The organism is Acidovorax sp. 62, assembly GCF_002754495.1.
Classification (GTDB): Bacteria; Pseudomonadota; Gammaproteobacteria; order Burkholderiales; family Burkholderiaceae_C; genus Acidovorax.
Window position 1 is genome coordinate 511,696 of record NZ_PEFJ01000001.1, and the last position, 57,069, is coordinate 568,764.

51 protein-coding genes (2 of these 51 cut by a window edge) are annotated in these 57,069 nt (G+C 62.7%); 32 read left to right on the forward strand and 19 right to left on the reverse strand.

From position 1 onward, the window contains the following. Window positions 1-567: the 3' portion of a bile acid:sodium symporter family protein gene (locus tag CLU86_RS02325; protein ID WP_099740460.1), read on the forward strand. The gene continues 432 nt to the left of window position 1, outside the view; the window shows 567 of its 999 coding nt (coding positions 433-999); its start codon lies off the left edge, out of view; its stop codon occupies window positions 565-567. Between the two features lie 104 nt (window positions 568-671). Further along, window positions 672-1,601, forward strand: coding sequence for a shikimate dehydrogenase (locus CLU86_RS02330; protein WP_099740461.1), 930 nt, complete (start codon window positions 672-674; stop codon window positions 1,599-1,601). 48 nt (window positions 1,602-1,649) lie between these two features. Here the strand turns inward: CLU86_RS02330 and CLU86_RS02335 are convergent, their stop codons facing one another. From CLU86_RS02335 to CLU86_RS02350, 5 genes are all read right to left on the reverse strand, one after another. Next, a complete protein-coding gene (locus CLU86_RS02335) occupies window positions 1,650-3,308 on the reverse strand; it encodes a Na/Pi cotransporter family protein (protein ID WP_099740462.1) in 1,659 nt (552 codons plus the stop codon). Beyond that, complete coding sequence (locus CLU86_RS22760) at window positions 3,305-3,442, reverse strand: hypothetical protein (RefSeq protein ID WP_158236290.1); 138 nt, start codon at window positions 3,440-3,442, stop codon at window positions 3,305-3,307. The genes CLU86_RS02335 and CLU86_RS22760 overlap by 4 nt, the downstream gene beginning before the upstream one ends. A gap of 205 nt (window positions 3,443-3,647) precedes the next feature. After that, entirely contained in the window at window positions 3,648-4,157 is a 510-nt protein-coding gene (gene lspA / locus CLU86_RS02340; protein WP_099740463.1) for a signal peptidase II, read from the reverse strand. Continuing rightward, on the reverse strand, window positions 4,158-7,025 hold the full coding sequence (ileS, locus tag CLU86_RS02345) for an isoleucine--tRNA ligase (RefSeq protein ID WP_099740464.1): 2,868 nt from the start codon (window positions 7,023-7,025) through the stop codon (window positions 4,158-4,160). A gap of 108 nt (window positions 7,026-7,133) precedes the next feature. Then, a complete protein-coding gene (locus CLU86_RS02350) occupies window positions 7,134-8,264 on the reverse strand; it encodes a bifunctional riboflavin kinase/FMN adenylyltransferase (RefSeq protein WP_099740465.1) in 1,131 nt (376 codons plus the stop codon). A gap of 236 nt (window positions 8,265-8,500) precedes the next feature. Here CLU86_RS02350 and CLU86_RS02355 point away from each other — a divergent pair, with 236 nt between their 5' ends. Together CLU86_RS02355 and CLU86_RS02360 are read left to right on the forward strand one after the other, a co-directional pair. Continuing rightward, entirely contained in the window at window positions 8,501-9,058 is a 558-nt protein-coding gene (locus CLU86_RS02355; RefSeq protein WP_099740466.1) for an HNH endonuclease, read from the forward strand. A gap of 88 nt (window positions 9,059-9,146) precedes the next feature. Beyond that, window positions 9,147-10,088 (forward strand): bestrophin family protein, encoded by a 942-nt coding sequence (locus tag CLU86_RS02360; RefSeq protein WP_099740467.1) that lies wholly within the window; start codon window positions 9,147-9,149, stop codon window positions 10,086-10,088. 116 nt (window positions 10,089-10,204) lie between these two features. Here the strand turns inward: CLU86_RS02360 and CLU86_RS02365 are convergent, their stop codons facing one another. Beyond that, complete coding sequence (locus CLU86_RS02365) at window positions 10,205-11,524, reverse strand: tetratricopeptide repeat protein (RefSeq protein WP_099740468.1); 1,320 nt, start codon at window positions 11,522-11,524, stop codon at window positions 10,205-10,207. Between the two features lie 102 nt (window positions 11,525-11,626). Beyond that, window positions 11,627-13,516 (reverse strand): ATP-binding protein, encoded by a 1,890-nt coding sequence (locus tag CLU86_RS02370; RefSeq protein WP_158236291.1) that lies wholly within the window; start codon window positions 13,514-13,516, stop codon window positions 11,627-11,629. A 223-nt stretch (window positions 13,517-13,739) separates the two neighbouring features. Between CLU86_RS02370 and CLU86_RS02375 the strand changes: the two genes are divergently transcribed. The 4 genes from CLU86_RS02375 (at window position 13,740) to CLU86_RS02390 (ending at window position 22,342) form a co-directional block, all read left to right on the forward strand. Further along, entirely contained in the window at window positions 13,740-14,432 is a 693-nt protein-coding gene (locus CLU86_RS02375) for a response regulator transcription factor (protein ID WP_233194739.1), read from the forward strand. 151 nt (window positions 14,433-14,583) lie between these two features. Further along, on the forward strand, window positions 14,584-16,911 hold the full coding sequence (locus CLU86_RS02380; RefSeq protein WP_143226641.1) for an IPTL-CTERM sorting domain-containing protein: 2,328 nt from the start codon (window positions 14,584-14,586) through the stop codon (window positions 16,909-16,911). Between the two features lie 224 nt (window positions 16,912-17,135). Further along, window positions 17,136-17,639, forward strand: coding sequence for a DUF3617 family protein (locus CLU86_RS02385; protein WP_158236293.1), 504 nt, complete (start codon window positions 17,136-17,138; stop codon window positions 17,637-17,639). 311 nt (window positions 17,640-17,950) lie between these two features. Continuing rightward, window positions 17,951-22,342 (forward strand): IPTL-CTERM sorting domain-containing protein, encoded by a 4,392-nt coding sequence (locus CLU86_RS02390; RefSeq protein ID WP_099740473.1) that lies wholly within the window; start codon window positions 17,951-17,953, stop codon window positions 22,340-22,342. A 156-nt stretch (window positions 22,343-22,498) separates the two neighbouring features. On the opposite strand, the gene CLU86_RS02395 is transcribed toward CLU86_RS02390, so the two are convergent. The 3 genes from CLU86_RS02395 to CLU86_RS02405 all read right to left on the reverse strand — a co-directional run bounded on the left by CLU86_RS02395 (window position 22,499) and on the right by CLU86_RS02405 (window position 25,582). Next, complete coding sequence (locus CLU86_RS02395) at window positions 22,499-23,614, reverse strand: acyl-CoA dehydrogenase family protein (protein WP_099740474.1); 1,116 nt, start codon at window positions 23,612-23,614, stop codon at window positions 22,499-22,501. 12 nt (window positions 23,615-23,626) lie between these two features. Then, complete coding sequence (locus tag CLU86_RS02400; RefSeq protein WP_099740475.1) at window positions 23,627-24,808, reverse strand: acyl-CoA dehydrogenase family protein; 1,182 nt, start codon at window positions 24,806-24,808, stop codon at window positions 23,627-23,629. Window positions 24,809-24,886: 78 nt separating this feature from the next. Further along, a complete protein-coding gene (locus CLU86_RS02405) occupies window positions 24,887-25,582 on the reverse strand; it encodes a YceH family protein (protein ID WP_099740476.1) in 696 nt (231 codons plus the stop codon). Between the two features lie 21 nt (window positions 25,583-25,603). Between CLU86_RS02405 and purN the strand changes: the two genes are divergently transcribed. Then, entirely contained in the window at window positions 25,604-26,194 is a 591-nt protein-coding gene (gene purN / locus CLU86_RS02410) for a phosphoribosylglycinamide formyltransferase (RefSeq protein ID WP_099740477.1), read from the forward strand. A gap of 197 nt (window positions 26,195-26,391) precedes the next feature. Here the strand turns inward: purN and xopAW are convergent, their stop codons facing one another. Further along, on the reverse strand, window positions 26,392-27,474 hold the full coding sequence (xopAW, locus tag CLU86_RS02415; RefSeq protein WP_099740478.1) for a XopAW family type III secretion system calcium-binding effector: 1,083 nt from the start codon (window positions 27,472-27,474) through the stop codon (window positions 26,392-26,394). A gap of 366 nt (window positions 27,475-27,840) precedes the next feature. Here xopAW and CLU86_RS02420 point away from each other — a divergent pair, with 366 nt between their 5' ends. After that, the gene (locus tag CLU86_RS02420; RefSeq protein WP_099740479.1) at window positions 27,841-28,569 is read left to right on the forward strand and encodes a response regulator; all 729 of its coding nucleotides are present in this window, start codon (window positions 27,841-27,843) and stop codon (window positions 28,567-28,569) included. Next, complete coding sequence (locus CLU86_RS02425) at window positions 28,557-29,783, forward strand: ATP-binding protein (RefSeq protein WP_099740480.1); 1,227 nt, start codon at window positions 28,557-28,559, stop codon at window positions 29,781-29,783. Before CLU86_RS02420 ends, CLU86_RS02425 begins: the two co-directional genes overlap by 13 nt. Window positions 29,784-29,886: 103 nt before the next feature. On the opposite strand, the gene CLU86_RS02430 is transcribed toward CLU86_RS02425, so the two are convergent. Beyond that, entirely contained in the window at window positions 29,887-30,150 is a 264-nt protein-coding gene (locus tag CLU86_RS02430; protein ID WP_099740481.1) for a DUF1653 domain-containing protein, read from the reverse strand. Between the two features lie 89 nt (window positions 30,151-30,239). On the opposite strand from CLU86_RS02430, the gene CLU86_RS02435 reads away from it, so the two are divergent. The 3 genes from CLU86_RS02435 to CLU86_RS02445 all read left to right on the forward strand — a co-directional run bounded on the left by CLU86_RS02435 (window position 30,240) and on the right by CLU86_RS02445 (window position 34,922). After that, window positions 30,240-32,096, forward strand: coding sequence for a M48 family metallopeptidase (locus CLU86_RS02435; RefSeq protein ID WP_099740482.1), 1,857 nt, complete (start codon window positions 30,240-30,242; stop codon window positions 32,094-32,096). A 184-nt stretch (window positions 32,097-32,280) separates the two neighbouring features. Beyond that, window positions 32,281-33,555 (forward strand): RsmB/NOP family class I SAM-dependent RNA methyltransferase, encoded by a 1,275-nt coding sequence (locus tag CLU86_RS02440; protein ID WP_099740483.1) that lies wholly within the window; start codon window positions 32,281-32,283, stop codon window positions 33,553-33,555. 152 nt (window positions 33,556-33,707) lie between these two features. After that, window positions 33,708-34,922, forward strand: coding sequence for a fatty acid desaturase (locus CLU86_RS02445; RefSeq protein ID WP_099740484.1), 1,215 nt, complete (start codon window positions 33,708-33,710; stop codon window positions 34,920-34,922). Here CLU86_RS02445 and CLU86_RS02450 read toward each other — a convergent pair. Next, on the reverse strand, window positions 34,896-35,306 hold the full coding sequence (locus tag CLU86_RS02450) for a hypothetical protein (protein WP_099740485.1): 411 nt from the start codon (window positions 35,304-35,306) through the stop codon (window positions 34,896-34,898). The genes CLU86_RS02445 and CLU86_RS02450 overlap by 27 nt on opposite strands. A gap of 406 nt (window positions 35,307-35,712) precedes the next feature. Here CLU86_RS02450 and CLU86_RS02455 point away from each other — a divergent pair, with 406 nt between their 5' ends. After that, on the forward strand, window positions 35,713-37,233 hold the full coding sequence (locus CLU86_RS02455; protein ID WP_099743229.1) for a PLP-dependent aminotransferase family protein: 1,521 nt from the start codon (window positions 35,713-35,715) through the stop codon (window positions 37,231-37,233). Between the two features lie 117 nt (window positions 37,234-37,350). Here CLU86_RS02455 and rpmG read toward each other — a convergent pair whose 3' ends face one another. The 3 genes from rpmG to trxB form a co-directional block, all read right to left on the reverse strand. Beyond that, entirely contained in the window at window positions 37,351-37,521 is a 171-nt protein-coding gene (gene rpmG / locus CLU86_RS02460) for a 50S ribosomal protein L33 (protein WP_008904999.1), read from the reverse strand. An 11-nt stretch (window positions 37,522-37,532) separates the two neighbouring features. Further along, window positions 37,533-37,766, reverse strand: a complete 234-nt coding sequence (gene rpmB / locus CLU86_RS02465) for a 50S ribosomal protein L28 (RefSeq protein ID WP_005797187.1) — start codon at window positions 37,764-37,766, stop codon at window positions 37,533-37,535. A gap of 185 nt (window positions 37,767-37,951) precedes the next feature. Then, window positions 37,952-38,905 (reverse strand): thioredoxin-disulfide reductase, encoded by a 954-nt coding sequence (gene trxB / locus CLU86_RS02470; RefSeq protein ID WP_099740486.1) that lies wholly within the window; start codon window positions 38,903-38,905, stop codon window positions 37,952-37,954. 268 nt (window positions 38,906-39,173) lie between these two features. On the opposite strand from trxB, the gene CLU86_RS02475 reads away from it, so the two are divergent. The 11 genes from CLU86_RS02475 to CLU86_RS02525 all read left to right on the forward strand — a co-directional run bounded on the left by CLU86_RS02475 (window position 39,174) and on the right by CLU86_RS02525 (window position 51,066). Next, window positions 39,174-39,851 carry a Crp/Fnr family transcriptional regulator gene (locus CLU86_RS02475; RefSeq protein WP_099740487.1) on the forward strand — a complete coding sequence of 226 codons (678 nt, stop codon included), beginning with the start codon at window positions 39,174-39,176 and terminating at the stop codon, window positions 39,849-39,851. Window positions 39,852-39,918: 67 nt separating this feature from the next. Beyond that, the gene (locus tag CLU86_RS02480; protein ID WP_099658452.1) at window positions 39,919-42,255 is read left to right on the forward strand and encodes a DNA translocase FtsK; all 2,337 of its coding nucleotides are present in this window, start codon (window positions 39,919-39,921) and stop codon (window positions 42,253-42,255) included. Window positions 42,256-42,360: 105 nt separating this feature from the next. Further along, on the forward strand, window positions 42,361-42,993 hold the full coding sequence (lolA, locus tag CLU86_RS02485) for an outer membrane lipoprotein chaperone LolA (protein WP_099743230.1): 633 nt from the start codon (window positions 42,361-42,363) through the stop codon (window positions 42,991-42,993). 337 nt (window positions 42,994-43,330) lie between these two features. Continuing rightward, window positions 43,331-44,689, forward strand: a complete 1,359-nt coding sequence (locus CLU86_RS02490; RefSeq protein WP_099740488.1) for a replication-associated recombination protein A — start codon at window positions 43,331-43,333, stop codon at window positions 44,687-44,689. Window positions 44,690-45,004: 315 nt separating this feature from the next. Continuing rightward, entirely contained in the window at window positions 45,005-45,934 is a 930-nt protein-coding gene (locus CLU86_RS02495) for a branched-chain amino acid ABC transporter permease (RefSeq protein ID WP_099658455.1), read from the forward strand. Window positions 45,935-45,947: 13 nt separating this feature from the next. Next, on the forward strand, window positions 45,948-47,024 hold the full coding sequence (locus CLU86_RS02500) for an ABC transporter ATP-binding protein (protein ID WP_099658456.1): 1,077 nt from the start codon (window positions 45,948-45,950) through the stop codon (window positions 47,022-47,024). Between the two features lie 22 nt (window positions 47,025-47,046). Then, window positions 47,047-47,829 carry an ABC transporter ATP-binding protein gene (locus CLU86_RS02505; RefSeq protein ID WP_099658457.1) on the forward strand — a complete coding sequence of 261 codons (783 nt, stop codon included), beginning with the start codon at window positions 47,047-47,049 and terminating at the stop codon, window positions 47,827-47,829. Between the two features lie 2 nt (window positions 47,830-47,831). After that, a complete protein-coding gene (locus CLU86_RS02510; RefSeq protein ID WP_099658458.1) occupies window positions 47,832-48,560 on the forward strand; it encodes an ABC transporter ATP-binding protein in 729 nt (242 codons plus the stop codon). A 225-nt stretch (window positions 48,561-48,785) separates the two neighbouring features. Beyond that, the gene (locus CLU86_RS02515; RefSeq protein ID WP_099658459.1) at window positions 48,786-49,148 is read left to right on the forward strand and encodes a DMT family protein; all 363 of its coding nucleotides are present in this window, start codon (window positions 48,786-48,788) and stop codon (window positions 49,146-49,148) included. A 238-nt stretch (window positions 49,149-49,386) separates the two neighbouring features. Continuing rightward, on the forward strand, window positions 49,387-50,034 hold the full coding sequence (locus CLU86_RS02520) for a DUF47 domain-containing protein (RefSeq protein WP_099658460.1): 648 nt from the start codon (window positions 49,387-49,389) through the stop codon (window positions 50,032-50,034). A gap of 18 nt (window positions 50,035-50,052) precedes the next feature. Beyond that, on the forward strand, window positions 50,053-51,066 hold the full coding sequence (locus CLU86_RS02525) for an inorganic phosphate transporter (RefSeq protein WP_099658461.1): 1,014 nt from the start codon (window positions 50,053-50,055) through the stop codon (window positions 51,064-51,066). 115 nt (window positions 51,067-51,181) lie between these two features. Here CLU86_RS02525 and CLU86_RS02530 read toward each other — a convergent pair whose 3' ends face one another. Then, entirely contained in the window at window positions 51,182-51,628 is a 447-nt protein-coding gene (locus tag CLU86_RS02530; RefSeq protein ID WP_099740489.1) for a TM2 domain-containing protein, read from the reverse strand. Between the two features lie 7 nt (window positions 51,629-51,635). Further along, entirely contained in the window at window positions 51,636-52,157 is a 522-nt protein-coding gene (locus CLU86_RS02535; protein WP_099740490.1) for a GNAT family N-acetyltransferase, read from the reverse strand. 136 nt (window positions 52,158-52,293) lie between these two features. Between CLU86_RS02535 and rpsP the strand changes: the two genes are divergently transcribed. From rpsP to CLU86_RS02565, 6 genes are all read left to right on the forward strand, one after another. Next, entirely contained in the window at window positions 52,294-52,545 is a 252-nt protein-coding gene (rpsP, locus tag CLU86_RS02540; RefSeq protein ID WP_010463504.1) for a 30S ribosomal protein S16, read from the forward strand. Between the two features lie 73 nt (window positions 52,546-52,618). After that, on the forward strand, window positions 52,619-53,188 hold the full coding sequence (gene rimM / locus CLU86_RS02545; protein WP_099740491.1) for a ribosome maturation factor RimM: 570 nt from the start codon (window positions 52,619-52,621) through the stop codon (window positions 53,186-53,188). Window positions 53,189-53,226: 38 nt separating this feature from the next. Continuing rightward, window positions 53,227-53,985 (forward strand): tRNA (guanosine(37)-N1)-methyltransferase TrmD, encoded by a 759-nt coding sequence (gene trmD / locus CLU86_RS02550; RefSeq protein ID WP_099740492.1) that lies wholly within the window; start codon window positions 53,227-53,229, stop codon window positions 53,983-53,985. A 129-nt stretch (window positions 53,986-54,114) separates the two neighbouring features. Further along, the gene (rplS, locus tag CLU86_RS02555; protein ID WP_099659077.1) at window positions 54,115-54,495 is read left to right on the forward strand and encodes a 50S ribosomal protein L19; all 381 of its coding nucleotides are present in this window, start codon (window positions 54,115-54,117) and stop codon (window positions 54,493-54,495) included. Window positions 54,496-54,670: 175 nt separating this feature from the next. Continuing rightward, on the forward strand, window positions 54,671-55,387 hold the full coding sequence (locus tag CLU86_RS02560) for a CoA pyrophosphatase (RefSeq protein ID WP_233194740.1): 717 nt from the start codon (window positions 54,671-54,673) through the stop codon (window positions 55,385-55,387). A 43-nt stretch (window positions 55,388-55,430) separates the two neighbouring features. Further along, entirely contained in the window at window positions 55,431-56,420 is a 990-nt protein-coding gene (locus tag CLU86_RS02565) for a CobD/CbiB family protein (RefSeq protein ID WP_099658466.1), read from the forward strand. Between the two features lie 51 nt (window positions 56,421-56,471). Here CLU86_RS02565 and rsgA read toward each other — a convergent pair whose 3' ends face one another. Continuing rightward, window positions 56,472-57,069 carry the 3' portion of a ribosome small subunit-dependent GTPase A gene (gene rsgA, locus CLU86_RS02570; RefSeq protein WP_099740493.1) on the reverse strand. 350 nt of this gene lie beyond the right edge of the window, so the window shows 598 of its 948 coding nt (coding positions 351-948); its start codon lies beyond the right edge, outside the window — the gene reads right to left on this strand; it ends in the stop codon at window positions 56,472-56,474.

Below are 57,069 nucleotides of genomic sequence, written 5' to 3' on the forward strand. Positions count from 1 at the left end.
ACCCCGGTGCTGGTGGGCCTGCTGTTGCCTGAGGCGCAGCACACGGTAGGCTCTGCGCAGCCCGATGCATTGGCCAACATCGGCCGCATCATGCTGCAGCTGTTGGTGCCTTTTGTGGCGGGCCACTTGCTGCGCCCCTGGATCGGTGGTTTCGTCAAGCGCCGGGCTGCCGTGCTCAAGTTTGTGGACCAGGGTTCTATCTTGCTGGTGGTGTACACCGCTTTCAGCGCGGCGGTGGTGGAAGGGCTGTGGCAGCAGTTGCCGCTGCCAGCCCTGCTGGGCCTGTTGGTGGTGTGCGCCGTGCTGCTGGCCTTGGCCTTGGCCACCACCACCTGGGCCGCGCGGCGCATTGGCTTCTCCAAAGAGGACGAAATCACCATCGTGTTCTGCGGCTCCAAAAAGAGCCTGGCCAGCGGCGTGCCCATGGCCAAGGTGCTGTTTGCATCGCATGCGGTGGGCGCCATCGTGCTGCCGCTCATGGTGTTCCACCAGATGCAGCTGATGGTGTGCGCGGTGCTGGCGCAGCGCTATGCGCGGCGCGATGGGCAAGTGCCTGCAGGCGAATGAGGCACGGGGCGGGGCCGTGCCCATTTGGGATTAAAGTCGCAGGCTTGCGATGACACCCGCCCGGCCCGCAGCGCCCGGGCCCTGCTTTTTTCAGCGAGACCTCTATGGCAAAGATTTCTGGCGGCACCGACATCTATCTGATCCCGGGGGACCCCATCACCAACGTGCGGGCACCGCGCATGTTCAACAAGGTGTTTGAGCGCTGCGGCCTGGACGCGGTGATGTTGCCGGTGCAGGTGCGTGAACGGGACTTTGCCGTGTGGCTCAAGGCGACGTTTTTGGCGCGCAACGTGAAGGGCGTGATCATCGCGCCGCCCCACAAGCCGCAGGTGGTGCATTTGCTGGACAGCTGCGGGCTGGTGGCGCGGGTGGCGCGCTCGGTCAACATCGTGCGACGCACCAGCGAAGGCCAGCTCGAAGGTGATTTGTTTGACGGCGAAGGTATTTTGGGCGCCCTCGATTGGTTCAATATTCCTTACCGGGGCAAGCGTGTGTTGATTTTGGGCGCAGGGGTGAGTGCTGCGGCCATTGGGGTGTCTCTGGCGCAAGGCGGCACCACCCAGGGCGCCGAATTCATCGCCTTCTACGACCCTGTGCCCGGCAAGGCGATTGGGCTGGCCACGGAGCTGGATGGATTTTTTGACGCCAATGTGGTCGCGGTGGACAGCAGTGACCCCGCTGGCTACGACCTGGTGGTCAACGCATCGGCCGTGGGGCTGGGTAACGATGACCCGCTGCCCTGCGATGTGGATCGCATGGAGCCGCATGCCGCGCTGTTTGACATCTTGCTGCGCAACCAGCCCACCCCGCTGGTGCGCGCCGCCCGCTCGCGTGGGCTGCATGCGCAGCCTGGGTTTGAGATGCTTATCCAGCAGATGCCGTTTTACCTGGACTACTTTGGCCTGCCAGAGGCCGCGCAGATGGTGCGCGAGGACGCGAACTTTGTGCGTGAGCTGATTTACCCAACAGCGCTGGCGGCCGAGATCACCCAGCCCCTGCGTTACCCCTGCACCAGCGTGGCCAGTGTGGCCTGACCGAATGCCCGCTGACTGCTACCCGATGCAGTCGACGTTGTCGCAACGTCACACCTGATCGGGCGTGGGCTTGAGGCGGCTGGGGGCCAGCGCGCCAGCGGACTCCAGGATGGGGTAGGCAATGGAGCACAGCAGCGAGTTGATGCGCTTGAGTTCGCTGATCAGGTCAATGTGCAGGGAACTGGTCTCGATGCTCTGCACCGTGTTGTCCGACAGGCGCGCCAGGTGGGTGGCCGAGTAGGCACGCTCCAGGTCACGAAAGCGTGCTTTTTCTTCCAGCAGCTTTTGTGCATCGCGCACGTTGCCGTTGAGGAACACGCTCATGGCCAGGCGCAGGTTGGCCACCAGGCGGGTGTGCAGCTCGTTGATTTCTTCCATTCCAGCCTCGGAGAACTGGCGGCCCTTTTTGATCTTCTTGTCCTCGATGTCGATCAGCACGCGCTCAATGATGTCGCCAATCTGCTCCATGTTGATGGTGAAGCTGATGATGTCGGCCCAGCGCCGCCCCTCGCGCTCGTCCAGCGCCTCGCGAGAGATCTTGGTCATGTAGTACTTGATGGCCGAGTACAGGCCATCGACCTGGTCGTCGAGCTTGCGCAGGTCTTCTGCCAGCTTCTGGTCATCGGTGCGAATCACCTGGTGCAGGCCCAGCAGCATGGACTCGACCACGTCGGCCTGGTGCAGCGCCTCGCGGGCAGCACAAGAGATGGCCAGTGAGGGGGTGGCGAGTGCAGAAGGGTCCAGGTGCTGCGGGCGGCTGCCTGCGGACGGGGCTTGCGCATCGGCCGTGGGCAGAATGCGCTGAACCAGCCTGGACACGGGGCGGGTGAGCCCGATGCACACCAGGCCCACCACCAGGTTGAACGCGAGGTGGAACAGCACCACCAGGCTCGCGGTGTCGGGCACATAGGGCCGTGCGTGGCGCAGCCACAGGCCAATCAGCGGGGTCATGATGACCACGCCGATGACCTTGAACATGAGGTTGCCCATCGGAACCTGCCGGGTCTGCACATTGGCCTTGAGTGTGGTGAGCACGGCCAGCAGGCCACTGCCCAGGTTGGCCCCCACGACCAGGCCCAGGGCCACGTCCACCGGAATACCGCCAGAGCCCGCCAGCGTGGCCGTGAGCAGCACAGTGGCCAGGCTGGAGTAAGACAGCACGGCCAGCACCGAGCCCGTGAAAATCTCCAGCAGCAAATCGCTGGTGAGAGCGCCCAGCAAGGTGCGCACGGTGGGTGACTGGGTGAGGACGGTGGTGGATTCGGTGATCAGCCGCAGCGCCAGCAGCATCAGGCCCAGGCCAATGAGCACACGCCCCACGCGGCCCACGGCTGTGTCTTTGCGCGAGATGAACAGCACCACCCCCACAAAGATGAAGAGGGGCGACAGCCAGGACAGGTCCATGGCAAACACAACGGCCATCACGCTGGTGCCCACGTCGGCCCCCAGCATCACGGCCAGCGCCGCAGGCAGCCCCACCAGCCCCTGGCCTACGAACGATGACACGATGAGCGCCGTGGCTGTGCTGGACTGCACCAGCGCCGTGACCCCCATGCCGGACAGCACCGCCGTGAACCGCGTGCTGACGCTGCGGGCGATGAGCTGGCGCAGGTTGGCGCCAAACACACGCAGGATGCCGGTGCGCACCAGATGGGTGCCCCAGATGAGCAGGGCCACAGCGGCCAGTAGGTTCAACAGATGCTTCATGAAATACCGTCGTTGTTCTTGTTGTGGTGCTTGCGGCGGGCTTGTTCAGCACCCACCCGCAGCATGTCGCGTGGCTCTTGCCGACCTTTGGCCGAAACACTGCAGGTGCTGGCCGGGCCGTTGAGCGATCGCATAACGGGTTGTGCAAAAAACGCGCTCACCCTTGTTTTTCATCAAATTGACACACAAGCATACTCCTGAATCGATAGCGTCCGCGCAGAAGCCCATGAGGCTGGCGAGGCATCGTGCATGACGCATGTGGCACATGCCATAACGCCAACGGCCCGCACAAGGCGGGCCGTTGGGTGGGGACAGGCGCCACAGTGTGGCTGCACCGGTTCAGCGCTCGCGACGCGCTCTCAGCAGTTCATCCAGAATCAGGCAAACAGCCCCCACGGTGATGGCGGAGTCCGCCACATTGAACGCGGGGAAGTGCGTGCCCATGGCGTGGAAGTCCAGAAAATCCACTACGTAGCCGTGCATGAGGCGGTCCACCACATTGCCGATGGCGCCGCCCATGACGCTGGCCAGCGCAAAGCAAAACAGCTTTTGGGTGGGGTGTTTGTACAGCTGCCACACAATGAAAATGCTGGCCACCGCCCCAATGCCCGTGAACAGCCAGCGCTGCCATCCCCCCGCATTCGACAGGAAGGAGAACGCCGCACCGGTGTTGTGGGCGCGCACGATGTTGAAGAAGCCAGTGATGTGCGTGGCTTCACCCCATTGGTAGTTGCGCAGGATCAGGTCCTTGGTCCACTGGTCGGCCACCACAATGGCCACGGCCCACAGCAGCCACCAGCCCATGCTGCGGGCCACAGACTGCCCGCCGAAGGTTTGCGCGCCCGCCATTTAAGCGCACACCCGGTTTTCACCGGCGCCATGGAGGTTGCTGGTGCAGCGGCCGCAAATGGTGGGGTGGGCTGCGTCTTGGCCTACATCGTCGCGGTAGTGCCAGCAGCGTTCACACTTGGCGCTGGAACTGCTCGTAACGCTGATCTGTAAAGCGCTACCAGCTACCAATTCGATAGCGGAAATGATGAACACAAACTTCAGGTCGTCGCCCAAGCTGCTCAGCAAGGCGTAGTCCTCGGGGGCTGCCGTGAGCGTCACGTTGGCCTGCAGGGGCGAGCCCACCTGGCCTGCGGCGCGCAGCGTCTCGATCTCCTTGTTCACCACGTCGCGGATCTCGCGGATGCGCGTCCACTTGGCCAGCAGGCCTTCATCGGCGCTGGCGATGGAGCCATAGGTTTCCAGGAAGATGGAGTCGGAGCTGCCAAACACCTTCCATGCCTCTTCGGCCGTGAAGGAGAGGAACGGCGCCATCCAGCGCAGCATGGCGTGGGTGATCTGGTACAGCGCGGTCTGGGCGCTGCGGCGGGCCAGGCTCTTGGGTGCTGTGGTGTACAGGCGGTCCTTGAGCACGTCCAGGTAGAAGCCACCCAGGTCTTCCGAGCAGTACAGCTGCAGCTTGGCCACGACGGGGTGGAATTCATACACCTTGTAGTGGGCCAGCACGGTGGCCTGGAACTCGGCCGCGCGGGTGAGGGCGTAGCGGTCGATCTCCAGCATGTCGCCAAACGGCACGGCGTCCTTCGTGGGATCAAAGTCGCTCACATTGGCCAGCAAGAAGCGCAGGGTGTTGCGGATGCGGCGATACGCGTCCACCACCCGGGCGAGGATCTTCTCGTCGCCCGCGATGTCGCCGGAGTAGTCGCTGGCGGCCACCCACAGGCGGATAATTTCTGAGCCCAGCTTGTTGCTGATCTCCTGAGGATCGATGCCGTTCTTGAGTGATTTGCTCATCTTGATGCCCTTGGCATCCACGGTGAAGCCGTGCGTGAGCAGGCCACGGTAGGGCGCACGGCCTTCCAGCGCACTGGCCAGCAGCAGTGAGCTGTGGAACCAGCCCCGATGCTGGTCGTGGCCTTCCAGGTAAAGGTCGGCCTCGGGGCCGGTGTCGTGGTGCACGTTGGGGTGTGTGCCGCGCAGCACGTGGCTGAAGGTGGAGCCGGAGTCAAACCACACTTCCAGGATGTCGGTGCTCTTGGTGTAGTTGGGGGCGTCTTCAGCGCCCAGGATTTCTTCGGTCGTCACGCGGCTCCAGGCCTCGATGCCGCCCTTTTCAACGATGGCTGCCGCCTGGTCCATGATTTCCATGGTGCGCGGGTGCAGCTCGCCCGAATCCTTGTGCAGAAAGAACGGGATGGGCACGCCCCAGCTGCGCTGGCGCGAGATGCACCAGTCGGGCCGCCCGGCGATCATGTCGTGCAGGCGGGCCTTGCCGTTCTCGGGGTAGAAGCTGGTGTGCTCGATGGCGTCCAGGGCAATCTGGCGCAGCGTCTTGGCGGGCTTCTCGCCCGCTTTGGTGAACACGCCTTCGCCTTCGTCCATGCGGATGAACCACTGCGCGGCGGCGCGGTAGATCACCGGCGTCTTGTGGCGCCAGCAGTGCGGGTAGCTGTGGGTGATGTCCTTGGTGGTCATCAGGCGGCCCGCGTTGCGCAGCGCTTCGATGATGACGGGCACGGCCTTCCAGATGTGCAGGCCGCCGAACAGCGGGAAGTCGGCCGCGTAGGTGCCGTTGCCTTGCACGGGGTTCAGGATGTCGTCCAGCGCCATACCGTGCGCGCGGCAGGAGTTAAAGTCTTCCAGACCGTAGGCGGGCGACGAGTGCACGATACCCGTGCCGTCATCGGCCGTGGCGTAGTCGGCCAGGTACACCGGGGCGAGGCGGCGGTAGCCTGCATCGACGTCGTACAAGGGGTGTTCAAACTCCAGGCCGCCCAGGTTCTTGCCCAGGGTGGTGGCCAGCACGCTGCCCGTGAGGCCGTAGCGCTCCAGGCACGACGCCACCAGGGGCTCGGCCACCAGGAGCAGGCGTTCGCCCGCATCGACCAGCGCGTAGGTGATTTCGGGGTTCAGGTTCAGGGCCTGGTTGGCGGGGATGGTCCAGGCGGTGGTGGTCCAGATGACCACAAACGCGTCTTTGGTTAGCGAGGGCAGGCCAAAGGCGGCGGCCAGCTGGGCTGGGTCGTGTGACTTGAAGGCCACATCCAGCGTGGTGCTCTTCTTGTCTTGGTACTCGATCTCGAACTCGGCCAGCGACGAGCCGCAGTCAAAGCACCAGTACACGGGCTTGAGGCCACGGTACACAAAGCCACGCTCTATCACGCGTTTGAACGCACGGATTTCGCCCGCTTCGTTGGCGAAGTTCATGGTCTTGTAGGGGTTGTCCCATTCGCCCAAAACGCCCAGGCGCTTGAAGTCCGTCATTTGCTGCGCGATCTGCTCGGTGGCGAAGGCGCGGCTCTTGGCCTGCATTTCGTCACGCGGCAGGTTGCGGCCGTGCAGCTTTTCGATGGCGTTTTCGATGGGCAGACCGTGGCAATCCCAGCCTGGCACGTACAGCGCGTCAAAGCCCTCGAGTTGGCGCGCCTTGGTGATCATGTCCTTGAGGATCTTATTGACCGCATGGCCCATGTGGATCTGGCCATTGGCGTAGGGCGGGCCGTCGTGCAGGATGAACTTGGGCGCGCCATGGCGGGCATCGCGCAGGCGCTTGTACATGCCCTGGTCTTCCCACTCCTTGACCCAGCCTGGTTCGCGCTTGGGCAGGTCGCCGCGCATGGGGAAACTGGTGTCGGGCAGGTTCAGCGTGGCGCGGTAGTCCACTGCAGTAGTGCTGCTGGACGGGGTGGGGCTGGCGTTATCGGACATGAAGAAGCCTTAAAACGGTGCAATCCGGGGCAGACCCGGCGCGAAAAACGAGGGATGCAAAGACAGAGGTGGGCCTGCAATCCGCAGGCGCTGCGCGCAGGCAGCCCTCTAAATTCGGTCGCGCGTGGTCTGGCGACGGGTTTCGGTGTGCGAGGGGGCTTGGGCCGAGGCAAAGTACGCTCGCGCATCGGCGCAGTCTTTCGCAATGCCCTTCGTCAAGGCATCGAGACCGTCGTACTTGAGCTCGTCGTGCAGTTTGTGCAGAAGTTCCACCCGGATGATTTTACCGTACGCCCCCTCGGGCCCCAGGGTGGAGGGCCAGTCCAGGCAATGGGTTTCCAGCAGCACCCGGCCGCCGTTGACGTCGCTCGGGTCCAGTGAGGGGCGCACCCCCAGGTTGGCCACGCCGGGCAAGGGCGCTGCGCCCAGGCCGTGCACCAGCACGGCAAAGATGCCGCTGGCGGCAGGCTTCCAATGGGCAAAGCGCAGGTTCAGGGTGCGAAACCCGTCCTGTGCCCCCTGCACGCTGGCGCCCAGCTCACGGCCCAGCTTGCGGCCGTGCACCACATGGCCTGAGATGGTGTAGGGGCGCCCCAGCAGGGTGGCTGCGGCCTCCATGTCGCCCTGCGCCAGGGCATGGCGTACGGCAGAGCTGGAAACGCGAAGGCCGGGGCCGCCGCCGGGCCGCCCCAAGGCGGGCCCAGCCCCCTCGGGGGGCAACGACGACACGAAGTGCGGAGTGTGGGGGTAAGAAACCTCGTAGCTGTTCATGCGGGCCACGTCAAAGCCCTGGGCCTGGCCTGCCGCATCCAGCATGGCGTAGTCGCCCGCGCGCTGGGCGCCAAAGCGAAAATCGTCGCCCACCAGCACATAGCGCACCCCCAGGCCTTGCACCAGCACCTCGTCGATGAACGCCTGTGGAGTTTGCGCGGCCAGGCGTGCGCTGAATGGCAGCACCACCACCTGCTGCACGCCACAGCGCTCCAGCTCGGTCAACTTGTCGCGCAGAGTGCCGATGCGGGCCGGGGCCAGCTCGGGCTTGTGCAGCGCACCGGCAAAGTAGTCGCGGGGGTGCGGCTCAAAGGTCAGCACGCAACTCTCCACCCCTCGGTGGGCGGCTTCGTTGTTCAGCAGCGCCAGCATGGCCTGGTGGCCACGGTGCACGCCGTCGAAATTACCGATGGTCAACGCGCACGCGCGGGCGATGCCGGGGTGGTGAAATCCGCGAAAAATCTTCATCGGTTTGTTATCTTTTTGATAGCAGCTAGCGCTCACAGATCAAGCGCAAGACGCCAATTTGTCATGAAAACGGAGTATATTGTGACCGAGGCTTCTTCTTGTGACACTTTGCCCCACGCACGAGCGTAACTGGGCGGGGCTGGCGTGCAAGAGGGCCTGAATGGCGCCGACCCGGGGCCATCCCGAGACATCCGAGTTCCGAATCCTTGTGTACCCAGAGTTCCAGGAGGCGTGTTTTGAAGGTCTTGAAGCTGTCAGCCCAAGGGCTACCCCAATCGTGGATTACGCTGGAGCAAGCGGTCATTCATTACGCTGCGGGTGAAGTGCGCTGGGAGTCTGGTGCACAGATCGCGCGCTTTCGAGGCGGGTACAACGCCGTGACAGGCGAACAGTCGGTGATTGCCATCAACAGCATCATCGGCACCAAAGGCGTGCCACGCATCAACCCGTTTGACCTTAAACCAGGCCTGACCAACAGCAAGCTGTTTGCGCGCGACCGGAATGTCTGTGCCTACTGCGGCGGGCATTTTCATGAGGAAGAACTCACCCGCGAGCACATCGTGCCCTTTGCCCACCACGGGCAGGACCACTGGATGAATGTGGTCACGGCCTGCCGCGCCTGCAACCACCGCAAAGGCCCACGCACCCCCGAGCAGGCCCACATGCCTTTGCTTTACACCCCCTACGTGCCCAGCCTGTGGGAGGATTTCATCCTGCGTAACCGCCGTATCTTGGTGGACCAGATGGAGTTCTTGATGGCGCATGTGCCCAAGTCGTCGCGGTTGTCGGCTTAGCGCGTTCTGCACAGCGCCTGGGCAGTGTTGCAGTCTGGTCGGGTAATGGGTTTGTGAAAAAATAAGGGTTTCCCCTTGATTTGATCCCATGATTGTTCGCGATCGGCCTTCCGGGCTGCGGTTGTTTCTGCTGCTGCGGGGCTCGATCCTTCAGCGCATTCGCTGGACGCTGCTGTTCAACACCCTGTTGGCCACCGGGGTCACCTTGGCCCACGGCAGCCTGTTCACGTTCAAGATCACCCTGACGCCGATCCCCTTCACGCTGATGGGTTTGCCGCTGGCCATCTTTTTGGGCTTCAGAAACACCACGGCCTACGACCGCTACTGGGAAGGGCGCAAGCTGTGGGGGGACCTGGTGCTGCGCACGCGTAACCTGTCCCGGCAGTGCCTGAGCCTGATTGAGCTGGACCAGCCCGTGGACCCGTTGGACCGCGCAGGCGATGTGCGCGTACGCATGGTGCACCGCGCCATTGCCTTTGTGCATGCGTTGCGTCTGCATTTGCGTGCGCAAAGCGATGACGCGCTGCTGCAGCGCTGGTTGCCTGCCGAAGACTGGCCGCGTGTGGCGCAGTCGTCGCAGCGCCCTGATTCCATCATGCAGGGCATGGGGCAGGACTTGGCGCTGTGCCTGCGTGAGCGGCGCATCGACCCCTGCCTTGCCGCAGGCATTGACGCCACCCTGTCGGCCATGACGGCTTCGGCAGCCTCTTGCGAACGCATTCGCAATACCCCGGTCCCTTTCTCGTACACGTTGCTGCTGCACCGCACGGCTTACCTGTATTGCTTCTTGCTGCCCTTTGGCTTGGTGGACACCACAGGCTTCATGACGCCGTTTGTGGTGGCCATCGTGGCTTACACCTTCTTTGGGCTGGATGCACTGGGCGATGAGATCGAAGAGCCCTTTGGCCTGGAGAGCAACGACTTGCCTTTGGACACGCTGTGTCGGGCCATTGAAATCAACCTGCGCGAAGCGCTGGGCGAGCGCGACTTGCCTGCGCCTTTGCTGCCAGTGGATTACCTGCTGACTTGAGTGGGGCACGCACAGGCCTGTCTTTGCCCGTTGCTGCGTAAAAAGCAAAAAGGCCAACCGCATGCGGTTGGCCTTTTGTTTCGAGAAGATCCCTGCTGGAGCGCAGGGTCTGGGCATCAGGCTGCCGCGGGCTTGTGTGCCGTCACGACAAAACCTTGCACGGGCGTGCCTCCTTCGGTGCGCAGGGTGGTGTCTTCCACGCCCACCTCGTCAAAGCCCGCCGCACGGCACAGCGCCTCTACATGGCTGCGCTTGTGGGTGTAGCGGCCATTGGCCTGCAGCACCAGATCGGGGCCGTTTTCATCGGCGGCTTCGCACGAGAAGATCAGTTGGCCATCGGCGGCCAGCACCCGCAGCGCGTTCGGGATGGCCGTGGTCAGATCGCCCGCGTAGATGAAAACATCCAGCGCCGTGATGACTTGGTACAAACCATCGGGGGTATCGCGCAGTGCATCGTGCAGGTTCACGGTGTGGAAGCGGTCGTACACCTGATGGCGCGCCGCTTGTTCCACCATCTTGGTGGACAGGTCCACCCCGATCATGTAGCCGCCATTCAGTGGGCCCAGGCACACCCCCAGCAGCCCGGTGCCGCAGCCCAGGTCCAGCAAGTTCAGGTGCTTGTCTGGGTAGCGCGCCACGATCTTTTCTGCCACTTGCTTGGGCAGTTGGTACTTGAGGCCACGCACCATGTGCCCGTCGTACACGTCGGCCATGCCATCAAACAGGTGGCGCATCAGTGCAGGAGGTTGCTGGCTGGGCACCTGGCCCTGGGCCAGTTGGGCGTAATACTGGTACACCTCGTCTTGCGGCGCCAGCGCCAGCAGGGCTTGGGTATCTGGCAGAGCGTCTGCCGCCTTGCCGCAGGCCAGCAGCGTCTGCACGCGGCCCACCAGGGATTCATGGTCGCTGGGGTTTTCGGCAATCAGGCCCGCCCACAGGGCCAGCGCTTCTTCAAATTGGCTTTGCTCGGTCAAATCGCGTGCGAGCAGGCGGCGCAGCATCACATCGTTGGGCACCAACTCCAGACCACGGCGCAGGTGGCGAATGGCCATGTCGGTGTGGCCCGCACGATGGGCGATGTCCACCACACCGGCCAGTACTTGCAGGTTCTTGGGCTCCAGGGCCACCACTTTTTCCGCCGTTTCCACGGCATCCTTGAACTGGTTCTGGCGGGCATGCAGCAGTGCCAGTTCCAACAGGCCCGGCGCCCAGTCTGGCGAGAGCGAAACGGATTTGCGCAGGGCCTCAAACGCCCCCTTGATGTTGCCGGATTTCTCTGCCATCAGGCCGCCCAGCATGAAGACCCGAGGGTCTTGGGGCCATTGCTTGTTGGCCTTGTTCAGAGTCAGTGCCGCATTCTTGAGATCGCCCTTGGCGATTTGCTCGCGGGCTTTTTGCAGGTGCTTGAGATTGGGGTCGGTCGCGTTAACGCTCATGGGTGCATGGATCGCTGCAAACAGACCGATGGCGGCCTGCCAGGCTTTGCTGCGCCTGTGGATTGGCTGTGAAACCCTGATTATCCAGGATTCATCATGCCGTCACTTGGCAAGGCGCTGTGCGGCAATCGTCAGCCGAAAGCAGGTGCCGTGGCCCAGCCGCGATTCCACATCAATCTCTCCTCTGTGCAGCAGTGCCACGCGGCGTGCTACCCACAGCCCCAGGCCAAATCCACGGCTTTGGTCTGTGCGGTCTCCGCGCTCAAACTGGGCAAATATCTTGTTCATGACTTCCAGTGACATGCCCGAACCTTCGTCGGCCACGGAAAACTCCAACAGCCCCGCTTCGTTCTTCCTGGCTGCAATAAAGATTTCTCCAGCCTTGGCGAACTTGACAGCGTTGTCCACCAGATTGGACAGGGCGATGCGTACCAGTGTGCCGTCGCAAATCCACTCGTGGGGAGCTGCATGGGTGAACAGCCTCAGATGGTGTTTGGAAGACCAGCGCACCAGTTGGGCCGCGTGCTCCATGAGGTCTGTGATGTGTACGGGGGAGGGGTGCAGCGTGAAACCTGCCGTGTCCATGCGTTCATTGATCAGGCAGCTGTCGACCAATGAAGTCAGCCGCCTGCAGGCCCGCCGGATCTGCGCTGCTCGCTCGGTTTGGTCTTCTATCGCCGTTGAGGGAAATGCCTGTTGCTCTGCCGCCGCGCTGTCGATGACCGCCAACGGGGTGCGGAACTCATGACTGATCATGTGGAAAAACTGGCGCTGCTCATGGCGCAAGGTGCGCTCGCTTTGCAGCGCTTCGCTCAGTGCACTCTGCGCGATGGAGAGTTCAGCGGTTCTCACCGCCACCTTGTCCTCCAGCCGGTGCTCAGATTCCGCCAAGCGATCAATCGCGTGGTCTTTGGCTTGGATGGCTTTGCGATAGCGAACCACCATGCCGGTAAAAATGGCCATGGCCAGAAGCACCATGAACGCCAGGGATTCCAGCTGCCACAGGCTGGTGATATCCATGTCCCATCGGGATTGCCCCACCATGATGAGCGTGAGGGGGGCTCCGCTGAGGGCGTGTAAGCCGTAGGCCGAAAGCAATACGGCGTGCTGGACTGTTCGCCTGCCTTGGCGCAGTGCTACCAAGCACAGTGCGACGGCAATCACGTCGCAAACCAGCAGCGAGACCAAGTTGATCCAGGCAACAGATCCATAGAAATGCAGCGGGACGCTGAACGTGCACAGCAAATTGAGGATGCTGAGTGCGGTCAGAAAGCGGTCCGTTTTTCGGTAGCGCGTGTGTGCAGTGAGCTGCACCTTGATCTGCCAGGCCACCGCAGCGGCGATGACGAAGGCACCTATCCCAACCGCGTGACTGGCCCACTCCGTCCAAGCCGTGGGGGCCCATAGGCTGGTGTACCCGCGGACATTGACGAGGTGCAGTGCACTGATGAGCCCCAGGCTGAGCAAGGCACGCAGGGCGGGCGTTTTGAATATCAATGCCGCTGCAGCCATGCCCAGCAGCAACGCGCAGGCTGCGCCGAAATACAGGCCTTGATAGCGCTCTATCGCTGTGAGCTCACTCCCCAATGCCTGGCTGGAAAGCACTTGGCCTTGGAATTGCATGGCGCTGGTGGTCTCGATCCGTATCAGTGTGAGCTGGCCCGGCGACAGGCGAAACAGGTGTTGTCGGACAGGAGGCTTTTGCTCGGCAGGAACCAAGTCTCCGCTGTGCTGAGGTGTCCACGCTCCAGTGTCTGCACTCCGCTGGTACAGCGTGACGTGGTCGAGATAGGTGGGTTGCGCCAACAGCCATAGGGCGCGATCGTTTGTTTGCCCCATCAGCTCTGGCGCATGCAGCCTGAGCCATACCGCATGCCTCAAGTACCCGGCGTTCAGTGATTGATGCAGTGTGGTGGTCACGCGCTGTAGGCGTTGTGGGTTGCCAACATCCTCAGGGGTCAGTAGGCCCTCGACATCGTCAATGCGCTCCATGGGAATATCCCAGCCCAACCGCAATTGCGTCTCCGTCGCTGGATCCATCGCCGCAGCGTGGGTGAATGACAGGGCCAACACCAGGCAGATCCATAAACCGGACATGAGACGTCTGCATGTGATAGGCGCTGGTGTGCTTGTGAGTTCTCGTGAGTTCTTGTGCATGGCAGGGCTGGTACGTCGCTGAGACAATGGTACGTATCAAACTGTTTCCATTTTCAAAGTGTTCTCTGCCCTGGATTTCAAAGCCACCATTGCCGTCGTTGAGGACGATGAAGACATTCGGGGCAATGTCTGTCGGTACCTCGCGCGCGTGGGTTTTGACGCGTGGGGTGCGGAGTCCGCTGAAGACTTTTACGTCAGGCTGTTGCGTGATCGCGTGGACCTCGCGGTCATCGACATTGGATTGCCTGGCGAGGATGGACTCAGCCTGGTGCGCCGCCTGGCCGCGCAAGGCGTCCCCACTGTGCTCATGACTGCGCGGGCTGATCTGGACAGCCGAATTGAAGGGTTGGATGCCGGAGCGCTTCAGTACTTTGTCAAACCCGTGGACATGCAGGAGCTGGTGGCGGGCATCCGGTCACAGCTTCGCAGCAAGCGTTTGCAAATAGGCGGTACCCCTGTGTCGCCCGCTTGGCGCCTGGACAAACTGGGAGCCAAGCTGGAGGCCCCGAATCACAAGAACGTGTCGTTGACCACCCGTGAGCTGGAGATTCTCTCGTGCCTCATGCAAACCCCCGGTGCAGTCATCAGCAAGCAGGTTTTGTCGGAGTCGGTTGGTGCCCGCGACTTGGAAGATGACTTCCATCGCATCGAGTCCGCCCTGACGCGCTTGCGGCGCAAAACGCTAGGTGACACCGGCATGGCGCTACCGGTGCGTGCTGTGTTTGGCAAAGGCTTGGTGTTCGCCATGTGAGCCTGTTTTTTCTTTGAGTTGGGTGGTCCTCCGCTAGCGGGCTGACACCTTCTCTCCCCTCATTCCCTTTGCTTTTTTTGGCGGCTTGGCCGTCGGGGGATGGCTTTGCCCTTTTTTTGTGCGGTGCATTATTTTTGAAGGAAAACTCAGCGTGAAAAAGACAATCTGGAGGGCCCTTGCCGAGCGCAGTCGTCATTGGCTGGGCGCTGGTCTGATGACCTTGGCAGCCACTTTGACGGCCATGCCAGCGCAAGCGGGCGTGACCAACGGCAATTTCGAGACCGGTGATTTCACCGGCTGGAATGTGGAGTATCTGCGCAATAACGGGATTACCACCTTTCCGCCAGTGACGAGAGCAGACTTGGGTTTGGTCGCTGGCGCCGCTGACACCAACACCACGGTGCGTGGTACACCTGCCTTTAACGACGGACCCTTGGCCATTCCGCTGCAAGGCAGCTGGAGCGCCAACGTGAACAATCGTGGTAACAACCGACGTGCCAGTGCCATCACGCAAACGGCGACCATGACGTTGGCCGATGTGGACCCCACCGACAACAAGATCCATTTGCGCATGGCCGTGGCCCCTGTGATTCAGGATGGCGGTCACGCCCCTAGCGCTCAGGCTTACTTCTTTGTGGCGATCACCAATGTCACCAAGAATCGCCAGATGTTCAGCACCTTCAACTTTGCCAACCAGCCTGGCGTGCCTTGGAACACGGTGGGGGGCTACCAATACACAGGCTGGCAGGCGATTGACGTGGCGCCGGGCAATGGCTTCCTGGATGTGGGAGATCAGGTGCTCATCGAGGTGATTGCTGCAGGCTGCAACGCGGGCGGGCATTCAGGTGAGTTGTATGTGGATTCAGTGGGCCCTTTCTTTGCGGGCCTTTTGGTCAGCGCTAAGACGGTGGATACGGCGTTGCCTGGCACCGACGTGACCTACACCTACACCTACAGCAACAACAGCGGCCTGACCGTCACCGACACCAAGGTCGATGTCGTGGCCCCAGCGACGCTCAACGCATTCAATGCGGTGGTCAACGCCACATTCAAATCGCTCTCAGCCCCAGGCGGAACTTGCACGGCGCCAGCCGTGGGTTCCTCCGATCCTGTGAGTTGCAACTTCGGTACCTTGAACGACCACACCAGTGGCACATTCCAGATTACCTACACCGTGCCAGCCACGGCGACGACCACTTCGCCCAACAACAAGCTCAACCACGGCAACTACAACATCAGCGGCACGGGTGCCAGCACATTCCTGGGGCCTTTGGTGCAGACCAATGTGATTGCTAGCGGTTCTTTGACAGACCTAGCTATCAGCGTGAATGACGGTGTTTCTTCTGTGGCACCCAATGGCGCACTGACCTACGTGGTGACCGTGACCAACCTCGGCCCTACCGCTGTTACCGGTGCTCCCGTGTCGCAAACGGCGTCGTCTTTGACGGTGGGGTCGTGGACCTGCTCTGGCAGCAATGGCGGCGTATGCGGTAACGCCACGGGCAGCGGTGCACTCAGTGGTGAATTGGTCAACTTGCCTGTGGGCGCCAGTGTGACTTACACCGTCAACGCGACAGCCGCTGCATCAGGCACAACGTCCACGGTGTTTTCAGTAGCCGCCCCTGCGGGCGTGACGGAGAGTTCGTCGGCCAACAATGCGGCAGGCGACACCAACTCCATCGGGGTTTTGCGCCAGTTGACTGTGACCAAAGCGGGCACGGGCACCGGCACGGTTTCCAGCGTTCCTGCGGGCCTGAATTGTGGCGCTTCTTGCGGCATGTCGGTGGCCAACGGTGGGCAGGTGATCCTGACGGCCTCGGCCCCCGCTGGCAGCATATTCACGGGCTGGACGGGCGCGTGCACTGGCACCGGCAATCCTTGCACGATCAGCAACATGACCAGCGACCAGTCTGTCGTGGCAACCTTTGCCCTCACTGCCACTGTGACATCGTCTGTTGGCGCCAATGGCACGGCTACGCCGACTGCCCCCCAAGTGGTAGGCCAGGGCGGTACCGTGGTTTACAGCCTGACCCCTTCCGCGGGCTACTACCCAGCCGTGTCGGGCACCTGTCCTGGCAATCTGGTGGGCAATATCTACACAGTGGGCCCCGTGACAGGTGATTGCACAGTGCGGTTTGACTTTTCTGATATCACCGTGACGGCGACATCGGGTGCCAATGGCTCCATGTCCCCCACTGGCGTGACGGGCGTGGTTGCGGGCAATCGCGCGGTGTACACGCTGGCTCCTGCTGCTGGTTTCATTGCCAGGATTGCCACGGGTGGTACCGCTTGCGGCGGCACGTTGTCGGGCAACACCTTCACGACCAACACCGTCAACGCCAATTGCACGGTGGACGTGACCTTTGTGGCCGCCACGGCCAACAGCATTCCGACCCTGTCCGAGTGGGGGCTCATTCTCATGTCGGCATTGCTGGGCCTGATGGCCTTCATGCACCGCCGTCAACTGGGCGTGCGCTGAACCGTGTGAGCGCTTGCGGCCCTGAGATTGGGTCTGTGCTGTGGCACAGCCCAGCGCCAAGGCCGTGACAAGGCGCTGACAACGGTTTTGTTCGGAACGAACCTTGCAACCCAGGCTTTGCTTGTGCAGAGCATGGGTTTGTCTATTTATGGAGTTGCTCAATGGGTGTGCGATTTTTACGGCCTGACGAGAGCACGAATCCGTCTGGTCATCGGGCTTTGGGGGTGGCACTGGTATTGCTGATGGGCGCAGCCGGGGCCTATGCCGATGCGTTGCCAGTGCGAAAGCCCGGGCTTTGGGAGGTGACCTTGCGCTCAGGTACCCAGTCGGTCATGCGCCAGCAGCAGGTGCAGCAATGTACCGATCGGGCGACCGACCAGGTGAGTTTGATGTCTATCGTTCCGGGGCAAGAGCATTGCCACCAGATACGAGTGAAGAAAACGCGCAATGGCCTGGAAGTCAACACCACCTGCTGGGTGCACGACAACAGGGTAGAGGCCCAAATACGCCTTCTGGGAGATTTCCAAAAGGCTTACGAGGGGCAGTTTGAAGTGAAGTACTCCAAACCAGTGCGCTTCAACCCGGGGCTGACGCACTTCACTGCGCGTTGGCTGGGTGAGTGCAAGCCTGGACAACGTCCTGCCGACATGGTGCTGCCCAATGGCGTTACGGTGAACGTGGTCGATGACCTGAAAGCCCACCAAGTGCACGATGGCCACGCTCATTGACGCTTGTGCTGAGCGCCGAGCGAATTTTTCTTACCGCTGTTGAACGCAATTTTGAATGGGCCAGGAAGGATTCTTGTGTTGTGGATATGCGACTGATGGAGGCTCTGGGCGCTCGGTGGAGTGGCTTTAAATAACTTGAAAATGTGAACAATTGCCAATTTTTGAATTGGGTGTCTAGCCGTTGATACCCTCGCTTGCGTCCTCTCCACCGCTGGCGTTCTTAGCGCGCGCTCAGCACTTCTGCTGATGTCTCCAGCCTTGCTTAAGCAGGTGCCTGTCGGACTTCTTCGGATCTTAGAAGTTCACCATTCATGAAATTGATAAAGCAACTGAGCAGTTTGTTGCTCATAGGGGCGGGTGCGTTCTGTTCACTGTCAGCGCACGCTGAAGGCAGTCGCTCCTTGTATCCAGCCTCTTACGAGGCCAATTACGTTACGGGCGGCAACGCAGACGGCGGGCGCGCCAATCTCACGGTCAGCGGAACCTCTGTCTGGATGAATGTCGTGCCCGCGCGTTCACTGATCTATGTGTATGCACAGGCCGGCGAAGTCATTTTGCTGGGTTCCCGAAACCGTGACTCTGCTGGAACGGGTGTCGTATCCGTATATTCCATGCCGCCTGGCGGATTCGCGGGCGTGAAAGGCAACGAAGACCTGAGCGGCTTGACTGCGGGGTTTGATTGCTCTGCAGGTACGGACGGTCTGATCGCCAACCGGGCAGAGGAAACCTATGGCCCTAAGCAAAACGCTGCAGATCCGAATGGCTTCGTCCCATGTGTATGGAGCGTGCCTGCCACAGGAATTTATGGCGTGCGTTTCTCCGGGACTGGGGGCAATGGTGCCAATGCCTCGGTCGCTACGCCTGCCTTGGCTCAAACGGGTGTCTCGGCTTGGGATGTCGCGGTGCGTGATTTCAGCGTCACTAATCCTTATGGCGTGAGCGAAAAAACAGGTCGCGTGTTTACCTATGCCTGGGCTGCGGACACGGGTGGTAACGGCTCGGGGAAGCGTATTTATTCCAGCCTTTACTACGTCACTGACGATGGCTATCGCTATCGCCAGCAGCTGGTGGGGATTGATCCCAATGCGGGCGTTTTCTATGCCAACGCTTTTGGCTTTCGGGATCAATCTGAGCCGCTGTACAAAGACATTCGGGGTCAGAACCAAACGGTCAGCCAGTTCCGCCCCGTGGGCATATCGGGCGTGACGGCAGACGGTGCTCAATACCCGCTGTTTTTTAGCGACATCACCGCAGGTGGAAGCAGTGTTGAATCTACGCTGACGGCTTTGGGCATCCCCTTGGCTCCTAAGCCTCCGCAAGTCAACTCATTCAAGTTCTCCTATCCCCCTGCCAACACATCGACCAGCTATGTGGGGCAAGGTGGGGTGTTCGAGTTCTATGTGACTGACACCATGTCGTTTCAGATCATCATCAGTCACGATGGTGTGGATTGGAACCCAGCGAGCGGTTTGAATCGTGTCCTGACGGGTACGTCGGGTACGGGGTCTTACTCCGTGACTTGGGATGGGAAGAACAACAACGGCGCCAACATGGGCGTCGGCAACTACCAATTCCGCATTTCGGGTCGCAATGGTGAGGTGCATTTTCCTTTTGCCGACGTGGAAGGAAACCGATACGGTGGTCCAGTTATCACCAAGCTCAACGGAAGTTCCCCTGGCGACCCAACCGTTTATTACGACGATCGCGGATATGTGACCAAGAATGGCACTGCCGTTGGCACGTTGAATGGCCATATTTGTGGTTCTGCGTATGCTCAGCCTACGCCCAATGAAGCCTTGCTTGGCGTGGACTCTTCGTTGCGCAATCAAGACAACGGCAGTGGTCCGAATACGGCCTATGCGCGTTGGTGGCCAGAGGGTAGCAACAACAACTCAGATTGCGCGGGGGCCGGACAGTATTTTGGTGATTCAAAGGCGCTCAATCTTTGGACCTACCAAACAACTCAGCCGCAAAGCAACGTACTGACGGTGGTTGATTTTGCGGATGTCAAAGCCACGGTATCTGCTCCTGTGAGTGTGGCGCCCGGTGCATCGGTATCTGTCGGGGTGGCGTTTGGCAACGTGGGCTCGCAGATTGCCTCTGGTGCGTCCTATGCCTTGCAACTGCGCGCTGGGCTGGGCAATTTGTCGTGCTCGGGGGCTACCTGCAACTACAACCCAAGCACCGGTGTGGTGACCGTAACGGGTCTGCCAGCCTCGCTCTCGCCCGGTCAATGGGCCAACCTGAATGTTTCCTATACCGCTCCGGCTTCGGGCAACGTGCCTGTGATGGCGTCGGTGGGTACGGTGACATCCCAGGGCGACAACCTCGCACCGGACTCTGCAAGCGCTGTCACGCTGGTGGGTACTGGCAACAACGCCCCTGATGTGATGACCACAGTTGCCGCGCCGCCCTCTGCCGTGGTGGGCGGCACGGTAACAGTGCCCGTGACGTTTGCCAACGCCGGCGGCACCACCGCCACAGGCGTTGTGTATGGAATGACCCTGGCCACAGGGTTGAATCCTGCCCAGGTAAGCTGCGCTGGCGCGACCTGTTCATACGATGCAGGCACGGGTGTTGTGACGTTGACAGGGCTGCCCAATACGCTTGTTGCGGGACAAAGCCTTTCCGTTACCGTGAGCTATGTAGCGCCAGCCACCCCTGTCACGGTGGCAACCAGCATCAACGCTGCCAGCGACGCGAACGCTGCTAATAACGCTGCCAGCGGTACCACTACGCCCTCCAGCTCCACGGGGTTTGCGGACGTGGTTACCAGTGTCACGGCTCCTGCAACCACAACCCCTGGTGCTGCGGTGGACGTCGTGGTTCGATTCGGAAATTTGGGTGACGCAACTGCGACGGGCGTCACATACTCTGCGCAACTGCCCACAGGCCTGTCGGGCGTGTCCTGTGCTCAGCCAGCCGTTTGCAATTACAACGCAGCCACTGGCGCTGTCAGTGTCAGCGGCCTGCCTGCTAGCCTGGGCGCAGGTATCTGGACAAACATGACCTTGCGATACACCGCACCGACGTCCGGTGTTGTGGAGGTTTCCTCCACCGTCGCAGCGGCTGCTGAATCGAACACCGCCAACAACACGGCCACAGGTGCTACCACTGTATCTACAGCTTCGACGGGAGCTGACGTTCGCACCACCGTACAGCCTCCGGCAAAAGTGGCTCCAGGAGCCACAGTGAATCTACCTGTGACATTGTCGAACGTTGGCCCACTGACGGCCGATAACGTCACGGCCTCTCTCAAACTGCCCGCTGGTTTGACGGGGGTTGCGTGCAGTGGCGGAGTCGCGTGCTCCTATAACGCTACGACGGGCAATGTCACGCTGACCAGTGGGGTCCCAACCCAACTGACATCGGGTCAGAGTGTGGCTTTCTCGGTGGCTTACACGGCGCCAGGTGTTGGTTCTGTACCTGTGGAGGCCAATATCGCCACCACGTCTTTTGATCCCAACAGTGGCAATAACAAATCCACTGGCAGCACCGAAGTGACGGCAGGTTCTTCGCCTGACATGACTACTACCGTATCCGCGCCTGCTACCGGTGCGGGCGGCGGTGCCGTGTCAGTGCAAGTGCGCTATGAGAACGCTGGTGGCAGTCAAGCCACCTCCGTGGGTTACAACATTGCGTTGAGTGGGAGTCCAACGGGTGTTGAGGTTCGCAACAACGGGGCTCTATGTACCTACGATGCCGGCACAGGTGCTGTCACCGGTTGTGGTTTGCCCGCTGTGCGCAACCCAGGTGAGGCCGTCAACTTGGTCGTGACTTACACGGCACCCGGCAGCGGATCTGTGGGTGTGACTTCCACTGTGTCTGCCGCTGTAGATGGCAATGCAAACAACAACACGGCCAATGGCTCAACCGCGCTTTCGGCCGCACCTGATATGGCCGTGAGTTTGGCAGGACTGCCCATTACGGCCAGCCAAGGCGTTGCCTACAGCGGCAGCTTCACTTGCTCTAACGTTGGTGCTCAGGGCGCGGTGGGCGGCACAAACTGTGCCGTGTCTGGTCTGCCAGCAGGTGTGGCACAGGGTGCTTGCACCATCAGTCCTGGCGCCACGGCCTGGTCTGCAGGCGCAGCGGTTCCAGCGGGGCAAACGGTGACGTGTCTCGTCAGCGGTGCTCCGACGGCCACTGGTGCGTTTACGGTGACCGGTAGCACGGGGGCAACGAGCGACATGAATGCCGCAAACAACTCCGCTACGGCAACCCTCACGGTGGGCGTTGCGCCCGATGTGCGTGTCAGTACCAGCGGCTTGCCAGCCACGGCAACGGTGGGGTCGTCTTATTCAGGTACGTTCACTTGCTCGAACACCGGCTCGGCAAGTGCTGTGAGTGGTACCAGCTGCACCATCAGTGGTTTGCCTGCAGGTGTGACGCAAGGCGCTTGTACTGTCAGTCCTGGTGCGTCTGCCTGGAGCGCCGGCAGTGCGATTGCGGTTGGCGCCACAGTGACGTGCCAAGTGTCTGGTGTGCCAACTGCCGCTGGATCTTCCACCGCCACGGCCAGCACCGGGGCGACCAACGATGCCGATGCGTCTAACAACACGGGGCTGCACACCATCACCGTGAATTCGGTCGTTGCGAGCCCTGCATCTATTCCCACACTGGGTGAGTGGGGGCTGATCATCTTGTCGGCCTTGCTTGGCTTGCTGGCGTTGGGTCAACGCCAGCGGTTCACAAGGGGCTGAGCTTGAGCCGTGGGCTTTGCGGCAACGCAAGAGCCCAACATCGCAAAACCCCATGGCTCCCGTGCAAGGTGCCTTGGGGTTTTTCATTGGAGCGATGGCACAAAAAAATGCCCGCAGACCATAACGTCTGCGGGCATTTTTACGATGGCGTGCAACTCAGGCAAACACGCCCGCTGTGTCCTGCATGCGGGCCGACACTTCGCCCAGGTGGTGCAGCGTGTCGCCGAAGGTCATCTCCAGCTGCGTGAGCTTCTTGAAGTAGTGGCTGCCGATGTATTCGTCCGTCACGCCGATGCCGCCGTGCAGTTGCACCGACTGCTGCCCCACAAAACGCATCGACTGGCCCAGCTGCACCTTGGCGCGCGCCATGGCGGCGCGGCGTTCGGCCGCAGGGGCGCCGAGCTTCAGGCTGGCGTAGTAGCTCATCGAGCGTGCCAGTTCGAGCTGCATCTTCATGTCGGCCACGCGGTGGCGCAGCGCCTGGAAGCTGGCGATGAACACGCCGAACTGCTTGCGCTGATTCATGTACTCGACGGTGAGCGCCACCGTCTTGTCCATCACGCCCACGGCCTCGGCGCAGGTGGCGGCAATGCCGGTGTCCACGGCCAGCTCCAGCGCGGCCAGGCCGTCGGTGGTGATGAGCGTGGCGGGGGCGTTGGCCAGCTGCACTTCGGCGGCGCGGCTGCCGTCTTGCGTGACATAGCCACGTGTGGTGACGCCAGCGGCCGAGCGCTCCACCAGGAAGAGGGCGATCTTGCCGTCCAGCTGTGCGGGCACGATGAAGGCATCGGCCTGGTCGCCAGCGGCCACTATGCTTTTGGTAGCTGTCAGCGCATACCCGGATTGCGCTGCAGCCGCTTTGGCTTCGCACACATCCAGGCGGTAGCGTGCCTTGCGCTCCTGGTAGGCCAGCACCACCAGGGCTTCGCCGCTGGCCACGCGGGGCAACCAGGCGGCCTGCACGTCGGCTGTGCCGTACTGCGACAGCACGCTGCTGGCGATGAAGGCCTGGGCAATGGGCTCGAGCACCATGCCACGGCCCAGTTCCTCGGCCACCACCATGGCGTCGATGGCGCTCTGGCCCAGGCCGTCGTGGGCCTCGGGCACGGTCAGCGCCGTCAGGCCCAGCTCGGCCAGCTCGCCCCAGGCGGCGCGGTCGAAGCCGCCGGCGGCCACGGCAGCGCGGCGGCGCTCGAAGGTGTAGCCCTTGTCCACCCACTTGCGCACGGCGTCGCGCAGTTGTTCCTGGTCGTCAGAAAAATCGAAATCCATGTTCTTGTCTCCTTAGCCCAGAACCGTCTGCGCGACGATGTTACGTTGCACTTCATTGCTGCCACCGTAGATGGTGGTCTTGCGCAGGTTGAAGTAGGTGGACGCCAGCGGCGCGTTGGCGGTGACGCCGCCAGGGAAGTTTCCTTGCCATCCGGCTTCCATCGCCTCTTCGATAAAGGGCAGGCTGAACGGGCCTGCGGCCAGCATCATCAGCTCGGCGTAGCGCTGCTGGATCTCGCTGCCGCGGATCTTCAAGAGGCCGGCGATGTCGAGCGAGTTCTTGCCCGACTTCTCCGCCGACAGCACGCGCAACACCAGCATTTCCAGGGCCACGATGTCCACTTCGAGCAGCGCGATCTGGTCACGGAAACGCTGGTCGTCCCACATGCCCTCGGCCTTGGCGATGCGCTTCAGGCGCTCCAGCTCGCGCTTGCTGCGGTTCACGTCAGCGATGTTGGTGCGCTCGTGGGACAGCAGGTGCTTGGCATAGGTCCAGCCCTTGTTCTCTTCGCCGATCAGGTTCTCGGCGGGCACTTCGACGTTGTCGAAGAACACCTCGTTCACCTCGCACTCGCCGTCCAGCAGCTTGATGGGGCGCACGGTCACGCCCTTGGACTTCATGTCCAGCAGCAGGAAGGAGATGCCGGTCTGGGGCTTGCCCTCGGTGCTGGTACGCACCAAGTTGAACATCCAGTCGCCGTGTTGGCCCAGGGTGGTCCAGGTTTTCTGGCCATTGACGATGTACTTGTCTCCCACGCGCTCGGCGCGGGTCTTGACGCTGGCCAGGTCCGAGCCCGAGCCCGGTTCGCTGTAGCCCTGGCTCCACCACACTTCGCCGCTGGCGATACCGGGCAAAAAGCGCTTTTGTTGTTCGGCATTGCCAAACGCCATGATCACCGGGGCCACCATCACTGGGCCGAAGGGGATGATGCGGGGCGCACCGGCCAGCGCACACTCTTCTTCAAACAGGTGCTTTTGCACGGCCGTCCAGCCGGGGCCACCAAATTCCTTGGGCCAGCCAAAACCGAGCCAGCCTTTTTTGCCCAGGATCTTGGCCCAGCCCTGCATGTCTGCACGGGTCAGGCGCAGGGCGTTGTGCACTTTGTGCGAGATGTCCTGGGGCAGGTTGGCGTGAACCCATGCGCGAACTTCTTCGCGAAAGGCCTGTTCTTCGGGGGTGAATGCGAGATCCATGCGGCTTGTCTCCTGAGAAGTTTTGTTTTTAGCATGGGCGTTCGTTTTATTCCTGTCCGGGTGGCGACATGGGCGGTGTTATGGGGCTAAGTCGCGCAGGCCCAGTTCGTCGCACAGCCGACGCACTGTGGCTTGCAGGCCTGCCACTTCCGCCTCCAGGGCCTGCACGCGGGCTTGCAGTGCGGGGGCAGGGGTGTCCAGTGGGGGCATGGGGTGGCCGCTGTAGGGCTGCTGGCTGGTGTCCACCGGCCCGCACAGCAGGTGCGCCCAGCGTGGCTCGCGGGCGCCAGGGGCGCGGGGCAGCAGCACGACCAGCGGGCCGCCTTTTTCTTCGCTGCGGTTTTGCAATTCGTCCAAAAACGCTTCCACCGAGGAGATATCGGCAAACCGGTGCCAGCGCTCGGCGTTGATGCGCAGTTCGCCCGCCGTCTGGGGGCCGCGCAGCATCAGCAGGCCGAGCAATGCGGCCGATTGGTCGGGCACGCCCACGCCGCGCTGAAAGTTGTGCTCCCAGCGCGTGGTGCGGTTGCCGCTGGTCTCAAACACCAGCGTGAGCAGCTTCAGCGCATCCAGTGCCTCTTGCGCTTGCGCGTCGGTGAGTTGCATCACCGGGTCGCGGCTGGACTTCTGGTTGCAGCCGGTGACCAGGCCGTTGAGCGACATGGGGTAGCTGTCCGGCACCGTGCGGGCCTTCTCTATCAAGGTGGCGAGCACGCGGGCCTCGTTGGGGGTGAGGGGGCGGGCGGCGGGGCTGTAGGCAGTGGGTGTGTGCATGGCAGGGATAATCAGGGGCAAATGAAGAACATCGTGATTTTGATCTCCGGCGGTGGCTCCAACATGGCGGCCATCGTCAAAACCGCACAACAAGAACAGTGGGCGCAGCGCTATGGTGCGCGCGTGGCAGCGGTGGTGAGCAACAAGGCCGACGCCCAGGGCCTGGTGTTTGCCCGCGAGCAGGGCATTGCCACTGCCGTGCTGGACCACAAGGCCTTTGCCAGCCGCGAGGCGTTTGATGCCGAGCTGGCCGCCGTGATCGATGCGCACCAGCCCGCGCTGGTGGTGCTGGCGGGCTTTATGCGGATTTTGACGCCCGGTTTTGTCGCGCATTACGCGGGGCGTCTGGTCAATATCCACCCTTCGCTGTTGCCCGCCTTCACGGGCTTGCACACCCACCAGCGCGCCATCGATGCAGGCTGCAGGTTTGCAGGGGTGACGGTGCACCAGGTGACGGCCGAGCTGGACGTGGGCCCCATCCTGGACCAGGCGGTGGTGCCGGTGCTGCCGGGCGACACCGCCGAGACGCTGGCTGCCCGGGTGCTGACGCAGGAGCATGTGATCTACCCCCGCGCCGTGCGAGCACTGGTGCAGAAGCTGCCTGTGGTTTGATTTGCTATTGAAATAATAGCTGCTAGCGCTTTTGGATAGTGCGCTAGCGGCTGTTTTTATAGGAAGGCTCCGACGCGCGCGGCTCGTCAACTGACGGGCGGCACTCGCACCGCACGGCCAGAACCTGGGTGTGCCACCCGCCCCCTGCGTCAGGGCTGCGGTGGCTTCAACTGGGGCGGGAGTGGCTTGCGAAGGCCTCAGGCCACGGCGCTCAAGGCCTCGGTGCTGTTGCGGTTGCCAAAGTCATTGGCAGCTTGCTCATAGCGGCGCCGGGCCAGGTCGGCCAGCCGCACCAGGTCGCCGCGCTGGCTGCTGTCCTTGCTGGCCGAGGATTGCGAGTCGCTGCTGCTGCTTGTGCTGGTGCTGGTGCTGCTGGTCAGGCTGCTACTGGCTGCAGCGGCCGACGCAAACTGGTTGGTCAACTGGTCGATGAAGGTTTTGGATTCGCTCTCGCTGATGGTCTTGTCGCCGTCGGTGTCTATCGCGCTGAACAAGGCCGTGACGGCGTCTTGCTCGGTCGTCGAGGTGGCCCCGGCCAGGCGTTCGGTGAGCGACACCACACCATCTTCGTTGGTGTCCAGCGGGTCGTAGGTGGTGGTTTCGCTGGTGCTACCTGCGCCGCCCGCTCCACCTGGGCCCCCCGGGCCACCAGCTCCGCGCGGGCCACCAGCGCCACCGGCACCGCCAGGTGGCATGCCACTGGCCTGCGCCCCGTCGCCCGAGGGCCGCCCGGCATCAAACTCCGCCTGCGTCAGGCTGCCGTCGCTGTCCGTGTCCAGCGCGGCAAAAGCATCGTCGCTGCTCACGCCCGTCTGGCTGGCGGTGCCGCCCGACATGGCTTCCAGCAACGCCTGCAGCTCGGTCTTGCTCACGGCACCGTCGCCATCGCTGTCCACCTTGCCAAACAGGTCGTCGCCCGCTTCGCCGGTGGCTGCCGATGAGCTGTCGGTGCCATCAGCGATGTTGCGCGACTGGGCAAAGTCCATGGTGGACCGGGCGGGCATGATGCTTTCCATCGTCTTGCCCAGCTCGTCGGCATTGAGGTTGCCGTCGCCGTTGGCGTCGTACTGGGTGAGCAGGTCTGTGGCACTGGTGTCGCTGGTGGTGCCGGTCTTCTTGGCCACCTTGTCCAGCAAGCCTTGCAGCTCGGTGCTGTCCACGCCGCCACTGCCGTCGGCATCTATTTTTGACAGCAGCCGCTCCGGCGAGGGCCCAGGGCGGCTGGCCCGCTGGACACTGGCACTGGACCAGGCACTGCTGACGCTACTGATGGTCGTCATCGTCGTTCCTTTCGTTCCAAGGGTGGTGGCAACGCTGGGCCTGTCTGTGGCGCGCGTTGGGGCCAACACGCGCGGGGGATCGATTCATCGTTGCCTTCTGGGCCCTCTGCCCACACCCCGTGGGGCAGAGCAGAAGGTCCTCGGGGCCGCAGAACCTGTGGTGGCCGGTGAGGGCGCTGGCAGGTCGATACAGCCTGAATCCATTGTTGGCGGGGCGTGTCAATGGTGTTTGTCCGGTTTGTACCAAGGCCGATACAAAGCGCGGTTTCATGCGCTGAATTGGGGGGTAAAACCCCGCCAGTTCTGCGCAAACCCGTGGCTGGGGGCTGCCTAAACTTGGCGGGTCTTTTAGCCCTGCCCCTGCCCATGCAAACCATTTTGGTGGTGGACGACGATGTCGAGATCACCACCCTGCTGACCGAATACCTGGCCCGCTTTGGCTACACCACGCTGGCGGCGGGCGATGCAGCGGCCATGCGGGCGCAGCTGGCCGCCCACTCGGTCGATCTGGTCGTGCTGGACGTGATGCTGCCCGGCACCGACGGCATCACCCTGGCGCGCGAGCTGCGCCAGCGATCACGCGTGCCCATCATCATGCTCACTGCCCGGGCAGACCCCTACGACCGCGTGCTGGGCCTGGAGATGGGGGCTGACGACTACATGGCCAAGCCGTTTGAGCCGCGCGAGCTGGTGGCCCGCATCCAGACCGTGATGCGCCGCCTGGCCCACGAGGGCCAGCCGGCCAGCCAAGGGCCCGACGAAGTAGTGCGCTTTGACGGCTGGGAGCTGCACTGCGTGGAGCGCCACCTGCGCTCGCCCCAGGGCGTGGTGGTGCCTTTGTCCAACGCCGAATTCCGCCTGCTGTGCACCTTCTTGCGCATGCCACGGCGCATCTTCAGCCGCGACCAGCTCATGGAGCAGGCCCGGGGCCGCGCCATGGATGCGTTTGAGCGCAGCATCGATCTGCTGGTCTCGCGCCTGCGCACCAAGCTGGCGGACGACCCGCGCTCGCCCTCCATGATCCGCACCGTGCGGGGCGCGGGCTACCTCTTTCATGTGCACACCCTGCAAGGGCAGGTGGGATGGCTGCGCTGACGCTGCCCGGCGGCCGCGCATGGGCGCGCTCTGCGGTGGCCTGGTGGTTGCCCTCCACGCTCTTTGGGCGCCTGGCGGTGCTGCTCATCGTGGCCGTGCTGGCCAGCCATGTGCTGGCGCTGTCTTTGATGTGGGAGTTGCGGCCCGCGCCGCCGCACCACGGAGGGCCTGGTGGTGAAGGCCCGCCGCGTGCCTGGGCTGACCGCAGTGCCCCGGCAGCGGCAGGGGCGGTGCCTGCGCCCGCCCCGCCAATGCCCCCAGCCGCTGAGCCGAGCGGCCGTGGCGGGCCAGGCCCGCGCCCCGGCCCCCCCAGCTTGAGGCAAGTGCTCGATGCACCCTTGTCGCTGCAATTGGGATTGCTGCTGGATATTTGTGTGCGCCTGGCCGTGCTGATCGCTGCAGCCTGGTGGGCCGCCCGCTGGCTGGCCCAGCCCATCCACCGCCTGGCCAGTGCCGCGCAAGAGCTGGGGCGCAACCTGGACCGCCCCCCATTGCCCGAAGACGGGCCTGCCGAGTGCCGCGACGCCAGCCGCGTCTTCAACCAGATGCAAGAGCGCCTGCGCCAGCAACTGGCCGACCGCGACGGCTTTGTGGCTGCCGTATCGCATGACCTGCGCACGCCGCTCACCCGCCTGCGCTTGCGCGCCGAAAGCCTGGCAGACCCGCAAGACCAGCAGCGCTTTGGCCACGATATTGCCGAGATGGACGCCATGATCACCGCCACGCTCGACTACCTGCGCGGCGTGGCCCATGCCGAGCCAATGGCACTGGTGGATGTGGCAGCCCTGGCGCACAGCCTGGCCGACGACCACCAGGACATGGGCCACGACGTGACGGTGCAGGGCCATGCCGCCCCTTTGCCCGTGCAGGCCGGTGCGCTGCGCCGGTGTCTGGACAACCTGTTGGGCAATGCCGTGCGCTACGGCGGCGCTGCGGAGTTGGCATTGCATGACGGACCCGAGCAACTGCGCATCACCGTGCGCGACCATGGCCCTGGTCTGCCGGAGGCCGAATTGGCCCGCGTGATGGCTCCGTTTTACCGGGTCGAGGCCTCACGCAACCGCGACAGCGGCGGGGTGGGGCTGGGCCTCACCATTGCGCAAGACATTGCACGCCGCCACGGCGGGCTGCTGCGCCTGAGCAACGCGCCAGCAGGCGGCTTACTGGCCGAGGTGCTGCTGCCGCGTTCACCCGGTGCGGGCCCCGGCGGGTAGGGCAGGGGCTGCGCTGGTCGCCTGCGTTTTGGCGTGGTTTGAAGTAAAAATAGCTGCCAGCGCTTATTGGATAAGCGCTGGCAGCTATTTATTTGATAGCAATCTAGTCCGCAGCCTCTTCGCCCTTGGCCGGGTCTTGGCATTTCTCAAACCGCTGGCGCAGCACCCCGTCGATCTCCACCTGCTCGGCAAACATGGCGGCCGGGCGCACCCACAGCCCGTGCTCGCCATACAGCGCGCGGTACACCGTCATGGGCTCCAGCGTCTCGCTGTGGCGGGCGGTGCCCACCACCTCGTACATCAGGCCCTTGTAGTGGCGGTACAGGCCGACGGGCGTGGGGGTGAGTGCAGGGAGTTTTTCGTTCATGGTTACTATGGCGGGTTGTACCGGGCTGCTTGGCCGTCATGGCCGCGCCGCACAGTACATCCAAAAAACAAAATGGGAGGGGTTGACCTGTGGAATGGGCAGACTTTGTGCACTTGGTGCGCACCAGCGAGCAAGACAGTGCTGAAAACAGCGGCGCTTACCGGCGCAGCGTAGCTGCTTTTGCCGCCTTGGGCTACGCCTGGGTGCTGGGCTGCTTTGTCCTGGCCCTGGGCCTAGTGGCCTGGGCGGTGCAGCAACTGTTGTTTGGACGCTTTCGCCTGGGGCTGTTGTTGATGCTGCTGGCGGCGGGCAGTCTGTTGTGGTTCAGCCTGCGTGCGCTGTGGCTGCGCATCACCCCGCCTGAGGGCGAGGAAATCACGGCCACCGATGCTCCGGAGCTGTTCGATGCGCTGGAGCGCATCCGCCGCAAGATCAAAGGCCCACCCATCCACCATGTGCTGCTGAGCGATGACTTCAACGCCAGCATCCAGCAGATACCGCGCTACGGTCTGTTTGGCGGTGGGGTTAACTACCTGGTCGTCGGGCTGCCGCTGTTGATGGCACTGGACCGCACCCGCTTTTTGGCGGTGCTGGGCCACGAATATGGCCACCTGCGTGGCGACCACGGCCAGTTTGGCGCCTGGATTTACCGCACCCGCTGGTCGTGGATGCAGCTCAACAAAAGCCTGGGTGACGACGAGGGCCTGGCCGGAGCGGCCACACAGGCCTTCTTGCGCTGGTACTTCCCGCGCTTTGCCGCCAAAACCTTTGCCCTGGCGCGCCAGGATGAATACGAAGCCGACAACGTGGCCGGGCGCCTGTCGGGCCGCGAGACCATGGCGGCTGCGCTGATCGAGGTGGAAATCCGGGGCCATTGGCTGCAGACCGAGTTTTGGCGCGACCACTGGTGCACCGCTGCGGCCAACCCGCTGCCCGTGGGGCCTTTCCGTGGGCTGCGCCGCCTGATGGCCGACGCGCCCGAGGCGGCCTTCGCCAACGATGCGCTGCGCCAGGCGCTCAAGCGCATCAGCAATCTGGACGACACCCACCCAGGCTTGCGCGACCGACTGGAGGCTCTGGACGTGGCGGGCACCTTGCCCGACTGGTCGCGCGGCAGCGCCCTGGCCCTGCTGGGCAAGGACGAAGCCAAGCGCTGGATCGCCCACTTCGACAAACAATGGTGCGCCGCCAACGCGTCGGACTGGAAGCAGCACCACGCCTGGCTGCAGCGCGTGCGCGCCAGGGCCGAGGCTTTGCAGGCCGGCATGGCCCAGGCCAGCGCCGCCGATTTGGTGGAGCTGGCCCGCCTGCGCAAGCACCTGGACCCGCGCGCCGAAGTGCGTCCCCTGTACGAACTGGCACTGGAGCGCAGCGCCGAGCACCCCGGCGCCCTGCGTGGCCTGGCCCAGTGCCTGCCCGATGGCGACCGCGCGGCCAAGCTGGCCTGCCTGCACCGCCTGTGGGATGCGGGCAGCAACGACCGCTGGTGGGCTGCCCGCACGGCGCTGGCCGAGCTGGAAACCCCCCGCATCGGCTACGACCATGACGCCGCCGCCTTCAAGCAGTGGCGCAAGCGACTAGAGCGGGCCCAGGAGTCTGAAGAACGCGCCTGGGAGGAGTTGAGCAACGCCTCGTACTTCAGCCACATTGCCCGCAACGATCTCAGCGAGTTCGAGCTGGGCGAATTCCAGGCCGAACTGGCCCGCTGCGCGCCCGTGGCCTGCGCCTGGCTGGTGCGCAAGAACCTGCGCGAGCACCCACAGCGCCGGGCCTATCTGCTGTTTGTGGAGCTGCCCGGCATGGACGACGAAGACCGCTACGACCTGTGCCGCTGGCTGGAGCGCACCCTGAGCTTGCCCGGCCCCCTGCTGGTGCTGTGGGCGGGTGAATCGCCCACGCTCAAGGAGATCAAGCGCTCGGCGTTTGACCCTATCTACACACGCTAAGGGTCAAGTGAGGGGATGGGTTTTTCGACTACCAACCCATGCTTTATCGCTCTCTGCCTGTGCAACTGGCGTGGTGCAGGCCAGTGCCCTCGCGCAAGGGCCGCCCCGCCGCGCTGAGGGCGTCCCCCGCCGGGGGAAGGCACCGAAGGTGACTCAGGGGGGCTTAACAGTAGACAATCGGGGGATGCATCCCAAAGTCCTTCTAGACGCCTGTGCCGAATTGGTTCGGCTCACCCTCACTTTTGAACACCCGGCCGACGCCGTGGTGTCCCGCTACTTTCGCGACAACCGCGGCCTGGGCCCGCGCGAGCGCGCCACGCTGGCCGAAACGGTTTACAACGTGCTGCGCAAAAAGCTCTTGTTCGACCACCTGGCCCCCTCGGGCTCGGGCTCCAAAGAGCGCCGGCTGGCCATCCTGGGCTTTCATGGTCCGCGCGATTTTCTGAAAAGCGCGCTCACCGACCAGGAAAAGAACTGGCTGGAGCAGTGCGACACCGTCAGCCCTGACGACCTGATGGAGCGTCACCGCCACAACCTGCCCGAGTGGCTGGTGCAGCCCCTCAAGGACCAGTTGGGCAACGACTTCTGGCCCCTGGCCGAAAGCATGGCCCAGAACGCGCCGCTGGACTTGCGCGTCAACGTTTTGAAAGAAAAACGGGCTGACGTGCAGAAGGAGCTTGCGCAAGCAGCTATTAAATCTGTAGCAACACCTTACTCCCCCTGGGGCTTGCGCATCGAGGGCAAGCCCGCGTTGACCAAGCTGGACGCCTTCACCCGGGGGGCCATCGAGGTGCAGGACGAAGGCTCGCAGCTGCTGGCGCTGCTGCTGGACGCCAAGCGTGGCGAGATGGTGGTGGACTTCTGCGCCGGTGCCGGTGGCAAGACCCTGGCGATTGGCGCCACCATGCGCAGTACCGGCCGGTTGTACGCGTTTGATGTGTCGGCCCACCGGCTTGATGCCCTCAAGCCCCGCATGGCCCGCAGTGGCCTGTCCAATGTTCACCCCGCAGCCATCGCGCACGAGCGTGATGAGCGTGTGAAGCGCCTGGCCGGCAAGATCGACCGGGTGCTGGTGGATGCCCCCTGCTCGGGCCTGGGCACCTTGCGCCGTAACCCTGACCTCAAGTGGCGCCAGTCTGCCAAGGCCGTGCAAGAGTTGGTGGCGAAGCAAACCGCCATCCTGGACAGCGCCGCCCGCCTGCTCAAGCCCGGTGGCCGCTTGGTGTACGCCACCTGTAGCATCCTGCCGCAAGAGAACGAAGCCATTGCCGAGGCCTTCAGTGCGGCGCACCCCGATTTCATCCCGCTGGATGCGGGTGAAACCCTGGCCCAGCTCAAGGTGGCGCAGGCTGCCAGCCTGTGCAGCGGTGGCGAAACGGGCAGCGCCTATCTGCGCCTGTGGCCCCACCGCCACCAGACCGACGGGTTCTTTGCCGCTGTGTGGACGCGCAAAGACTGAGCTTGGCGCCACCCCGGGCTGCCCGCTTTGCGCGGCCCGGGCGTCAACCTGTGGTGAACCCTGAACCACAAAAAGTAACGCGGTTCTAAAATGAAATCGGTCCTTCGTTTGTCGGCGGGGCTGTGTCTGCGTGTGAAAAGGCTGGAAAAGATATGTTGTTACCCGACTGGGCTGTACTGAACGCCGCCATCGACTGGCTGGGCCACGGCCTGTGGGACTTGGCCTGGTGGCAAATCGTGCTCTACACCTTGCTCACCACCCACATCACGATTGCGGCGGTGACCATCTTCTTGCACCGTGCTCAGGCCCATCGGGCGCTGGACCTGCATGCCATCCCCTCGCACTTTTTCCGCTTCTGGCTGTGGGTGGGCACGGGCATGCAGACCAAGGAATGGGTGGCCATCCACCGCAAGCACCACGCCAAGTGCGAAACGCCGGACGACCCGCACAGCCCGCAGACGCGGGGGCTGGACACCGTGATGTGGCGCGGTGCCGAGCTGTACCGTGCTGAGGCCAACAACCCCGAGACCCTGCAGAAGTTTGGCCACGGCACACCCAACGACTGGGTGGAGCGCAACGTGTACAGCCGCTTTGGCTGGCAGGGCGTGGGCCTCATGCTGATTCTGAACCTGGCCTTGTTTGGTGCTGCAGGCGCTGCGGTGTGGGCGGTGCAGATGGTCTGGATTCCGTTCTGGGCGGCAGGTGTCGTCAATGGTGTGGGGCACTTCTGGGGCTACCGCAACTTTGAGGCGCAAGACGCCAGCACCAACCTCTCGCCCTGGGGCATCCTGATTGGCGGGGAAGAGCTGCACAACAACCACCACACCTACCCCACGGCGGCCAAGTTCTCGGTCAAGCCGTTCGAGTTCGACATTGGCTGGCTGTACATCAGCCTCATGCAAAAGGTGGGTTGGGCCACCGTGAAGAAGGTGCCACCCAAGCTGCAGCTGGGCGCCATCAAACCCGTGGCCGATGAGAAGACGCTGGAAGCCTTGATTGCCAACCGCTACGAAGTGATGGCTGGCTATGCGCGTGGCGTGCGCCAGGCCTGCAAGGAGGAAATGGTCGCGCTCAAGGCGCGCCATGGGGATGTGTCGGTGCTCAAGGCCGCCAAGCGCTGGCTGCACCGTGATGCCGAGAAGGTGCCCGCCCTGGCCTTGCCGCAACTGGCCCAGGTGCGCGCAGCCTACCCGGCGCTCGACAAGATGGTCACCATGCGGGAGGAGCTGCGCCAGCTGTGGCTTAACACCACCCAGTCGCGCGAGCAACTCACGGTTGATTTGCAGGCCTGGTGCCGCCGTGCAGAGGAAAGCGGCATCGCCGCGCTGCGCGACTTTTCGCTACGCCTGCGTTCTGCCCAGGCCTGATCCAGCGGTGCGCCGGGGCAGCGCATTGCCCCAGCGTTGAATGCTCCGCCAGGTTTGCCGCAGCCACGCGGCTGCGCTGGGGCCTGTGGCGGGCTCTGTGCACAGCACCCGCGCTGGGGCGGTACCCATGTTGCGCAGGTGCACCCAGGTGGCCATCTCTTGCCCGTCAGGCTGCAGCATGTCGCCCGCATGCAAAGCCTGCCGCCTGGTGGTCAGCACCTGGCCGTATACCAGGGGCCCCGTAGCGACTTCTACCGATCCTTGCAGCACCTGCAAGGTGGCTCCGGGTGGCAGGCAAGTCAGCCGGTGTTGCCCAGCGCCCAGGGGCAGGGTGTAAGAGGGCGGCGGTGCGCTGAAAGCGGTGGGGCTTTGGGGTGACTGCATGGGGGGGCTCCGTCGGTTGCAGGAGGGTTAAGAACCTGTTCAAAGGCCTCTAGGGACCCTCTGCACGAATCGCCGCGCCGTGTGCATTTGCGGAATCGGGCGGTCTGCGGCGTTGCAAATACTCGCAATAGCGACGGCTATTGCTGCGTTTTGCGCCTTGCAGCCCATCCCGATCCGCAGCGCACACTTGGCCAGCTCGATTTGTGCAGAGGATCCCTAGCGTAAGAAAACAGGGGCTGTTTGGGTAGGCACACAGCTGGTTCTCTTGGGGCAGAACAGTTGCGATATGCAAGGCGCTGTTATGGTGCTGTTGCTGTGGTTCTGTATCTGTTATGCCCTCTGGCTTGTGGGCATGATGGGCGGACCCGTTCAGTTCTTTCTCTTTGAACCGGCTCTCACGTTCGCCATGACCCGCTCCGAAAACCGCTCAGATACCCCGCGTTACCGCCAGTTGGCGGCCTTGTACGAGCAGGCGATCGCCTCTGGCAGCTTGCAGCCGGGCATGCGCATGCCCTCGGTGCGTGAGCTGTGTCAGCGCCACCAGGTCAGCTTGACCACGGCGCTGCAGGGGCTGCGCCACCTGGAGGCCCAGGGCTGTGTCGAGGCGCGCGAGCGCGTAGGCTACTTTGTGCGTGCGCCGGGCAGCGCCAGCCTGCCCCGTGCGCGTGAGCCGGAGGTGTGCGAGCCGTTGCCCAGCGACCCCCGCGTGTTTGCGGGCATCAATGAGCGCATCTCCCTGTTTTTGGAAAAAGCCCGGCTGGCGGGCCCGCTGCCACTGGACCTGGGCAGCGCCATGCCGGCCCCGAGTTTGTTTGATGCCACGGCGCTGAATCGGCTGGCGCACAGCCTGCTGCGCGAGCAGCCCGACATCCTGGTTTATGGCCCTTCAGCGCCCACCACCCACCCAGAGTTTCAGCAGGCCATGGCCCGCCACGCCCTGGGGTTTGGGCTGAGTGTGGCGCCCAGTGACATCAGTGCCACCCTGGGCAATTCAGAGGGGGTGAATCTGGCCTTGGATGCCGTGGCTGAGCCGGGCGATGTGATCGCTGTCGAGTCGCCCACCTTCTTTGGCATCTTGCAGGCCATTGAGGTGCGCGGGCTGCGGGCGCTGGAGATTCCCAGCAGCCCGCACACCGGCATGTCGCTGGAGGCGCTGGAACTGGCCGCGCGCAACGAGCCGCGCCTCAAGGGGGTGGTGGTGGTGCCGCACCTGCAAATGCCCCAAGGCAGCGTGATGCCCGATGCCCACAAGCAGCGCCTGGTGGCGCTGTGCGTGGAGTATGGGCTGGCGTTGGTGGAGGACGACATCTACCGGGAGTTTGTTGAAACCTCGCACCCGCTGCGCCCTGTCAAGGCGTGGGACCGGCCTGGGGATGCGGGCCAGGTGATTTACTGCGCGTCGCTCAGCAAGAGCTTTGCCCCCGGGCTGCGCCAGGGCTGGATGAGTGCGGGCCGGTGGCAGGCCCGGGTACAGATGCTCAAGTTTGCCAGCACGCGCAACATGCAGACTTGGTCGCAACTGCTGGCGGCGCGCAGCGTGAATTCGCCCGGCTACGAGCGCCATTTGCGCCGCCTGCGTGCACAGCTGCGCTTGCAGCGTGAGCAGTCCGCACGGGCCGTGGCGCGCTATTTTCCGCAGGGCACGCGGCTGAGTTTGCCGCCGGGCGGGCTCAGCCTGTGGCTGGAGCTGCCCATCGGTATTTCGTCTACGCGCCTGTACGACCAGGCTCTGCAGTGCGGCATCCGCATTGCGCCGGGGCCCATGTTCTCCAATACCGGGCGGTATGAGCATTTTTTGCGATTGAGCTGCGGCATGCCCTTCACACCACAGGTGGAAGAGGGCTACCGCACGCTGGGCGAGTTGATGGCGCAGCAACTGGGGCAGGGCAGGGGCGTAGAAGCGCTGCCTGTGCCCAGGGCTGCCTGAGTGTGTGGGTGAGCGGTTGGGCTGTGGGTTATCACGGGCCCACAAGCCATCGACGTAAAAAAACCGCCGAACATTGCTGTTGGGCGGTTTTTGGGAGTTTGGCGAAATGCCGCTGAATTACTTCAGCTTCATTTCCTTGTATTCCACATGCTTGCGAGCTTTGGGATCAAATTTCATGATCAGCATTTTCTCGGGCATGGTCTTCTTGTTCTTGGTCGTGGTGTAGAAGTGGCCAGTACCCGCAGTGGATTCCAGCTTGATCTTGTCGCGTCCGCCTTTGCTTGCCATGGTGCTTCTCCTTAAGCCTGACCACGTGCGCGCAGGTCTGCGAGCACCGAGTCGATACCGTTCTTGTCGATCAAACGCAGGGCAGCGCTCGAAACGCGCAGGCGAACCCAGCGGTTTTCGCTCTCAACCCAGAAACGGCGGTATTGCAGGTTCGGCAGGAACCGGCGCTTGGTTTTGTTGTTGGCGTGGGAAACGTTGTTCCCGACCATGGGCTTCTTGCCCGTTACGTCGCAGACGCGTGCCATGAGGACACTCCGATAACTTATTAACGGCCATTTGCGGGCGCCCCGGCACAGTGCACGGGGCTCGCTAGCGGCCTCACCTCGCCAGAAAGGGTGGCGGTAACCCGATTGCAGAATCTGAAGATCCACCGAGTTGGTGGGCAGGATTCAGCAAAGCCGCAGATTATAGCCTGCGGCCTTCTTTTTGATCAAGCCTCTTGTTCCAGGAAGCGCTGCGCATCCAGTGCGGCCATGCAACCTGTGCCCGCGCTGGTGATGGCCTGGCGGTACACGTGGTCTTGCACGTCGCCTGCGGCAAACACGCCGGGCACGCTGGTCTGCGTGGCAAAGCCCTTGAGGCCGCCTTGCGTGACGATGTAGCCGTTGTCCATCTCCAGCTGGCCCTGGAAGATTTCGGTGTTGGGGGCATGGCCAATGGCGATGAAGCAGCCCTTGAGCTCGATGTCCTGGGTGCTGCCGTCTTGCGTGCTCTTGATGCGGATGCCGGTCACGCCGGTGTTGTCGCCGAGCACTTCGTCCAAGGTGTGGAACACCTTCAGCTCGATCTTGCCTGCCGCCACTTTCTCATTGAGCTTGTCCACCAGGATGGGCTCGGCCTTGAATTTGTCACGGCGGTGCACCAGGGTGACCTTGCGGGCGATGTTCGACAGGTACAGCGCCTCTTCCACGGCCGTGTTGCCGCCACCCACCACGCAAACGTCTTGCTCGCGGTAGAAGAAACCGTCGCAAGTGGCGCAGCCCGAGACGCCCCGGCCCATGAAAGCTTCTTCGGACGGCAGGCCCAGGTACTTGGCCGATGCGCCCGTGGCCAGGATCAGCGCGTCACAGGTGTAGGTGCCGCTGTCGCCTGTCAGTGTGAAGGGGCGCTTGCTGAAATCGACCTTGTTGATGTGGTCGAAAATGATCTGGGTCTTGAAGCGCTCCGCGTGCTCCAGAAAACGCTGCATCAGGTCGGGGCCTTGCACGCCGTGCACATCGGCGGGCCAGTTGTCCACTTCGGTGGTCGTCATCAGTTGCCCGCCTTGGGCCATGCCGGTGATGAGCACGGGGTTCAGGTTGGCACGTGCCGCATAGACGGCAGCGGTGTAGCCTGCAGGGCCAGAGCCAAGGATCAGAACTTTCGCGTGTTGGGTGGTGGACATGGTACAAGCCTGTGTTTTGCGCGCCGACCGGTAGAGAGGCGCTGTTGGAGAATGGGGGAGGGTTGCCAAGTATCCGCTGGGCGGAGGCTTTCAAGGGCAGCCTGTTTTCAATCACGGCGATTGTAAGAACCCATCAAAAACCTGTAGAACTTACGCAAATCCGGCGGTAGCCCCTGCAGTGCCTGTGGGCCTGGGCCGCGTTTTGTGTAAGCCATGACCTGTTGCGGCGCCAGTGGAGCCGCGTCCTTTGTTGAGGAGAAGTCTTTCCATGTCGACGATGTTGTCCAATCTGGACCTGCTGCGCCGGGTACCTTTGTTTTCGCTGTTGACGGTGGCCCAGGCCGAGGTCATCAGCGGGGCTGTGACCAAGCGCCGATTCAAGCGAGGCGAGGTGCTGGTGGAGCAGGGACAAAAGTCCAATGCCTTGTCCATCTTGCTCACAGGGCGCGCGCGCGTGGTGTCGGCAGACAGCCGGGGTCGCGAGGTGATTCTGGCCACGCTGGGCCCGGGGGACTACATCGGCGAGATGAGCATCATCGACAACGAGCCCCACTCGGCCACGGTGCGCGCTGAGGTGCAAACCGACGTGCTGCTGCTGGGCCGCGCAGACTTTGCCCGCTGCCTGTCAGAGAACGCGTCTATGTCTTTGGTCGTGATGCGCGGTCTGGTCAAGCGCTTGCGCCATGCCGATCGAAAAATTGAGTCACTGGCGTTACTGGATGTGTATGGTCGCGTGGCCCATGCGCTGCTGGATTTTGCGGTGGAGGATGCGCAGGGGCAGTGGGTGATCCGCGAGAAGATCTCCCGCCAGGATCTGGCCAAGATGGTGGGGGCTTCGCGCGAGATGGTGAGCCGTGTGATGAAGGACCTGGAAGAGCGCGCCTTCATCCAGACCCAACCCAACGGGTCGACCTTGCTCAAGGAGCGTCTCAACGCCCTGAGTTGAGGGGCCGGGCCCGCTGGCGCGGGCCTCGACCCCAGCTGCCCATGGGGTAAGCTTGCCCGGCACGTTTATGACTTATTCCCTCAATACCCTGAATGCATCTGCGGCGGCCAAGTCGCCCCCCCGAACGGGCGCCGCCCGGTTCGGTCATGAGGTCAGTTTGCTGGTGGGCCTGCTGGCCCTGATTTTCTGGTTGCTGGCGCTGGTCAGCTACTCTTCACAAGACCCGTCCTGGTCCTCCTCGGGCGTGGGGGCGTCGCGCATGGTGTCCAACTGGGCGGGGCGCCTGGGGGCGTGGCTGGCCGATGGCAGCTACTTCGCGTTTGGTTTTTCGGTGTGGTGGTGCGTGGCGGCGGCCGTTTGTGCCTGGTTTTCATCACTCGCCCGCTGGATGCGGGGGGGCGAAATGCCCGAGGGCTCGCCTTCGCCAGCCGTGCGCCGCGTGGTGTTCTGGGTAGGGCTGGTGCTGCTCGTCAGTGCCAGCGCGGCCTTGGAGTGGTCGCGTCTGTACCGGTTTGAGCCCTACCTGCCCGGCGGGCACGGCGGCGGCGTGCTGGGCTACACCGTGGGGCTTGGGGGCATGAAGTGGCTGGGTTTCATGGGCTCTGGGCTGGCTTGCATCGTGCTGCTGGTGCTGGGGGCCTCCATGGTGTTCCGGTTCTCCTGGGGGCATGTGGCTGAGTGGCTGGGGGCGCGCATGGACGCGCTGGTGCAGTCGAGCCTGGCGAGCCGCGAAGTGGCCAAGGACGTGGCCGTGGGCCGCAAGGCTGCCCGTGAGCGTGCGGTGGTGGTACGCGAAGAGCGCACCGAGAGCGAGGAGCACCACCCCGAGCCTGTGCAGATCATCGAGCCTGTGCTGGTCGATGCCCCGCAGAGCGCACGTGTCGTCAAAGAGCGGCAAAAGCCCCTGTTCACAGAGATGCCCGACAGCAAGCTGCCGCTGGTGGACTTGCTCGACGGCCCGCTGCAGCGCCAGGAAACCGTGGCGCCTGAGACGCTGGAGATGACCAGCCGCCTCATCGAGAAAAAGCTCAAGGACTTTGGCGTGGAAGTGCGCGTGGTGGCCGCCATGCCCGGCCCGGTGATCACCCGCTACGAGATCGAGCCCGCCACGGGCGTGAAGGGCTCGCAGATCGTGGGCCTGGCCAAGGACTTGGCACGCTCGCTCAGCCTCGTCTCGATCCGCGTGGTGGAGACCATCCCGGGCAAGAATTTCATGGCGCTGGAGCTGCCCAATGCCAAGCGCCAGTCCATCCGCCTGTCCGAGATTTTGGGCTCGCAGATTTACCATGAGGCCAAGAGCATGCTCACCATGGGCCTGGGCAAGGACATCGTGGGCAACCCGGTGGTGGCCGACCTGGCCAAGATGCCGCACGTGCTGGTGGCCGGTACCACGGGCTCGGGCAAATCGGTGGGGATCAATGCCATGATCCTTTCGCTGCTCTACAAGGCCGAGGCGCGCGACGTGCGCCTGTTGATGATCGACCCCAAGATGCTGGAAATGTCGGTCTACGAAGGCATCCCGCACCTGCTGGCGCCGGTCGTGACGGACATGAAGCAGGCCGCGCACGGCCTGAACTGGTGCGTGGCCGAGATGGAGCGCCGCTACAAGCTCATGAGCAAGCTGGGTGTGCGCAATCTGTCGGGCTACAACGCCAAGATCGACGAAGCCAAGGCGCGCGAGGAGTTCATCTACAACCCCTTCAGCCTCACGCCCGAAGAGCCCGAGCCGCTGCAGCGCCTGCCGCACATCGTGGTCATCATCGACGAGCTGGCCGATTTGATGATGGTGGTGGGCAAGAAGATCGAAGAGTTGATTGCCCGCCTCGCTCAAAAGGCGCGGGCTGCAGGGATTCACCTGATCTTGGCCACCCAGCGCCCCAGCGTGGATGTGATCACGGGCCTGATCAAGGCCAATATTCCGACCCGCATCGCGTTCTCGGTGGGCTCCAAAATCGACAGCCGCACCATTTTGGACCAGATGGGCGCGGAGGCGCTGCTGGGCATGGGCGACATGCTCTACATGGCCAGCGGCACGGGCCTGCCGATTCGGGTGCATGGCGCTTTTGTCAGCGATGAAGAGGTGCACCGCGTGGTCAGCTACCTCAAGACCCAGGGCGAGCCCGACTACATCGAAGGCGTGCTGGAGGGCGGAACTGTCGAAGGTGACGGCGATCTGTCTGCAGACGGCGGGGGTGAAGGCGGTGAAAAAGACCCCATGTACGACCAAGCCGTGGAAGTGGTGCTCAAGGACCGCAAGGCCAGCATCTCTTACGTCCAGCGCAAGCTGCGCATTGGCTACAACCGGTCGGCGCGCTTGCTGGAAGACATGGAGAAAGCTGGGCTGGTCAGTGGCCTGACCACCAGCGGCCAGCGCGAAGTGCTGGTGCCCGCGCGCGAGTCTTAGACATCTATGCGGGCCGCTGTGCGGCCTTTTTGCGGTGTTGGCTGACTTGGGTAAACCGGTTTGGGGCCTAAGGTGTCTGCCGCTGTCGCGTTTGAGGAATTCGTTTTGAAAAAAATCGTCACTACTATTTTGATAGCTGCCAGCGCTGGTCTGGCAAGCGCTGACGGGCTTAAAAGCCTGGAAGGCTTCATGAAGGGCACGCACACCGGGCGTGCGGACTTCACGCAGGTGGTCACCGCGCCGCCCAAGGACGGGCAGGCCGCCCGCAGCAAAACCTCCAGCGGCACGTTTGAGTTCCAGCGCCCGGGGCGCTTCAAGTTTGTGTACCAAAAGCCGTTTGAGCAAACCATCGTGGCCGATGGGCAAACCCTGTGGCTGCTGGATGTGGACCTGAACCAGGTCACCCAGCGCTCGCAGGCGCAGGCGCTGGGCTCCACACCCGCCGCGCTGATTGCCTCGGCGGCGGACTTGTCGGCGTTGCGTGCTGATTTCACCCTGGAGTCGGCCCCTGACCAGGACGGCCTGCAATGGGTGCAGGCCACGCCCAAGGCCAAGGACGGGCAACTGCAAAGCGTGCGCGTGGGTTTTGCGGACGAACAACTGACGGCGCTCGATATTGTGGACAGCTTTGGTCAGCGCTCGGCCATTCGGTTCAAGGGCATGCAGGTCAACCCCGCGCTGCCAGCGGGCACCTTCCAGTTCAAGCCGCCTGCAGGTGCGGACGTGGTCAAGCAATAAGCCCCCGCAAGGCACCAAGCCACGGTGGTCCGCTGAGGGGAGGCTGAAAATGCTATGGTTTACATAGCTGCTAGCGCTTATTGATAAAGCGCTGCAGGCCATTTTTACCCTTGATGCCGTGTGCCTGTGGCAAAGCCTCCTGACCAAACCGCGTTGTGCCTAGTGTCCTGGGTTGGAGATTCGTTTCATAAAGATGCCGAGAATCGCCGCCATGCTGCGTTGCAAATCCTCGCGATCGCTACGGCTATCGCTGCGGTTTGCGCCTTGCCTGACGACGATTTCGACCTTTTTATTTCATCAACGAGCTTCCAACTCAGGGCACTAGGTGCCATACCCCATGAGCCGAAAACCCTCTGACTCCACCCCAAGCCCGTTGGGCTTGCACCAGCCTCTGGCCGAAATTTTGCGCCCGCGCACCCTGGCCGAGGTGGTGGGCCAGCAGCATGTGCTGGGGCCGGGCATGCCGCTGCGGCTGGCGTTCGAGTCGGGCCGCCCGCACAGCTGCATTCTGTGGGGCCCGCCGGGCGTGGGCAAAACCACCATTGCCCGGCTGATGGCCGATGCGTTTGACGCGCAGTTCATCAGCATCAGTGCGGTGTTGGGGGGGGTGAAGGACATTCGCGAGGCGGTGGAGCGCGCCCAGGCGGCCCGCGACGGGCTGATGCAGCAACGTACCCTGGTGTTTGTGGACGAGGTGCACCGCTTCAACAAGAGCCAGCAGGACGCCTTTTTGCCGCATGTGGAAAGCGGCCTGTTCACCTTCATCGGTGCGACCACCGAGAACCCCTCGTTCGAGGTGAACTCCGCGCTGCTGTCGCGGGCGGCGGTGTATGTGCTGCAGCCGTTGTCGGCTGACGATTTGAAGCAAATTGTGGCCCTGGCGCAATCCCATCAAGCGGTGCCAGCTATGGAAAGCATAGCAATAGACCGCCTGGTGGCCTATGCCGACGGCGATGCCCGCAAGCTGCTCAACACGCTCGAAACCCTGGCCATGGCGGCCACGCAGGAGAAGCTGCCAGAGATCACCGATGCCTGGCTGCTCAAGGTGCTGGGCGAGCGCATGCGCCGCTACGACAAGGGTGGCGAGCAGTTCTACGACACCATCAGCGCGCTGCACAAATCGGTGCGCGGCTCTGACCCCGATGCGGCGCTGTACTGGCTGGTGCGCATGCTCGACGGCGGTGCCGACCCGCGCTACATGGCCCGCCGGCTGGTGCGCATGGCCAGTGAGGACATCGGCCTGGCCGATCCGCGTGCCCTGCGGCTGGCGCTGGATGCCGCCGAGGTGTACGAACGCCTGGGCTCGCCCGAGGGCGAACTGGCCCTGGCAGAGTGTGTGGTCTATCTGGCCGTGGCCCCCAAGTCCAACGCGGTCTACAAGGCCTACAACGCCGCCAAAGCCTGGGTGAAGCAGGACGGCACCCGGCCTGTGCCCATGCACTTGCGCAATGCGCCCACGCAGTTGATGAAGCAGTTGGACTACGGCAAGGGCTACCGCTACGCCCATGACGAGGTGGACGGCTTTGCTGCGGGCGAGCGGTATTTGCCCGACGACATGCCCGAGCCCGGCTTTTATGAGCCCGTGGAGCGGGGGCTGGAGATCAAGATTGCGCAAAAACTGCGCGATTTGCGCGAGCGCAATGCGACGGCCTCGGCCACTGCTTCGGATGCGCCGGGCAGTGCCGAAAACGGCTGAAAACTCTGACCGGGGTCAATAATTTGCCTCTTTATGCCGACCTTGCATGAGGTCGGTAATAAGTTTGCACATCATTTGCAGTAGGTCTATCAAAATTCCTTATGCGTGGCGTTTGCACCTGATGGAGCGCAAATCCACGGGAAAACCCCGCCAATACTGGCGTGGGAGCGAATCGACTACTGGCTACAATCCCGACCACAAACCCGCGCAGCAGCATTTCTGGCGGGTTTTTTGCTAGATGGCAGTCGGGCCCAAAAGGCTGCACCGATTTCGGTGCCTGCAAGATGGGCACGTCACAAACGAAGGACTTTTTTTATGGACATTTTGCTGCAGCAGATCATCAACGGTCTGGTATTGGGCAGCATGTACGCCTTGATAGCCTTGGGCTACACGATGGTGTACGGCATTATTCAACTGATCAATTTCGCCCACGGCGAGGTATTGATGATCGGTGCACTCACCAGTTGGAGCTGTATCGGCCTGATGCAAGAGGCCATGCCCGGCGCGCCTGGGTGGCTCGTTTTGCTTTTGGCCACGCTGATCGCCTGTATCGTTGCCGCCAGCCTCAATTTCGTCATTGAAAAAGTGGCCTACCGCCCCCTGCGCAGCAGCCCCCGGCTGGCTCCGCTGATCACGGCGATCGGGATGTCCATCTTGCTGCAAACGCTGGCAATGATCATCTGGAAGCCCAACTACAAGCCCTATCCCACGCTGCTGTCCAGCACTCCTTTCGAAGTGGGCGGCGCTTTCATCACCCCCACGCAGATTCTGATTCTGGGCGTGACGGCCGTGGCACTGGCTTCGCTGGTCTATCTGGTCAACCATACCAACCTGGGCCGTGCCATGCGCGCCACGGCGGAGAACCCCCGCGTGGCCTCATTGATGGGTGTGAAGCCTGACATGGTGATTTCTGCCACCTTCATCATTGGCGCCATCTTGGCGGCCATCGCCGGCATCATGTATGCCTCCAACTACGGCACTGCTCAGCACACCATGGGCTTTTTGCCTGGTTTGAAGGCTTTCACGGCTGCGGTGTTTGGCGGTATCGGCAATTTGGCCGGTGCGGTGGTGGGCGGCATTTTGCTGGGCTTGATCGAAGCCATCGGCTCGGGCTACATCGGCACCTTGACGGGCGGTGTGCTGGGCAGCCACTACACAGACATCTTTGCGTTCATTGTGCTCATCATCATCCTGACGCTGCGCCCCTCGGGCCTGCTGGGTGAGCGTGTGGCGGATCGCGCCTGAGGAGCCTCACACCATGAAGAACACCAAAATCAACTGGATCCTGGGCGGCATTGCGCTGCTCGTCCTGCCGCTGATCCTGCAATTCTTTGGCAACGCCTGGGTGCGTATCGCCGATCTGGCCCTGCTGTACGTGATGCTGGCCCTGGGCCTGAACATCGTGGTGGGCTACGCAGGCCTGCTCGACTTGGGCTACGTGGCGTTTTACGCCGTGGGTGCCTACCTGTTTGGCCTGATGGCCTCGCCGCACCTGGCGGACAACTTTGCGGCCTTTGCCGCGATGTTCCCCAACGGCTTGCACACCTCGCTGTGGCTGGTGATTCCGCTGGCGGCTTTGCTGGCGGCCCTGTTTGGGGCCTTGCTGGGTGCGCCTACGCTCAAGCTGCGCGGTGACTACCTGGCCATCGTGACGCTGGGCTTTGGCGAAATCATCCGCATCTTCCTGAACAACCTGGACCACCCCGTCAACCTGACCAACGGCCCCAAGGGCATTGGCCAGATCGACTCGGTCAAGATCTTCGGCCTGGACCTGGGCAAGCGCCTGGAGCTGTTCGGCTTTGATATCAACTCCGTCACGCTGTACTACTACCTGTTCATGATCCTTGTGGTCATCAGCGTGGTGATTTGCTACCGCTTGCAGGACTCGCGCGTGGGCCGCGCCTGGATGGCCATCCGCGAAGACGAAATTGCTGCCAAGGCCATGGGCATCAACACCCGCAACCTCAAGCTGCTGGCCTTTGGCATGGGCGCTTCGTTTGGCGGCGTGTCGGGCGCCATGTTCGGTGCCTTCCAGGGCTTCGTCTCGCCCGAGTCGTTCAGCCTGATGGAATCCGTGATGATCATCGCCATGGTGGTGCTGGGCGGTATTGGCCACATTCCTGGCGTCATTCTGGGCGCGATCTTGCTGGCCGCATTGCCTGAAGTGCTGCGCTATGTGGCCGGCCCGCTGCAGGCCATGACCGATGGCCGCCTGGACTCGGCCATCCTGCGCCAACTGCTGATTGCCCTGGCCATGATCATCATCATGTTGCTGCGCCCCCGCGGTTTGTGGCCTGCGCCCGAGCACGGCAAGAGCCTGACCCAGAAGACTTGAACCCATCGCAGAAAGTTAGAACATGGCAGAAAAATCCAACGATGTGGTGCTCAAGGTTGCAGGCATTTCCAAGCGCTTCGGCGGCCTGCAAGCCCTCTCTGATGTGGGCATCACGATTGAACGCGGTCAGGTCTACGGCCTGATCGGCCCCAACGGCGCTGGCAAGACCACGTTTTTCAACGTGATCACCGGTCTCTACACCCCCGACAGCGGCACCTTTGAGCTGGCAGGCAAGCCCTATGAGCCCACGGCTGTGCACGAAGTGGCCAAGGCCGGCATTGCGCGCACCTTCCAGAACATCCGCTTGTTTGCAGAAATGACAGCGCTGGAAAACGTGATGGTGGGCCGCCACATCCGTACCAAGTCGGGCCTGCTGGGCGCCGTGCTGCGGACCAAGGCCTTCAAGGACGAGGAAGCCGCGATTGCCAAGCGCGCGCAAGAGCTGCTGGACTATGTGGGCATCGGCAAGTTTGCCGACTACAAGGCCCGCACCTTGAGCTACGGTGACCAGCGCCGCCTGGAGATCGCTCGCGCCCTGGCGACCGACCCTCAGCTGATCGCGCTGGACGAACCCGCCGCTGGCATGAACGCCACCGAGAAGGTGCAACTGCGCGAGCTGATCGACCAAATCCGCAAGGACAACCGCACCATCTTGCTCATCGAGCACGATGTGAAGCTGGTGATGGGCCTGTGCGACCGCGTGACGGTGCTGGACTACGGCAAGCAGATCGCCGAAGGCACGCCTGCCACCGTGCAGAAGAACGAAAAAGTGATTGAGGCCTATCTGGGCACCGGAGGACATTGAGAATGGCCGAAAAATCCAACAAGGTACTGCTGCAGGTCAAGGGCCTGAAAGTGGCCTACGGCGGTATCCAGGCCGTCAAGGGCGTGGACTTTGAAGTGCGCGAAGGCGAGCTGGTGTCGCTGATCGGCTCCAACGGTGCGGGCAAGACCACCACCATGAAGGCCATCACCGGCACGCTGCCGATCAACGATGGCGACATCGAGTACCTGGGCGAAAGCATCAAGGGCAAGGGCGCGTGGGACCTAGTGAAAAAGGGCCTGGTGATGGTGCCGGAAGGCCGCGGCGTGTTCGCTCGCATGACCATCACCGAAAACCTGCAGATGGGTGCCTACATCCGCCGCGACAAAGCGGGCATCCTGGCCGACATCGAGAAGATGTTCACCATCTTCCCGCGCCTGCGCGAGCGCAAGGACCAGCTGGCCGGCACCATGTCCGGCGGCGAGCAGCAAATGCTGGCCATGGGCCGTGCGCTGATGAGCCAGCCCAAGGTGTTGCTGCTGGACGAGCCTTCCATGGGCCTGTCGCCCATCATGGTCGACAAGATCTTTGAAGTGGTGCGCGATGTGTACGCCCTGGGCGTGACCATCGTGCTGGTCGAGCAGAACGCCAGCCGTGCGCTGGCCTTGGCTGACCGTGGCTACGTGATGGAGTCGGGCTTGATCACCATGACCGGCCCTGGCCAGGAACTGCTGAACGACCCCAAAGTGCGCGCAGCCTACCTGGGCGAGTGAAGCCATGGCCCCTGGCGCTGTGCGCGGGGTGGCCGAGACAGATGGAAGGCACGGTGGCAACACCGTGCCTTTTTTGTTGCCTGCTCCATCCTGGGCGTTGTGTTTGGGTCTGCTATGTTTTTAATAGCTGCTTGCGCTTATCCGTCAAGCGCGAGGGTGGAATTTTGTTCATAATTTACGGCTCTGCATTCACCTTTGCGCCGGGCTAGCCTGTGCGCCTTCGCCATGACTGCCCTGCAATCTCTGCCGATTTCGCTACAGACCGTCTTGCTGCTGCTGGCCAGCAATGTCTTCATGACCTTTGCCTGGTACGGGCACCTCAAGAATCTGGCCACGTCGCCGTGGTACATCGCCGCACTGGTCAGCTGGGGCATTGCGCTGTTTGAGTACCTGCTGCAGGTGCCAGCCAACCGCATTGGCTTCACCCAGTTCAATGTGGGGCAGCTCAAGATCATGCAAGAGGTCATCACCTTGGCGGTGTTTGTGCCGTTTGCGGTGTTCTACCTCGATCAGCCCCTCAAGCTGGACTACCTGTGGGCTGGCCTGTGCCTGGTGGGGGCCGTGTATTTCATCTTTCGCAGTGCCTGAGCTGCAGGCTGCAACGGCGCACAAAGGCGCTTAACGTCGCTCAAAGGCCTACCTGGCTGGGGTTGGTGCATGTCGTGCGACCGGCGCGGGGTGTGTTTTCGCCTGCCATCGCCTGGAAGTGAGTGGTTGCCGCCACCGATGGGCAGACACGCACGGTTAAAATCCGCCGTCACAAAACCGTCACGATACCCCGTGGCGTTCGTTCTTTTGTATCTTTGAATTCCCACCAGGAGCTTCCATGCTGTTTGCCAAGCTGTTGCCACGCGAAGGCAATTTTTTTGAAATGTTCAACCAGCATGCTGATCGCATCGTGGAAGCGGCTCGCGCCTTTTCGCAACTGGTGGCCAACTACAACGACCCCCATCTGCGGGACAAATACAACCAGGATGTGGACAACGCCGAGCGCGCGGCCGACCGCGTCACGCACGACGTGAACAAGGCCATCCACAAGACCTTCATCACCCCCATTGACCGCGAGCAGATCCACACGCTCATCAACACGATGGACGACGTGGCCGACCTGATCCAGGACTCGGCAGAAACCATGGCGCTGTACGACGTGCGCCACATGACCGAAGAAATCACCCGCCTCACGGACCTGAGCCTCAAGTGCTGCGAGCGCCTGCGCGATGCCGTGAAGCTGCTCGACAAGATTGCCGACCCCGCTGTGGCCGAGGCCGCTCTCAAGACCTGCGAAGAGATCGACCGGCTCGAATCCGACGCCGACCGCGTGATGCGCAGCGCCATGAGCAAGCTGTTTCGCGAGGAGCCCGATGTGCGTGAAGTCATCAAGCTCAAGGCCATCTACGAGCTGCTGGAAACCATCACCGACAAGTGTGAGGACGTCGCCAACTGCATCGAGGGCATCGTCCTCGAGAACTCCTGATCCACTGGGCGGACCAACATGGAAACCGTACAAACGGCCCTGTGGGTTGTGATGCTGCTCGTCGCGCTGGCGATTTTGTTCGACTTCATGAACGGGTTTCATGATGCGGCCAACTCGATTGCGACCGTGGTGTCTACCGGGGTGCTCAAGCCTGCGCAGGCAGTGCTTTTTGCCGCCTTTTTCAATTGCGTGGCGATTTTTGTCTTCCACAACCTGACCGTGGCGGCCACGGTGGGCAAGGGCATCGTGCAGCCTGGCATCGTGGATGTGCACGTGGTGTTTGGTGCCCTGGTGGGTGCCATTACCTGGAACGTGATCACCTGGTACTACGGCATTCCCAGCAGCTCTTCGCATGCGCTCATCGGGGGCATTGTGGGCTCGGTGATTGCCAAGGCGGGGGCCGGTGCGCTGGTGGCAGCGGGCATTCTGAAGGCGGTGGCTTTCATCTTCATCTCGCCATTGCTGGGCTTCTTGCTGGGCTCGCTGATGATGGTGGCGGTGGCCTGGATATTCCGCCGGGTGCGTCCGAGCAAGGTGGACAAATGGTTCCGCCGTCTGCAGCTCGTGTCTGCTGGCGCCTACAGCCTGGGGCATGGGGGTAACGACGCGCAAAAGACCATCGGCATCATCTGGCTGTTGCTCATCTCTACCGGCTACGCTTCGGCCACCGATGCGGCGCCACCGACCTGGACCATCGTGAGCTGCTACGTGGCCATTGGCCTGGGCACGATGTTTGGCGGCTGGCGCATCGTCAAGACCATGGGCCAGAAGATCACCAAGCTCAAGCCGGTGGGCGGCTTTTGCGCCGAGACGGGCGGGGCGCTCACGCTGTTCCTGGCCACCACGCTCGGTATCCCAGTGTCCACCACGCACACCATCACCGGTGCCATCGTGGGTGTGGGCTCCACCCAGCGTGCCAGCGCCGTGCGTTGGGGCGTGGCGGGCAACATTATCTGGGCCTGGATTTTGACGATACCGGCTAGCGCATTCGTGGCGGCCATTGCGTACTGGATCAGCTTGCAGTTGTTCTGATTGCTATTGAAATAATAGCTGCTTGCGCTTATAAAGAAAGCGCTAACGCCCTGTTTGGCTGATGGCCGAACAGGGCGTTTTGTCTGGGGCTCCAGCGTCTGGGCCACCGCTGGGGTTACTGCGATATCTTTCGCGCTTCCTCGATCTGGTATTCAAAGTAGCGCTGAAAGCTGAATGCCAAACTGGCCATCAGCACTGTGGTGCCCACCAGCAGCGAAACCACAATGGCGCCAATGGTGAGCCAGCGGGTTTGGCCGGGGGCGGCCTCTGCGGGGGCGGTGGGGTTGTAGCGGGCGTTCCACTTCTCGGGTGTCTGCAAGCCATACCAAATGGCCTGCAGCGCGCAGCCCGCAATGGTGAACCCGAGCAGCGGGATCAGCACCCAGCTGTACTGGTCGTCCTGGCCAAACTGCTGCACCCGCTGAATGCCGTACAGCCCCAGTGCCGTGGGGATGGGCAGCATCCAGCCCAGCATGTCCGACAGACCGCGCAAGTAAAAACGGTGCAGGCCCAGCGGCCCACCCAGGAAGGCCAGCCAGGCGGCCAGGGTTTTGTTTTTCATGCGGGCTTCACTCGGGTGCAGTCGTGTCGCCAGCGCCCAGCACCTTTTCCATGAGCACGATGTCGCGCCAGGCGCCAAACTTCCAGCCCACCGATCGCATGATGCCCACGTCCGTGAAGCCCAGCGAGCGGTGCACGCCGATGGAGCCCGCGTTGGCCGAGTCACCGATCACCGCCAGCAGTTTGCGCACACCGGCCGCCTCTGCCTGCACGGCCAGCTCTGCCAGCAATTTGCGGCCTACGCCCATGCCGCGAGCGGCTTCGGCCACATAAATCGAGTCTTCGGCCGAAAAGCGGTACGCCGGGCGGGGCTTGAACCAGTTGGCGTAGGCAAAGCCCAGAACTTCGCCGTTCTTTTCCGCCACGATCCAGGGCAGTTGGCGCGCCAGCACGTCGGCTCGGCGCGTCGCCATGTCGGATTCGGAGGGGGGATCGATCTCGAAGGTGCCTGTCCCGTGCAGGACGTGGTGGGTGTAAATGGCGGTGATGGCGGCGATATCGGCGTCAGTGCTGGGGCGGATGGTGGGCATACGGAGAGGGTTGTGGATATAATTGCAGGCTTTGCAGCGTGTCGCTGGCCGGGTGGTCATGTCGCGTGTCTCAAACGTTGCGAAATTTCCGTGGCCTGCGCATTTTGACGCTGGCTCACCACCCGAAGGATAAATCATGGTCGTCATTCGACTCTCCCGCGGCGGCTCCAAGGGCCGTCCTTTCTTCAACATCGTTGTGGCTGACAAGCGCGTTCGTCGCGATGGTCGCTTCATTGAGCGCATTGGCTTCTACAACCCTACAGCCAAGGAAACCGAAGAAGGCCTGCGCATCGTGCAAGACCGCCTGACGTACTGGCAAAGCGTGGGCGCCCAGTCCTCGCCTACCGTGGACCGTCTGATCAAGCAAGCCGCCAAGAAGGCTGCTTAAAGTCCCCTGAAGAGGGCGGGCTCCGTGGGTTTTCCCGGCGGATCCCGCCCTTTTCTTTTTGTCTGATCCCAACATGGCCACCTCCCTCACGCTCGAACCGATTGACCTGCCCGAAGATGCCGTCGAGGTTGCGCGCATTGCCGACGCCTGGGGGGTCAAGGGCTGGTTCAAGGTTTTGCCCCACAGCACCAGCCCTGAGGCCTTGTTTTCGGCCAAACGCTGGTTTCTGCAGCCCTCAGAGCGCGGAGCCAAAACATTTTCTGGCACGTTGCTGCTCAAAATCCGCCAGGCCAAGGACCATTCCGACACCGTGGTGGCCTGGGCGGAGGGTGTGGATGACCGCGATGCCGCAGAGGCATTGCGCGGCGCGCGCGTGTTTGTGCCGCGTTCCAGTTTTCCGTCTACCGGTAGTGATGAGTATTACTGGGTGGATTTGATTGGCCTGCAGGTCGTCAACCGCGAGGGTATTGCCCTGGGTGAAGTGCGTGAGCTGCTCTCCACAGGCCCGCAAACCGTGCTGGTGCTGGCTTATGAGCAAGACGGCAAGGCGCAGGAGCGCATGATTCCCTTTGTATCGGCCTTTGTGGACAAGGTGGAGCTGCCCGAGAAGCGCATCACCGTGGACTGGCAGCCGGACTACTGAAGCGACCGCTTTGCCTTGTCCCTCTGAGGTGGTCTTTCATGCGCTTTGATGTCATCACCCTGTTCCCGGAGCTGTTTGCGCCTTTCCTTGCGGCTGGTGTGACGCGCCGTGCCTACAGCACTGGTCAAGTGGATGTGCGCTTGTGGAATCCGCGTGACTACGCGCAGGGCAATTACCGCCGGGTGGACGACCGCCCCTTTGGCGGTGGCCCTGGAATGGTGATGATGGCCGAGCCCTTGGAGCGCTGCCTGGCAGACATTCGCGCACAGCGCAACGAGGCGCCAGAAGCCCAGGTGCCCTTGGTGCTGTTTTCTCCCATTGGTCGCAGGCTCAACCATGCCGAAGTAGAGGGCTGGTCTGCCAGCGCCGGGGCTGTTTTGCTGTGCGGTCGCTATGAAGGCATTGACCAGCGCTTCATTGATGCCCATGTGGGGGTGCAACTGAGCCTGGGCGATTTCGTGTTGTCTGGGGGGGAGATTGCGGCCCTGGCCCTGCTGGATGCCGTCACCCGACTGCAGCCCGGTGTGCTCAATGACGAAGGCAGCCACCAGCTCGACAGCTTCAATCCTGCGTTGGATGGTTTGCTGGATTGCCCGCACTACACCCGCCCCGAGGAGTGGGCGGGCAGGGCGGTGCCGGCGCCTTTGATGTCGGGCCACCACGTTCAGATCGAGCGCTGGCGCCGTGATCAGCGGCTGCTGACCACCGCCCAGCATCGCCCAGACCTGATTGACGCGGCACGCGCCGCAGGCTCGCTCAAGCCTGCAGACGAAGCGGTATTGGCCAAATTGCGCTGACTGGCTATAATAGAAGGCTTTTCGATCCTCTGGCCGGCCGTTTTGTGCAAGATGCAAACCTTGGCAAAACCCTGAACGTCAATCCCGACGCAGCCATTTTTGGCGCGGACAAGATCGTTGGATATCAACATGAACCTGATCCAGACCCTGGAAGCGGAAGAAATCGCCCGCTTGAACAAGACCATCCCCGAATTCGCCCCTGGTGACACCGTCATCGTGAGCGTGAACGTGGTGGAAGGTACCCGCAAGCGCGTGCAGGCTTACGAAGGCGTGGTGATTGCCAAGCGCAATCGCGGCCTGAACAGCGGCTTCACCGTGCGTAAGATCTCCAGCGGCGAAGGCGTGGAACGTACGTTCCAAACCTACAGCCCGCTGATCGCCAGCATCGAAGTCAAGCGCCGTGGTGACGTGCGCCGTGCCAAGCTGTACTACCTGCGTGACCGCAGCGGTAAGTCGGCACGTATCAAGGAAAAGCTGCCTTCGCGCAAGGCTGCAGCTGTCGCCGCATAAGGCGCCAGGCATTCTCGGATGCTGCAAACCGCTACAGTGCCTTGGCCTGTAGCGGTTTTTTCATTTCTGCCTCCGAATCAATGTGCGGCGGCGCGGCCCCCGGATTTTTTCGCGCCGACTGGGGTTGTGCCGTATCCGCTTTCCTGCGCTTTCTCTGTCTTGGCTTTTGCTTGCTGTGAACACACCCCACCGCTCTGAACCCCCTGTCGCTGTTGCGCTGAGTGCGATCCCTGGCTTTGATCCGCGCAAAGTGCCTGTCACCCAGGTAGATGCCCATTTACCCTCTGTCAATGCGGCCGCGTTGACGGCAACCGCCTTGCGCCAGCGCTTTGCAAACCCGCCCGTGTGGGCGCCCGAAGTGGTGCTGGAGAAGCCCTATGCCAATCGCGCGCCAGCGCAGGCGGCTGTGTTGGTGGGCATCGTGCAGCGTGAGCAGCCCATGGTGTTGCTGACGGAGCGCACAGCGCACCTGTCCACGCATTCCGGGCAGGTGGCATTTCCGGGAGGGCGGACCGATCCTGAAGACGCCAGCCCCTCTCACACGGCCCTGAGGGAGGCGCATGAGGAGGTTGGGCTGGCCGCTGCCTATGCCGAAGTGCTCGGCGTGCTGCCCACCTACGTCACGGGCTCCTCTTTCATCATCTCGCCGGTGGTGGCGCTGGTGGCGCCAGATTTTGAGTTGCAGCCCAATCCCCACGAAGTGGCCGATGTGTTTGAGGTGCCTTTGGCGTTTTTGATGAACCCGGCCCACCACCGCCACCATGTCTTTGAGGCTGGCGGTATTCATCGGCAGTGGTTCTCCATGCCGTATGACGATGGGGGGCAGCACCGCTTCATCTGGGGCGCGACAGCGGGCATGCTGCGCAATCTGTACCGATTCTTGAGTGCCTGACCATGGTGGATGGCGTGGCTGGCGGCCCGTTATCATTGGTCCCATGAGTTTCTTTGCCATCCTGTTCGCTCTGCTGATCGAGCAGGCACGCCCCCTGTCCAGAAGCAATCCCATCCACGCCGGGCTGCGCGCGTGGGCACTGTCTGTGAGTCGCAACTTCGATGCGGGCAAGACCCACCACGGCTGGGTGGCCTGGAGCCTGGCCGTGGTTTTACCGGCGCTGATTACCCTGGCCATCCATTGGGCGCTGCTGTGGGGGCTGGGCTGGCCTTTCGCCGTGCTCTGGAGCGTGGCGGTGCTCTACATCACGCTGGGGTTTCGCCAGTTCAGCCACCACTTCACGGGCATTCGTGATGCCTTGGAGGAAGGGCAGGAAGACGCTGCTCGGGAGCGTTTGGCGCATTGGCAGCAGGTGGATGTCGGCATGCTGCCGCGCAGCGAGATCGTGCGCCATGTGATCGAGTATTCGGTCATTGCGGCCCACCGGCACGTGTTTGGCGTTCTGGCCTGGTTCTCGATTCTGGCGGCTGTGGGGCTTGGCCCTACTGGCGCGGTGTTGTACCGCATGGCGGAGTTTGTCTCTCGGTACTGGCACCCGCGCCACCATGCGGCTGGCCAGTCGGCCAGCGAGGCGCTGCAACAGGCCTCTGCCAAAGCCTGGTGGGCCATGGACTGGTTGCCATCGCGGCTGACGGCGCTGAGCTTCGCGGTGGTCGGCAGTTTTGAGGAGGCGATTGAGGGCTGGCGCTTCCATGCCCAGCGCTTCCCCAACGACAACGATGGGGTGGTGCTGGCTGCCACGGCGGGGGCCATCAATGTCCGCCTGGGCGGTGAGGCTTTGAAGGCCCGCGTGGATGCGATGGCTGCACAGCAGGGGCTGGAGATGGATGCCGACCTGGGCGACAGCGACTCCACCCCGGGCGTGGCGCCCGAAGTGGGCCATCTGCGCAGCGTCGTGGGCTTGGTGTGGCGCTCGGTGGTGGTGTGGATGCTGCTGCTGGCCCTGTTGACCTTGGCCCGCCTGCTGGGCTGAAGGTCGCTGCTAGCGCTTGCCCAGCCCAGGGCGGGCGTTGTGCTCTGGGTATCAGTACCGTGGCTGGCTCAGCTCTGCAAATAAATCGCTATATATTTTGTAGCGTGTCGCGCTGATTCCGCCTTGCTCAGTGGGCTTTTTCAACGTGTCCAAAACACCGCAACCCGGTTCGTGCAAATGGGTGCAATTGTAGAACCGGCAGTCTGTGGCATGGGCTGCAATATCGGGCATGCAACTGGCGAGTTGCATGGGTGCGATGTGGTGCAACCCAAACTCTTGAAACCCTGGTGAATCGATCAGTGCGGTGGTGCGCTCTGCATCCACCCAGTACCAGTGGGTGCTGGTGGTGGTGTGTTTGCCAGAGTTCAGCGCCTGGGAGATTTCGCCTGTCAGCACCGTGGCGCCGGGCACCAGCAGGTTGATCAAGGTGCTTTTGCCGGAGCCAGAGGGGCCGAGCACCAAGGTGGTCTTGCCCTTCAGGTGTCCCATGAGGGCATTGCGGTCCACGTCGCTGGATTGCGTCAGCGACAGAGGGAGTACCCCGTAGTGCTTGCCCTCTGCACCCATGTGGCGATAGGGCTGCAGCCGCGCCCAGGCGCGTGCAAAGGGCTCCACCAGATCGCTTTTGTTCAGTGCAATCAGCGGTGTG

Coding starts and splice junctions, on each gene's coding strand:
- CLU86_RS02330 (WP_099740461.1), top strand. CDS start 672: ATGGCAAAGATTTCTGGCGGCACCGACATCTATCTGATCCCGGGGGAC.
- CLU86_RS02335 (WP_099740462.1), bottom strand. CDS start 3,308: ATGAAGCATCTGTTGAACCTACTGGCCGCTGTGGCCCTGCTCATCTGG.
- CLU86_RS22760 (WP_158236290.1), bottom strand. CDS start 3,442: ATGCGATCGCTCAACGGCCCGGCCAGCACCTGCAGTGTTTCGGCCAAA.
- lspA (WP_099740463.1), bottom strand. CDS start 4,157: ATGGCGGGCGCGCAAACCTTCGGCGGGCAGTCTGTGGCCCGCAGCATG.
- ileS (WP_099740464.1), bottom strand. CDS start 7,025: ATGTCCGATAACGCCAGCCCCACCCCGTCCAGCAGCACTACTGCAGTG.
- CLU86_RS02350 (WP_099740465.1), bottom strand. CDS start 8,264: ATGAAGATTTTTCGCGGATTTCACCACCCCGGCATCGCCCGCGCGTGC.
- CLU86_RS02360 (WP_099740467.1), top strand. CDS start 9,147: ATGATTGTTCGCGATCGGCCTTCCGGGCTGCGGTTGTTTCTGCTGCTG.
- CLU86_RS02365 (WP_099740468.1), bottom strand. CDS start 11,524: ATGAGCGTTAACGCGACCGACCCCAATCTCAAGCACCTGCAAAAAGCC.
- CLU86_RS02370 (WP_158236291.1), bottom strand. CDS start 13,516: ATGGAGCGCATTGACGATGTCGAGGGCCTACTGACCCCTGAGGATGTT.
- CLU86_RS02390 (WP_099740473.1), top strand. CDS start 17,951: ATGAAATTGATAAAGCAACTGAGCAGTTTGTTGCTCATAGGGGCGGGT.
- CLU86_RS02395 (WP_099740474.1), bottom strand. CDS start 23,614: ATGGATTTCGATTTTTCTGACGACCAGGAACAACTGCGCGACGCCGTG.
- CLU86_RS02400 (WP_099740475.1), bottom strand. CDS start 24,808: ATGGATCTCGCATTCACCCCCGAAGAACAGGCCTTTCGCGAAGAAGTT.
- CLU86_RS02405 (WP_099740476.1), bottom strand. CDS start 25,582: ATGCACACACCCACTGCCTACAGCCCCGCCGCCCGCCCCCTCACCCCC.
- purN (WP_099740477.1), top strand. CDS start 25,604: ATGAAGAACATCGTGATTTTGATCTCCGGCGGTGGCTCCAACATGGCG.
- xopAW (WP_099740478.1), bottom strand. CDS start 27,474: ATGACGACCATCAGTAGCGTCAGCAGTGCCTGGTCCAGTGCCAGTGTC.
- CLU86_RS02420 (WP_099740479.1), top strand. CDS start 27,841: ATGCAAACCATTTTGGTGGTGGACGACGATGTCGAGATCACCACCCTG.
- CLU86_RS02425 (WP_099740480.1), top strand. CDS start 28,557: ATGGCTGCGCTGACGCTGCCCGGCGGCCGCGCATGGGCGCGCTCTGCG.
- CLU86_RS02430 (WP_099740481.1), bottom strand. CDS start 30,150: ATGAACGAAAAACTCCCTGCACTCACCCCCACGCCCGTCGGCCTGTAC.
- CLU86_RS02440 (WP_099740483.1), top strand. CDS start 32,281: ATGCATCCCAAAGTCCTTCTAGACGCCTGTGCCGAATTGGTTCGGCTC.
- CLU86_RS02445 (WP_099740484.1), top strand. CDS start 33,708: ATGTTGTTACCCGACTGGGCTGTACTGAACGCCGCCATCGACTGGCTG.
- CLU86_RS02450 (WP_099740485.1), bottom strand. CDS start 35,306: ATGCAGTCACCCCAAAGCCCCACCGCTTTCAGCGCACCGCCGCCCTCT.
- CLU86_RS02455 (WP_099743229.1), top strand. CDS start 35,713: ATGACCCGCTCCGAAAACCGCTCAGATACCCCGCGTTACCGCCAGTTG.
- rpmG (WP_008904999.1), bottom strand. CDS start 37,521: ATGGCAAGCAAAGGCGGACGCGACAAGATCAAGCTGGAATCCACTGCG.
- rpmB (WP_005797187.1), bottom strand. CDS start 37,766: ATGGCACGCGTCTGCGACGTAACGGGCAAGAAGCCCATGGTCGGGAAC.
- trxB (WP_099740486.1), bottom strand. CDS start 38,905: ATGTCCACCACCCAACACGCGAAAGTTCTGATCCTTGGCTCTGGCCCT.
- CLU86_RS02475 (WP_099740487.1), top strand. CDS start 39,174: ATGTCGACGATGTTGTCCAATCTGGACCTGCTGCGCCGGGTACCTTTG.
- CLU86_RS02480 (WP_099658452.1), top strand. CDS start 39,919: ATGACTTATTCCCTCAATACCCTGAATGCATCTGCGGCGGCCAAGTCG.
- CLU86_RS02490 (WP_099740488.1), top strand. CDS start 43,331: ATGAGCCGAAAACCCTCTGACTCCACCCCAAGCCCGTTGGGCTTGCAC.
- CLU86_RS02495 (WP_099658455.1), top strand. CDS start 45,005: ATGGACATTTTGCTGCAGCAGATCATCAACGGTCTGGTATTGGGCAGC.
- CLU86_RS02500 (WP_099658456.1), top strand. CDS start 45,948: ATGAAGAACACCAAAATCAACTGGATCCTGGGCGGCATTGCGCTGCTC.
- CLU86_RS02505 (WP_099658457.1), top strand. CDS start 47,047: ATGGCAGAAAAATCCAACGATGTGGTGCTCAAGGTTGCAGGCATTTCC.
- CLU86_RS02510 (WP_099658458.1), top strand. CDS start 47,832: ATGGCCGAAAAATCCAACAAGGTACTGCTGCAGGTCAAGGGCCTGAAA.
- CLU86_RS02515 (WP_099658459.1), top strand. CDS start 48,786: ATGACTGCCCTGCAATCTCTGCCGATTTCGCTACAGACCGTCTTGCTG.
- CLU86_RS02520 (WP_099658460.1), top strand. CDS start 49,387: ATGCTGTTTGCCAAGCTGTTGCCACGCGAAGGCAATTTTTTTGAAATG.
- CLU86_RS02525 (WP_099658461.1), top strand. CDS start 50,053: ATGGAAACCGTACAAACGGCCCTGTGGGTTGTGATGCTGCTCGTCGCG.
- CLU86_RS02530 (WP_099740489.1), bottom strand. CDS start 51,628: ATGAAAAACAAAACCCTGGCCGCCTGGCTGGCCTTCCTGGGTGGGCCG.
- CLU86_RS02535 (WP_099740490.1), bottom strand. CDS start 52,157: ATGCCCACCATCCGCCCCAGCACTGACGCCGATATCGCCGCCATCACC.
- rpsP (WP_010463504.1), top strand. CDS start 52,294: ATGGTCGTCATTCGACTCTCCCGCGGCGGCTCCAAGGGCCGTCCTTTC.
- rimM (WP_099740491.1), top strand. CDS start 52,619: ATGGCCACCTCCCTCACGCTCGAACCGATTGACCTGCCCGAAGATGCC.
- trmD (WP_099740492.1), top strand. CDS start 53,227: ATGCGCTTTGATGTCATCACCCTGTTCCCGGAGCTGTTTGCGCCTTTC.
- rplS (WP_099659077.1), top strand. CDS start 54,115: ATGAACCTGATCCAGACCCTGGAAGCGGAAGAAATCGCCCGCTTGAAC.
- CLU86_RS02565 (WP_099658466.1), top strand. CDS start 55,431: ATGAGTTTCTTTGCCATCCTGTTCGCTCTGCTGATCGAGCAGGCACGC.